The 57671-nt window shown below is 35.3% G+C and carries 48 protein-coding genes and 1 other RNA gene (1 of these 49 running past the window's edge); 23 read left to right on the forward strand and 26 right to left on the reverse strand.

The features are described 5' to 3' along the window. On the forward strand, window positions 1-1743 hold a 1743-nt coding region (locus H6F62_RS09190), incomplete at its 5' end, for an Eco57I restriction-modification methylase domain-containing protein (protein ID WP_190371854.1). Window positions 1744-1815: 72 nt separating this feature from the next. On the opposite strand, the gene H6F62_RS09195 is transcribed toward H6F62_RS09190, so the two are convergent. Together H6F62_RS09195 and H6F62_RS09200 are read right to left on the reverse strand one after the other, a co-directional pair. Then, window positions 1816-2163 (reverse strand): type II toxin-antitoxin system RelE/ParE family toxin, encoded by a 348-nt coding sequence (locus H6F62_RS09195; RefSeq protein WP_190371855.1) that lies wholly within the window; start codon window positions 2161-2163, stop codon window positions 1816-1818. Then, window positions 2153-2395, reverse strand: a complete 243-nt coding sequence (locus H6F62_RS09200; RefSeq protein ID WP_190371856.1) for a hypothetical protein — start codon at window positions 2393-2395, stop codon at window positions 2153-2155. The genes H6F62_RS09195 and H6F62_RS09200 overlap by 11 nt, the downstream gene beginning before the upstream one ends. A 179-nt stretch (window positions 2396-2574) precedes the next feature. On the opposite strand from H6F62_RS09200, the gene H6F62_RS09205 reads away from it, so the two are divergent. The 5 genes from H6F62_RS09205 (at window position 2575) to H6F62_RS09225 (ending at window position 7751) form a co-directional block, all read left to right on the forward strand. After that, entirely contained in the window at window positions 2575-2841 is a 267-nt protein-coding gene (locus H6F62_RS09205) for a hypothetical protein (protein WP_190371857.1), read from the forward strand. Between the two features lie 14 nt (window positions 2842-2855). Next, a complete protein-coding gene (locus tag H6F62_RS09210) occupies window positions 2856-3386 on the forward strand; it encodes a PIN domain-containing protein (RefSeq protein WP_190371858.1) in 531 nt (176 codons plus the stop codon). A gap of 245 nt (window positions 3387-3631) precedes the next feature. Continuing rightward, the gene (locus tag H6F62_RS09215; protein ID WP_190371859.1) at window positions 3632-3859 is read left to right on the forward strand and encodes an AbrB/MazE/SpoVT family DNA-binding domain-containing protein; all 228 of its coding nucleotides are present in this window, start codon (window positions 3632-3634) and stop codon (window positions 3857-3859) included. Between the two features lie 145 nt (window positions 3860-4004). After that, window positions 4005-4295 carry a nucleotidyltransferase family protein gene (locus tag H6F62_RS09220; protein WP_190371860.1) on the forward strand — a complete coding sequence of 97 codons (291 nt, stop codon included), beginning with the start codon at window positions 4005-4007 and terminating at the stop codon, window positions 4293-4295. Window positions 4296-4346: 51 nt separating this feature from the next. Continuing rightward, complete coding sequence (locus H6F62_RS09225; protein WP_190371861.1) at window positions 4347-7751, forward strand: helicase-related protein; 3405 nt, start codon at window positions 4347-4349, stop codon at window positions 7749-7751. A 130-nt stretch (window positions 7752-7881) separates the two neighbouring features. Here H6F62_RS09225 and H6F62_RS09230 read toward each other — a convergent pair whose 3' ends face one another. Together H6F62_RS09230 and H6F62_RS09235 are read right to left on the reverse strand one after the other, a co-directional pair. After that, on the reverse strand, window positions 7882-9018 hold the full coding sequence (locus H6F62_RS09230) for a GTP-binding protein (protein ID WP_190371862.1): 1137 nt from the start codon (window positions 9016-9018) through the stop codon (window positions 7882-7884). An 84-nt stretch (window positions 9019-9102) separates the two neighbouring features. After that, the gene (locus tag H6F62_RS09235; protein WP_137907451.1) at window positions 9103-9720 is read right to left on the reverse strand and encodes a Uma2 family endonuclease; all 618 of its coding nucleotides are present in this window, start codon (window positions 9718-9720) and stop codon (window positions 9103-9105) included. A 206-nt stretch (window positions 9721-9926) separates the two neighbouring features. Here H6F62_RS09235 and cysS point away from each other — a divergent pair, with 206 nt between their 5' ends. Further along, window positions 9927-11393 (forward strand): cysteine--tRNA ligase, encoded by a 1467-nt coding sequence (gene cysS, locus H6F62_RS09240; RefSeq protein ID WP_190371863.1) that lies wholly within the window; start codon window positions 9927-9929, stop codon window positions 11391-11393. Window positions 11394-11487: 94 nt separating this feature from the next. On the opposite strand, the gene mrdA is transcribed toward cysS, so the two are convergent. Beyond that, entirely contained in the window at window positions 11488-13266 is a 1779-nt protein-coding gene (gene mrdA, locus H6F62_RS09245) for a penicillin-binding protein 2 (protein ID WP_190371864.1), read from the reverse strand. Between the two features lie 89 nt (window positions 13267-13355). Between mrdA and H6F62_RS09250 the strand changes: the two genes are divergently transcribed. From H6F62_RS09250 to H6F62_RS09265, 4 genes are all read left to right on the forward strand, one after another. Then, window positions 13356-14495 carry an ABC transporter ATP-binding protein gene (locus H6F62_RS09250; protein ID WP_190371865.1) on the forward strand — a complete coding sequence of 380 codons (1140 nt, stop codon included), beginning with the start codon at window positions 13356-13358 and terminating at the stop codon, window positions 14493-14495. Window positions 14496-14598: 103 nt separating this feature from the next. Next, complete coding sequence (locus tag H6F62_RS09255; RefSeq protein ID WP_190371866.1) at window positions 14599-15681, forward strand: spermidine/putrescine ABC transporter substrate-binding protein; 1083 nt, start codon at window positions 14599-14601, stop codon at window positions 15679-15681. A gap of 205 nt (window positions 15682-15886) precedes the next feature. After that, complete coding sequence (locus tag H6F62_RS09260; RefSeq protein ID WP_190371867.1) at window positions 15887-16777, forward strand: ABC transporter permease; 891 nt, start codon at window positions 15887-15889, stop codon at window positions 16775-16777. A 499-nt stretch (window positions 16778-17276) separates the two neighbouring features. Beyond that, window positions 17277-19514, forward strand: a complete 2238-nt coding sequence (locus H6F62_RS09265; RefSeq protein WP_190371868.1) for a DNA methyltransferase — start codon at window positions 17277-17279, stop codon at window positions 19512-19514. 123 nt (window positions 19515-19637) lie between these two features. Here the strand turns inward: H6F62_RS09265 and murQ are convergent, their stop codons facing one another. Both murQ and H6F62_RS09275 read right to left on the reverse strand, forming a co-directional pair. Further along, window positions 19638-20576: an N-acetylmuramic acid 6-phosphate etherase gene (murQ, locus tag H6F62_RS09270; RefSeq protein WP_137907457.1), complete on the reverse strand. Its 939-nt coding sequence runs from the start codon at window positions 20574-20576 to the stop codon at window positions 19638-19640. Window positions 20577-20661: 85 nt separating this feature from the next. After that, on the reverse strand, window positions 20662-21081 hold the full coding sequence (locus tag H6F62_RS09275; RefSeq protein WP_190371869.1) for a DUF3110 domain-containing protein: 420 nt from the start codon (window positions 21079-21081) through the stop codon (window positions 20662-20664). A gap of 542 nt (window positions 21082-21623) precedes the next feature. Between H6F62_RS09275 and H6F62_RS09280 the strand changes: the two genes are divergently transcribed. Next, complete coding sequence (locus tag H6F62_RS09280) at window positions 21624-27071, forward strand: translocation/assembly module TamB domain-containing protein (protein WP_190371870.1); 5448 nt, start codon at window positions 21624-21626, stop codon at window positions 27069-27071. A gap of 28 nt (window positions 27072-27099) precedes the next feature. On the opposite strand, the gene H6F62_RS09285 is transcribed toward H6F62_RS09280, so the two are convergent. From H6F62_RS09285 to cysH, 3 genes are all read right to left on the reverse strand, one after another. Beyond that, entirely contained in the window at window positions 27100-28935 is a 1836-nt protein-coding gene (locus tag H6F62_RS09285; protein WP_137907460.1) for an APC family permease, read from the reverse strand. A gap of 122 nt (window positions 28936-29057) precedes the next feature. After that, the gene (locus tag H6F62_RS09290; RefSeq protein WP_137907461.1) at window positions 29058-30329 is read right to left on the reverse strand and encodes an exonuclease SbcCD subunit D; all 1272 of its coding nucleotides are present in this window, start codon (window positions 30327-30329) and stop codon (window positions 29058-29060) included. A gap of 74 nt (window positions 30330-30403) precedes the next feature. Next, entirely contained in the window at window positions 30404-31108 is a 705-nt protein-coding gene (cysH, locus tag H6F62_RS09295; protein ID WP_137907462.1) for a phosphoadenosine phosphosulfate reductase, read from the reverse strand. A gap of 174 nt (window positions 31109-31282) precedes the next feature. Here cysH and H6F62_RS09300 point away from each other — a divergent pair, with 174 nt between their 5' ends. Continuing rightward, on the forward strand, window positions 31283-32032 hold the full coding sequence (locus tag H6F62_RS09300; protein WP_190371871.1) for a TPM domain-containing protein: 750 nt from the start codon (window positions 31283-31285) through the stop codon (window positions 32030-32032). A 43-nt stretch (window positions 32033-32075) separates the two neighbouring features. On the opposite strand, the gene H6F62_RS09305 is transcribed toward H6F62_RS09300, so the two are convergent. The 3 genes from H6F62_RS09305 to H6F62_RS09315 form a co-directional block, all read right to left on the reverse strand. After that, window positions 32076-32462, reverse strand: a complete 387-nt coding sequence (locus tag H6F62_RS09305) for a DUF4346 domain-containing protein (RefSeq protein ID WP_190371872.1) — start codon at window positions 32460-32462, stop codon at window positions 32076-32078. A gap of 127 nt (window positions 32463-32589) precedes the next feature. Continuing rightward, window positions 32590-33765, reverse strand: coding sequence for a GNAT family N-acetyltransferase (locus H6F62_RS09310; protein WP_137907465.1), 1176 nt, complete (start codon window positions 33763-33765; stop codon window positions 32590-32592). A 37-nt stretch (window positions 33766-33802) separates the two neighbouring features. Next, entirely contained in the window at window positions 33803-34492 is a 690-nt protein-coding gene (locus H6F62_RS09315) for a RibD family protein (RefSeq protein ID WP_137907466.1), read from the reverse strand. 382 nt (window positions 34493-34874) lie between these two features. Between H6F62_RS09315 and H6F62_RS09320 the strand changes: the two genes are divergently transcribed. Together H6F62_RS09320 and H6F62_RS09325 are read left to right on the forward strand one after the other, a co-directional pair. Continuing rightward, on the forward strand, window positions 34875-36785 hold the full coding sequence (locus H6F62_RS09320) for an ATP-binding protein (RefSeq protein ID WP_137907467.1): 1911 nt from the start codon (window positions 34875-34877) through the stop codon (window positions 36783-36785). 24 nt (window positions 36786-36809) lie between these two features. After that, complete coding sequence (locus tag H6F62_RS09325; protein WP_190371873.1) at window positions 36810-37706, forward strand: hypothetical protein; 897 nt, start codon at window positions 36810-36812, stop codon at window positions 37704-37706. A gap of 170 nt (window positions 37707-37876) precedes the next feature. Here H6F62_RS09325 and rnc read toward each other — a convergent pair whose 3' ends face one another. The 6 genes from rnc to H6F62_RS09355 form a co-directional block, all read right to left on the reverse strand. Continuing rightward, window positions 37877-38599 (reverse strand): ribonuclease III, encoded by a 723-nt coding sequence (rnc, locus tag H6F62_RS09330; RefSeq protein WP_137907469.1) that lies wholly within the window; start codon window positions 38597-38599, stop codon window positions 37877-37879. Between the two features lie 201 nt (window positions 38600-38800). After that, complete coding sequence (locus H6F62_RS09335; protein WP_190371874.1) at window positions 38801-41548, reverse strand: DNA methyltransferase; 2748 nt, start codon at window positions 41546-41548, stop codon at window positions 38801-38803. A gap of 300 nt (window positions 41549-41848) precedes the next feature. Continuing rightward, window positions 41849-42213: RNase P RNA component class A (gene rnpB, locus H6F62_RS09340), an RNA gene on the reverse strand. 86 nt (window positions 42214-42299) lie between these two features. Beyond that, window positions 42300-42998, reverse strand: coding sequence for a hypothetical protein (locus H6F62_RS09345; protein WP_028084564.1), 699 nt, complete (start codon window positions 42996-42998; stop codon window positions 42300-42302). A gap of 270 nt (window positions 42999-43268) precedes the next feature. Continuing rightward, window positions 43269-43415: a hypothetical protein gene (locus H6F62_RS09350; protein ID WP_190371875.1), complete on the reverse strand. Its 147-nt coding sequence runs from the start codon at window positions 43413-43415 to the stop codon at window positions 43269-43271. A 524-nt stretch (window positions 43416-43939) separates the two neighbouring features. Then, on the reverse strand, window positions 43940-44827 hold the full coding sequence (locus tag H6F62_RS09355) for a hypothetical protein (RefSeq protein WP_190371876.1): 888 nt from the start codon (window positions 44825-44827) through the stop codon (window positions 43940-43942). Between the two features lie 443 nt (window positions 44828-45270). Between H6F62_RS09355 and H6F62_RS09360 the strand changes: the two genes are divergently transcribed. Further along, entirely contained in the window at window positions 45271-45756 is a 486-nt protein-coding gene (locus H6F62_RS09360) for a DUF4149 domain-containing protein (RefSeq protein WP_190371877.1), read from the forward strand. Here the strand turns inward: H6F62_RS09360 and H6F62_RS09365 are convergent. Together H6F62_RS09365 and H6F62_RS09370 are read right to left on the reverse strand one after the other, a co-directional pair. Continuing rightward, the gene (locus H6F62_RS09365) at window positions 45753-46034 is read right to left on the reverse strand and encodes a TMEM165/GDT1 family protein (RefSeq protein ID WP_028090900.1); all 282 of its coding nucleotides are present in this window, start codon (window positions 46032-46034) and stop codon (window positions 45753-45755) included. The genes H6F62_RS09360 and H6F62_RS09365 overlap by 4 nt on opposite strands. 54 nt (window positions 46035-46088) lie before the next feature. Further along, a complete protein-coding gene (locus H6F62_RS09370; protein WP_190371878.1) occupies window positions 46089-46466 on the reverse strand; it encodes a TMEM165/GDT1 family protein in 378 nt (125 codons plus the stop codon). Between the two features lie 310 nt (window positions 46467-46776). Here H6F62_RS09370 and H6F62_RS09375 point away from each other — a divergent pair, with 310 nt between their 5' ends. Next, on the forward strand, window positions 46777-48003 hold the full coding sequence (locus H6F62_RS09375) for an ATP-binding protein (RefSeq protein WP_228036607.1): 1227 nt from the start codon (window positions 46777-46779) through the stop codon (window positions 48001-48003). Then, window positions 48000-48731 (forward strand): hypothetical protein, encoded by a 732-nt coding sequence (locus H6F62_RS09380; RefSeq protein WP_190371879.1) that lies wholly within the window; start codon window positions 48000-48002, stop codon window positions 48729-48731. The genes H6F62_RS09375 and H6F62_RS09380 overlap by 4 nt, the downstream gene beginning before the upstream one ends. A gap of 89 nt (window positions 48732-48820) precedes the next feature. On the opposite strand, the gene H6F62_RS09385 is transcribed toward H6F62_RS09380, so the two are convergent. Further along, complete coding sequence (locus H6F62_RS09385; RefSeq protein WP_137907474.1) at window positions 48821-49171, reverse strand: YkgJ family cysteine cluster protein; 351 nt, start codon at window positions 49169-49171, stop codon at window positions 48821-48823. 165 nt (window positions 49172-49336) lie between these two features. Between H6F62_RS09385 and H6F62_RS09390 the strand changes: the two genes are divergently transcribed. Beyond that, complete coding sequence (locus H6F62_RS09390) at window positions 49337-49456, forward strand: photosystem II reaction center protein Ycf12 (protein WP_137907475.1); 120 nt, start codon at window positions 49337-49339, stop codon at window positions 49454-49456. A gap of 95 nt (window positions 49457-49551) precedes the next feature. On the opposite strand, the gene recJ is transcribed toward H6F62_RS09390, so the two are convergent. Further along, on the reverse strand, window positions 49552-51597 hold the full coding sequence (gene recJ / locus H6F62_RS09395) for a single-stranded-DNA-specific exonuclease RecJ (RefSeq protein ID WP_190371880.1): 2046 nt from the start codon (window positions 51595-51597) through the stop codon (window positions 49552-49554). Between the two features lie 259 nt (window positions 51598-51856). Between recJ and H6F62_RS09400 the strand changes: the two genes are divergently transcribed. The 4 genes from H6F62_RS09400 to H6F62_RS09415 all read left to right on the forward strand — a co-directional run bounded on the left by H6F62_RS09400 (window position 51857) and on the right by H6F62_RS09415 (window position 54349). Next, window positions 51857-52225, forward strand: a complete 369-nt coding sequence (locus tag H6F62_RS09400) for a 2TM domain-containing protein (protein ID WP_137907477.1) — start codon at window positions 51857-51859, stop codon at window positions 52223-52225. Window positions 52226-52442: 217 nt separating this feature from the next. Then, window positions 52443-53120 (forward strand): DUF488 domain-containing protein, encoded by a 678-nt coding sequence (locus H6F62_RS09405; RefSeq protein ID WP_137907479.1) that lies wholly within the window; start codon window positions 52443-52445, stop codon window positions 53118-53120. Next, a complete protein-coding gene (locus H6F62_RS09410) occupies window positions 53110-53562 on the forward strand; it encodes a DUF488 domain-containing protein (RefSeq protein WP_228036608.1) in 453 nt (150 codons plus the stop codon). The genes H6F62_RS09405 and H6F62_RS09410 overlap by 11 nt, the downstream gene beginning before the upstream one ends. Window positions 53563-53599: 37 nt before the next feature. Then, window positions 53600-54349: a hypothetical protein gene (locus H6F62_RS09415; RefSeq protein ID WP_137907480.1), complete on the forward strand. Its 750-nt coding sequence runs from the start codon at window positions 53600-53602 to the stop codon at window positions 54347-54349. Window positions 54350-54546: 197 nt separating this feature from the next. Here the strand turns inward: H6F62_RS09415 and H6F62_RS09420 are convergent, their stop codons facing one another. From H6F62_RS09420 to thrB, 3 genes are all read right to left on the reverse strand, one after another. Then, complete coding sequence (locus H6F62_RS09420; RefSeq protein ID WP_190371881.1) at window positions 54547-56151, reverse strand: NAD(P)H-quinone oxidoreductase subunit 4; 1605 nt, start codon at window positions 56149-56151, stop codon at window positions 54547-54549. A gap of 260 nt (window positions 56152-56411) precedes the next feature. Continuing rightward, the gene (locus H6F62_RS09425; protein ID WP_137907482.1) at window positions 56412-56924 is read right to left on the reverse strand and encodes a hypothetical protein; all 513 of its coding nucleotides are present in this window, start codon (window positions 56922-56924) and stop codon (window positions 56412-56414) included. Between the two features lie 87 nt (window positions 56925-57011). Then, window positions 57012-57671 carry the 3' portion of a homoserine kinase gene (gene thrB / locus H6F62_RS09430; protein ID WP_137907483.1) on the reverse strand. The gene runs 255 nt beyond the window's last position, so only the last 660 of its 915 coding nucleotides appear in the window; the start codon falls outside the window, past its right edge — the gene reads right to left on this strand; its stop codon occupies window positions 57012-57014.

Here is a 57671-nt window from a genome sequence, read left to right on the forward strand (position 1 = left end):
GCTTTTATTATAGGAGAAGTTGAAGGAACTGATCAAGAAGATCGTTTAGGAAGATTAAAACGTAATATTAATGATGTTAACCGGGAATCTTTGGTTAAGTTAAATCAATTGTTATTAGATGAATTTGGGAATTTAAAGATTAAATATGAGGAAGTGCAGTTAAAGGGTAAACCTGTTAAACGGGTTTTAAATATTGCGGATATGGAGGCTTTAAAACCTTTTCATTGGGGTTATCATTTTGATCAAATTATTGCTAGGGGTGGTTTTGATATTATTTTGGGTAATCCTCCCTGGGAGATTTTTAAACCACAAGCTAAGGAGTTTTTTGCGGAATATAGTGATTTAGTAACTAAGAATAAGATGGATATTAAGACTTTTGAGAAGGAACAAAAGCAGTTATTAGCAAATCCTGAAATTGCTACTGCTTGGTTAAGGTATCAAAGTCAATATCCTCATGTGAGTTTATATTTTAGAAGTGCGGAACAATATCTTAATCAGATTTCTGTGGTTAATGGGAAGAAACAGGGAACTGATATTAATTTATATAAGTTGTTTGTGGAACAATGTGTTAATTTACTTTCTGAAAATGGTGAGTGTGGTTTGGTTATTCCTAGCGGTATTTATACTGATTTGGGTACTAAGCAATTACGGGAAATGTTGTTTTCCCAAACTAAGATCACTGGGTTATTCTGTTTTGAAAATAAAAAGGCTATTTTTGAAGGGGTACATAAAAGTTTTAAGTTTGTGGTTTTGACTTTTGAAAATGGTAATAAAACTTTATCATTTCCGGCTAGGTTTATGCATCATGATGTGGGAGAATTAAATAGTTTTCCTGATGATGATTGTATTCATATTTCTGTGGATTTAATTAAACGGTTATCTCCTGATTCTATTTCGGTTATGGAGTTTAAATCTGATTTAGATATTTTCATTGCGGAAAAAATGAGTTGCTTTCCGTTGTTGGGGGAGGAAATTCAGGATAAGTGGAATTTAAAGTTAACTCGTGAATTTGATAGAGGTAATGATAAGGACTTGTTTAAAATCGAATACAAGCAAGGTAGTATCCCTTTATTAGCAGGTAAGATGTTTAATCAATTTGAACTAACTAATGAAAAATCACCTTATTGGATAGATGAGAAAGAAGCAAGAAAATCACTTTTAAGTGATAATTTTGATGATAAAAAAACATTAGATTATCAAAAATACCGTTGGGTACATCGTAGAATTGCTAGTAATACGAATGAAAGAACATTAATAACTACTATTGTTTATCCTAATATTTTTTGCGACAATAATAGCACAACAATTAATTTAAAAAAATCAGAAATATCTACTCAAGAAATGCTATTTTTATGTGGAATATGTAATAGCTTTGTTTTAGATTGGATGTTGCGTCAAAAAGTGACAACTACCCTTAATATGTTCTACATTTATCAATTACCCGTACCCAGATTAACAGAAAAAGACCCATTTTTTCAAGAAATAGTAGAACGTGCAGCCAAACTAATCTGTACCACAGCAGAGTATGATGAATTAGCGAAAGAAGTAGGATTAACAAGTCATGAAAACGGAATTACAGACGAGAGAGAAAGGGGGAAAATCCGCGCGGAATTAGATGGAATAATTGCCCATTTATATGGATTAACAGAAACAGAATTTAGTCATATATTGAGTACCTTTCCCATAGTAGCAGAAGAAGTGAAAACAGCGGCTTTAAATGCTTATCGGGAAATGGTTAAATAACGTTAACGTAGGGGTAATTCATGAATTACCCCGACAATTTATAATAAAAACGGATTAAGATTAAAACTAAGATCATGCTTGAAACAGTTCCATAACTGACTTAATTTCATCCATTGTTACATCTGTTTGTTCCAGTTTAGAATAAATTAACAGTAAAAGGACATTTGTAGGTGATTCAATTTGATAAATAATTCGATAACCACTACTTTTCCCTTTTTGAATGTCACTGTTGCGAACTCTTACCTTCAAAACTGTATACCCTGTTCCTGCAATTTGATCACCTAAAAAATTACCACTTTGTAATTCTTCAATTATTGGTTGAATATCAGTACGAATATGGCGATATTTTTTTGACAAACTGCGTATTTTTTGTTGAAAATTATCGGTAAAATTAACGATAACTGGTGTTTCACTCAACATCAATACCTTCCCAAAGTTCTGAAATTGGATGAACTTTACCTGCTTTAGCTTCTTGTAATGAGGTTTTCAAACTTTCTAAAACAGCTTCTTTTGATTCATCATCTTCATCTAATTCATCTTCAATAAACAAAACAATTAATTTAACCCGACTTGGTTTATTAACTATCAGAGGATGATCTAAAGAAATGTTACCATTTTGATCAATCGTTGCCATTATTTCTTGCGCTATCATATTTACTCACCTGTAATTACTACAACTATTTTACTATATTATAGTAAACATTGATCAAGATCCCCAACTTCTGTTTTAATATTGTCAATCAATGATAAATTAATCATAGAAGACAGGGATATAAATATATAAATAATGTGTTATAATATCCCAATTAGCAAGCAACAGGAGTAAAAACCATGACTGTTAAAGAATTGATTTATGCAGAAATTGATAAATTACCAGAAGATCAACTTAATGAAGTTTATCAATTACTTCAAGAATTTATCAATAGAAATGACACTAATAAAAAAGAAGTTGTATCTATTAATCGCAGTTTTTTAGATCAGCAATATCAAATTATATCACAAAAAGTTACTCAACAATTTGATAGTGAATGGTTAAAAACACTAAAAACAGAAGATGATTTATTACAAGCAGCTATTGAATTAACTAAACATGAATAATACATGAATAATACATGAATAATATTTTACGTCTCTGTCTGGATCTAAATATTTGGTGTGCTGCATTGTTAGCTGACGCTAAAGGTAGAAAAGGTACAGCTTGTCAAAGTTTAGTGGAAATTGTGCGTGATCGTAATTGTAATTTGGGTAAGGTTGAATTAGTAATCTCTTGGGGAATGTTAAATCGTTTACAGCAGGTATTACAAACTCAACCCAAATTACAAGTTTTACCAGAGGATGCTATTTTATATATTAATATTATTCTTAATTATGCTCAACTTAATCCTCAATTAACATTAGGAGGAACAGGAATTATTCCTATATCAGATGGAGAAGATCAGCACGTTTTAGAAACAGCTTTAGCAGGTAGAACAACAATATTAGTTACAGCAAACTTTCAAGATTTTTTAGCCAAAGATGTTGAGATTATTTTACCAGAAAGACATGGTATTTATAGATCACCATCTCATAATTTTCAAATAGTTCATCCTTACTTAATGATGAATTGGCTTAATGAAGGTAATATTCCTATATTAGATCCCTAACTTATATTTTAATTGTGTCAATCAATGATAAATTGTATAGTAAATGCTTATCAGGAAATGGTTAAATAACCTCAACCTAGGGGTAATTCATGAATTACCCCGACAATTCATAAATAAAAACAAATATCTGTTACTGGTTTTTTTAATTGTGTCAATCAATGATAAATTCTATAGTGCCTCAGACTGCGTAAATCCTGTTAAAATAAAATAGTAACTACACTCGTAACTACATCCTAGAAATAATCATGATAGAAACTTTAAAATTACGCAAAATTGGTAATTCAGTCGGGGTAACATTTTCTAAAGAATTTTTAGAAAAACTCAATCTTTCCGAAGGAGATACCGTATTTGTAACAGAAACCGAACATGAACTTCAACTCAGTGCTTATAACCCAGAATTTGAGAAAGCAATGACAATTTACCGCGAAGGTAGCCAAAAATTTTGTCATGCACTCAAGGAATTGGCTAAGTGAATGAACCAAATTGGCTCACAGAAGAGTGTGTATCAAGTAAGATGATTGTAAACATTCCCAATCTTCTAAAGCTACAGGTTCGGTAGGATCATCATAATGGATCACTAAATTTTGACAAATAAAAAATGTTTAAGGAGTTAAAAAAATGAAACGAGAAAAAATAATCACTTTTTTAAAAGATCATGCGACGGAGATTAGAGGTTATGGTGTAAAATCTTTGGGGTTATTTGGTTCGGTAGCGAGAGATGAAGCGACAGCTAAAAGTGATGTTGATTTATTAGTTGAATTTGAAGGAAAAGTGACATTTGACTGCTATATGGATTTAAAATTTTTTCTGGAGGATAGTTTAGGCTGTTCAGTAGATGTAGTTAGCAAGAAGATGTTAAAGCCTCAAATTAGAAATGTGGTGGAAACAGAGGTTATCTATGTCTCGTAGTCTTAGATTGTATTTTGAGGACATTTTAAATATTGGTAATTAATAAAAACTATGCCACACATTTTTGATAATATCAACGAAAAACTACTACCCCAACTCAAAGAAAGCCTCAAAGATGCCCATAGGGCAGATTTTTGTGTAGGTTATTTCAACTTACGAGGATGGAAATTAATCCAGGAAGAAATAGAACAATTTACCGGAGGAGAAAATAACTGTTGTCGCTTATTAATTGGAATGCAGAAATTACCCAAAGACGAACTTAACCAAATGTTAGGTTTAGGAATATCTCCTAAACCCATATCCCAGGGTGACGCAATTAACCTGAGAAAACGCATAGTCCAGGAATTTAGTCAACAATTAATGATCGGAAAACCAAATAATGATGATGAATTGGGTTTAAAAAGACTGAAATCACAATTAAACTCTAAAAAAGTAATAGTTAAATTATATTTACGTCATCCTCTTCATGCTAAACTTTATTTAATGCCTCAAAGCCATCATAATTTAAAAGCGATCGCTTTTTTAGGAAGTAGTAATTTAACTTTTTCTGGTTTATCAACCCAAGGAGAATTAAATGTTGATATCCTAGATAATGATGCAACTAATAAATTACAAACCTGGTTTAATGAACGTTGGGAAGACAGATTTTGTATAGATATTTCTGATGAATTGGCAGAAATTATAGATGAAAGTTGGGCAACGGAAAAGTTAATTTCTCCCTATTATGTTTATCTGAAAATGGCCTATCATCTCTCTCAAGAAGCGCGAGATGGTTTAAGTCAATATACTATACCTTATGATTTTCAATTATTCCCCTTTCAAGCAGCAGCAGTACAAATTGCTGCCCATTATGTTAACCGTCGTGGTGGTGTTTTGATTGGTGATGTGGTAGGATTAGGAAAAACCTTAGTCGGAACTGCGATAGCGAAAATTATTGAAGAGGAACTTGGAATTAGTACCTTGATTATTTGTCCAAAAAATCTCGTTTCCATGTGGGAAAATTATAGGAGACAATATAGATTAACAGGTACAGTAGTTTCTATTAGTCAAGTCACTAAAATACTAAATAATGATTTTCATAATTATCGTTTAATATTAATAGATGAAAGTCATAATTTAAGAAATAGAGAAGGACAACGTTACGCAGCTATTAAAGAATATATAGAAAAAAACGGAAGTCGTTGTATTTTACTTTCCGCAACTCCCTATAATAAAAGCTATTTTGACTTATCTGCACAGTTACGGTTATTCGTTCCCGAAGATAAAGATTTAGGTATTAAACCAGAAAATTTAATCAATGAATTAGGTGAAAAAAGAGACTTTCAACGTAAATTTCCCCAAACTAATATTAGCACTTTAGCAGCATTTGAAAAAAGCGAATATTTTGAAGATTGGCAATTATTAATGAATCGTTATATGATTAGAAGAACCCGCAGTTTCATTAAAAATAATTATGCTGATACAGACCCTATAAATGAACGTAAATATTTACAATTTCCTAATGGTACTCGTTCTTATTTTCCTACCCGTATCCCGAAAACTGCTAAATTTACGATTAATAATGATGATAACTATGGAAAATTATACTCTGGTGAGGTAGTAGAAATTATTAATTCTTTATCATTACCCCGTTATGGTTTAGGAAATTACACTTTAGATAAATATAAACAACCACCCACAGCAGCACAACAACAGATATTAAATAGTTTATCCCGTGGTGGTAGAAGGTTAATGGGTTTTTGTCGCACGAATTTGTTTAAAAGATTAGAAAGTAGTGGTAATGCTTTTTTAGAATCTTTAGAACGTCATATTTTACGGAATTATGTATATCTTCATGCTTTAGAAAATAAATTAGATATTCCTATTGGTACACAAGATGCAGAGTTTTTAGATACTACCAATAATGATGAAGATGCTGATAATATTAATTCTACCAATTTAGATTTTGAAATAGCTGATGATGATCATGCAGAAAATGATGATCATAATGATGAGGTGAATTTTGCCAGTTTAACAAGTAAAGAAGCAGAATATAAACGTCAAGCAAAGGCTATTTATGAACTGTATCAAAATAAGTACCAAAAACGGTTTAAATGGTTAGATTCTCGATTGTTCAAATCTGAATTAAAAAAACATCTCCGGGAAGATGCTTTATCATTATTGAAGTTATTACATAATTGTGGAGAATGGAATTATCAAGAAGATCAAAAATTACAAACTTTGCAAAAATTAATCACGGAAACTCATGAAAATGAGAAGATATTGATATTTACCCAATTTGCAGATACAGCGCGTTATTTACAGGAGTGTTTAGAAAAAACCAATATCACTCAAACCGCATTAGTGACAGGAAAAATAAATGATCCCACAGCATTAGCTTATCGTTTTAGTCCAGAAAGTAATAAACAAAATATTCCCCAGGAACAACAAATTAGAATTTTAATTGCTACCGATGTTTTAAGTGAAGGTCAAAATTTACAGGATTGTCGGATAATTATTAATTATGACCTACCTTGGGCAATTATTCGCTTAATTCAAAGAATTGGTAGAGTAGATAGAATTGGCCAAAAAGCCTCAGAAATTCTCTGTTATTCGTTTTTACCTGCGGAGGGAGTAGAGGAATTAATTAATTTACGAGGGAGATTAAGTGAAAGATTACAACAAAATGCGAATGTGGTGGGAACAGATGAAGCATTTTTTGAAGATAGTCTTTCTGATCAGGAAATACTTGATCTTTATCATGAGAAATCGGGTATCTTTGATAAAGAGGATGATGGAGAAGTTGATTTAACATCGGAAGCTTTTCAAATTTGGAAAAATGCTATAGATGCTGATCCTAGTTTAGAACAAATTATCAAAAGTCTTCCTAATGTTATTTATTCTACCCGCGAATATGAAGGTACAAATTTAGATCCTCAAGGGGTATTAATGTATTTGCGAACTGCTGAAGGTACGGATGCTTTAGCGTGGATAAATAAGGAAGGTAAAAGCGTTACTCAATCGCAAATGAGAATATTAAGAGTTGCTAGATGTAACTGGGATACACCCCCCTTAAAAAGACATCCCCAACACCATGAAATTGTCTCTCAAGGGGCTGATTTAATCTTAGAACAGCAAAACTCAACGGGAGGACAATTGGGAAGTCCTAAAAGTGCAAGATATCGCACCTATTATAAATTAGATGCTTATATTAAAAGAACGGAAACACCCTTATTTCCATTAGGAGAAGATTGGCAAAATTTGAAAAAAGCTGTTGAGGAAATCTATCTTTATCCTTTAAAAGAAACCACAGTGATTAAAATTAATCGTCAGTTGAAAAGTGGAATTACAGATGAACAATTAGCGGCAATGATTGTCTCTTTACGTGATAATAATTCTTTGTGTATTATTCATCCTGAAGATGTACAGCAGGAAGCGCGGATTATTTGTTCATTAGGTTTATTTTCAGGATGTTAAATGATAATTTCTGGGATAATTTCTGGTTTTTTAATTGGGATTAAATTGGGATTAAATTGGGATTAAATTGGGATTAAATTTGTTGGGTTACGCTGTTGCTTAACCCAACCTACAAAATATTTCCTAATGATTACTTTCCAAATCCTTTACCTTTGCTGGTAGAAGGAAAACAAATACAATTTTCTAGTTGCTGGAGTAAGGTTTCACTATCTAGATTTTGACCAATTAGCACTAACTGATTTTGCTTTTTATTTTCATTCTTCCATTGATCATCATCAATAGTAAAGCGTTTACCACAAAGATGGAAAATATGACGTTGAGGACTTTCTTCAAACCACATAATACCTTTAGCACGGAAGACATTTGTAGGTAATTGATTATCTAGGAAATATTGAAATTTTCTAATAGCAAAGGGTTTATCACTTTGGAAGGAAATAGAGGTAAAACCGTCATTTTCTAAATGGTTAGAATGATCATGATGTTCATGATCATGATGTTCATGTCCACAGGTAGAATGATCATGATCATCGTGATGTTCGTGACCACAATTAGAATGATCATGATGATCATGATGATCATGATGATCATGATGTTCTTCTGTGTGGGAATCAAAGTATTTATCAGATTCAAACAAACCAACACTGAGAATTAAAGGAAGTGGAACTTGAGATTTTGTAGTCCGAATAATCCGCGCTCCTTCCTTAATATTATTGATTTTTTTCTCCAATTCCTGTAGAGTGGTTTCATCAACTAAATCTGTCTTATTGAGAATAATGACATCACCATAAGTAATTTGACTTAAAGCAGCTTCAGAATTGAATAAATCTAAGCTATAATTAGCGGCATCAACTACAGTAATGATAGAATCTAATCGGGTTAGATCTCGTAATTCTGCACCCAGAAATGTCATAGCTACTGGTAAAGGATCAGCTAAACCAGTGGTTTCGACAACTAGATAATCTAGCTTTTCTTCCCGTTCTAAAACCTTGTAAACAGCATCAACTAAGTCATTATTAATGGTACAACAAATGCAGCCATTACTCAATTCCACCATGTTTTCATCAGTGGAAATAATTAATTCATTATCAATACCAATTTCCCCAAATTCATTGACTAAAACAGCAGTTTTCACACCTTGCTGATTTGTGAGAATATGGTTAAGTAAAGTAGTCTTACCGCTACCGAGAAATCCGGTAATAATGGTTACTGGTAAACCTTTTTTAGTAAGTTCCATTGCGTGAGAGTCGGAATTAACTATTGTTTGCATGGTCAGAAAGTAGGATTTTGGTGTGTTTTTAATGTGTTTTTAATTTTATCTTGATTTTGGCGATTCTGCATGACGATAACATATTTACATACCAGCTTGAAAAATTTGGTTAGCAGTTAAGGTTAATTCGGGGAAAGTACGTGAAACTATAGTTTGATTTTCTCTAAATTGACTCACTTGATATTCCCCATTAATTAAATCATAGATAGAAATAGTTGGTTGTTTAGGATTTCCGATATAGGGAGTTCCTCCTAATGCTAAATAATCAACAATCCAATATTCAGGAATACCAATTTCTTCATAATCTTTGACTTTTGTTAAATAATCAACACGCCAATTTGTACTCACAACTTCAATCACTAAGGGAATTGATGCACCTTGGATAAGGGTAGATTCTTTTTCCCATAATGGTTCATTGATTAAATTATTGGGATTTACAAGTAAAACATCTGGTGAGTAAGCAGACTGATTTTCAGGTGGTTTAACTACAACAGTTTTTGCTATACCATAGGGTAAGTCTAAACGTGTAGATTCTGAGTTTATTTTTCTATTCAAAAAAATGATAATCCCTTCATGCTTGCCTGATGGTTGATTCATTTCAATAATTACTCCATGATGTAATTCATAATACTTTCCTTCTGGTTTCCATTCCACAAATTCCTCAAAAGTGACTGATTTAGTTTTGGGTAATGCTTGAATCATACTTTACCTCCAGTTGTTGACAAGATTAGCAAGTATTACTAATAATAGTTAATAGTTAATAGTTAGTTATTAGCTACTAAGACCTTCAACTATAACAAAATTTATCCATAAACTTACTCCATGCAGCTTGATCTTAATCTGGGATGACACCATTGTCATCAACTTGCGTTATCATTATTAATCGTCAGATGCCTTATTCCTCTATTATGACCCTATCTATTTACAATACTCTCACCCGTCGTCAAGAGCAATTTACCACCGTCGAACCTGGAAAAGTGAAAATGTATTGCTGCGGTGTGACAGTTTATGATTACTGCCATTTGGGTCATGCTAGAACGTCTATTATCTGGGATATAGTACGTTCATACCTGAAGTTTATCGGCTATGATGTGTATTACATCCAAAATTTTACGGATATTGATGATAAAATTCTCAAACGGGCTAGAGAAGAAAATTCCTCCATGGAAATCGTCGCAGAACGCTACATTCAGGCATATTTTGAGGATATGTCGCGGTTAGGAATTAAAGAAGCTGACGAATATCCCCGCGCTACACATACAATGAATGGGATTGTGCGATTAATTCACGATTTAGAACATAAAGGTTTTGCTTATCCCGCTGACGGTGATGTCTATTATGCGGTACAGAATTTTAGCGAATATGGCAAACTTTCAGGACGCAAATTAGAGGATATGCAAGCGGGTGCTAGTGAACGGGTAAATATCGAAGACGCGGAATATCAAAAGAAGAAATACCCCTTTGATTTTGCCCTGTGGAAGGCTGCAAAAACCGGTGAACCTGCGTGGGAGTCTCCCTGGGGAAAAGGCCGCCCAGGATGGCATATAGAATGTTCTGCCATGGTGCGCGATCGCTTGGGTGATACAATAGATATTCATGCTGGTGGTGCTGATTTAATTTTCCCCCATCATGAAAACGAAATTGCTCAATCAGAAGCTGTGACTGGCAAACCTTTAGCCAATTATTGGTTACACAATGGTATGGTCAAGGTGGACGGTGAAAAAATGTCCAAATCCTTGGGTAATTTTATCACAATTCGGCAATTATTAGATCGTGGCATAGATCCAATGGCGGTAAGATTATTTGTCTTAATGGCACAATACCGCAAACCCATAGATTTTACCGATGATGGCATATTAGCAGCAACCAATGGCTGGCATACGCTCAAAGAAGGTTTACTTTTCGGTTATCAACATGGTAAAAAATTAGAGTGGGATGAATCTAACCTGATCCAAAATCTGAAATCTCAAATCCAAAATGCGGAGGTTGAGAGATTTAAAGCAGCAGTGAATGATGATTTTAATTTCCCTGGTGGTTTAGCAATAGTTTTTGAATTAGCCAAAGAACTAAATCGGGAAGGAAATATTATTATACATCAAGGAAAAACAGAAACACCTGCCAATGAATTACTGCAAAAATGGCAAACTCTAATTAGATTAGCAGATGTTTTAGGTTTAACCGCCCAAGCAGAAGTAGAAAATCCCGTTAATCATGGTATAAATGATGTTGATATTGAGGAGTTAATTCAAAAAAGACAGGTAGCAAGAAAAGCCAAAAACTTTGCAGAATCTGATCAAATTCGTGAGCAACTATTAAGAAAAGGCGTTACCTTAATAGATAGCAAAGAAGGAACACGCTGGCATAGAGGGGTTTAAACTGGTAAATTTAAACTGGTAAATTTAAACTGGTAAATTTTAATTTCCTTTGTAATTCCCAAAAACTATGGTTTTCAAAGTAAAGGTGGTTTACCTACTTGCGAGCAAAATGTTTTTCCATTACTGCTAAAATCATAGGTGCTGCTACACTACCACCACCACCACCGGAATGTTCAGCAAAAGCCACCACTAAAATTTCTGGTTTATCAGCGGGTGCATAAGCCCCAAACCAAGCGTGATTTTCTTTAACTCCTCGTCTCCAAGCTTCCGCAGTTCCACTTTTACCCGCTACTGGGGGAAGAGTCGGAGTATTTAATACCTTACCTGTGCCTTCGCTAACTACTTTCCGTAATCCCGCACGCAAAACCTTGACGGTTGTGGGTTTGAGATTTAATGATTCTCTCCAACTTTTAGCTTCTTCATGATCTTTGAGTAAATGGGGTTGGACACGATAACCACCATTAGCAGGTACAGCAAACATGACAGCGACTTGTAAAGGTGTAGTTTGTAAAGCCCCTTGGCCAATGGACATATTTATAGTATCACCCACAGTCCAATCTCTTTTCCATACCTTCTGTTTCCAATTCTCATCGGGAACTAAACCTTTAGCTTCCTCTGTAGTAAATTCAAAACCAGTTTTTTGACCAAATCCATATTTACGAGTCCATGAAATCAATGTCGGTCCGCCAACCCGCTTCCCAATTTGATAAAAGAAGGTATCACTACTCCACTGTAGCGCTCCCACAAAACCCAATGGTCCAAAACCAGCATGATTCCATTCACCAAATCTAGTCCCACCAATAGTTAAAGAACCATAGGTTTGTAATACTGTATCTGGAGAAAATTGTCCCGATTCTAGCGCCGCTGTGGTGGTGACAATTTTAAAGGTACTAGCGGGAGGAAAGGCGCTAATAGCACGATTAACTAAAGGATGTTCCGAACCTTGGAGACTTTCCCAATCTTTTTGGGAAAGTTTTTGTTTAGAAAAAATATTCGGGTCAAAACCGGGATGAGACACCATTGCTAATATAGCACCATTTTTAGGGTCAATTGCTACTATTGCCCCATTTCGATTACCTAAAGCCTTTTCTGCGGCTATTTGCGTCTCTAAATCTATGGTCAAATGTAGATCATTACCAGATTTTGCTTGTTTAGTTCCCAATACTCGGAGGGGTCTACCGCTACCATCTACTTCTATTTGCTGACCTCCCCACTCACCTCTTAACAATTTTTCATAAGCCTTTTCTATACCCATTTGACCCATGACATCACCCAATCGGTAGCCTTGGGCTTTCTTCTTTTCCAACTGTTCCGCCGTAATTTCCCTGGTGTATCCAAGTACATGAGCTAACTCCTTACCATAGGGATAATAACGAACAGCTTCTGTATTTATTTCCACACCTGGGAGTTCATTTTCATACTCTCTTAATGCTGTAACTTGGGCTTCATTTAAGTTGCGAGCAATACGAATCAGTGAAGAGGGATTAACAGCAGATTCTTGAAGAGTTTTCTCAATCTCTGCTTGGGGAATTTCCAGAATTTGCGCTAGACGTGGACCGACGACAGACCAGGAGGATTTTTTATGTGCCATAGGCCATAAATATACAGACCGAGGATAACGAGTGCTGGCTAATAATTTGCCATTTCTGTCAAAAATATTACCCCTTTCTGGTTGTTTAGGAATAATCCGCACCCGGTTAGATTCTGCGCGTTGACGATGTTTCCCTCCTTGTACAATTTGTAAATAGACCAATCGAGCGCCAATACCAGATAACATTAATAATGTGAATAAAATTATAAATGTAGATTGGACACCACGTCCAACTGTGCGCGTATTTTTTTGACTACTAAGCAATGGTGGTAAAATAGCCATAGGACCAAAAGAAATTTTGGGTTAAACAGGGAAAAATTAACAATTGACAATCATATTAAATATGAGATTAGGACATTGGACTGGATATTATGGCTGAAACTGCGATCAAAAATCAAAGGGATTTAAAATCCTCACAGACACTTGATGTTGAATTATGCAACGTATTTAAGTTTTTTAACCAAGAACCCGCAGTACAGGGTGTAGATTTGAATGTTAAAAAAGGAGAGTTTTTTAGTATTTTAGGTCCATCTGGTTGTGGAAAGACAACTACACTGCGCTTAATTGCTGGATTTGAAAGAATTGATGCTGGTAAACTATTGATTCAGGGTCAATTAATGACCGATATTCCTCCTTATCAACGACCTGTGAATACAGTATTTCAAAGTTATGCTTTATTTAATCATTTAAATGTGTGGGAAAATATTGCTTTTGGACTGCGATTAAAAAAAGTATCCAAATCAGAAATTAATAGTCGCGTCACGGAAGCTTTAAAACTTGTAAAAATGGAAAGCTTGCGATCGCGTGTTCCTCATCAACTCTCCGGTGGTCAACAACAACGGGTAGCATTAGCAAGGGCTTTAGTTAATCGTCCCGCAGTGGTCCTATTAGATGAACCCTTGGGAGCATTAGACTTAAAACTTCGTAAACAGATGCAGGTTGAACTATCCAATCTTCACCAAGAGTTAGGATTAACCTTTATCATGGTGACACATGATCAAGAAGAGGCGCTATCTCTATCTAACCGTATTGCCGTGATGAATCAAGGCAGAATAGAACAAATTGGTACTCCCAGTCAAATTTACGAAAGTCCCCAAACAGTTTTTGTAGCTGATTTCATCGGTGATACTAATTTATTTAGTGGTAAAATTGCCGAAATAGACGCAGAATGTGTGAAAATTACCACTAAAACCGGATTAACGATGATTGTGAATCGCTGCGAACAAACACCCCTGGAAAAATCCCAAAATGTAGTAGTTAGCGTCCGTCCCGAAAAAATCCAACTTTCCCTATATCCACCCAATATACCCATAAACTGCTTTGCGGGAAGGTTAATTAATGTCATGTATTCAGGTACTCATGTTAATTATACCATAGAATTAATCAACGGTATGAACATTAATGTTTTACAACGGAATACATTCACTAACTTACTAGAAAGGAATACAACCATTTATACTTGGTGGGAAAAAGCTGACTGTTTAGCTATTAGTGAAAATAACAAACTTTAATTTGAGCCGCAGAAATAGGAATCATCCATATTTATCTGTGGTCAATTATTCCTAGCATAGCATAATATCTTATGAATCAATTATCAACACTCAATTTCCCCCAATGATTAACAGACGTAAACTTCTCAAAAAAATCGCAGTTTTTTCCACCTTATCTTTAGGTAGTTGTGGTTGGAGACTAGCCAATGTAGGCTCAAAAGATATTAACCCTAATCAAAGTGATAAACTATATATTTACACATGGACACAATATACAGATAAAGAATTACTAACAACCTTTACCAGACAAACAGGGATGAAAGTAATAGCAGATGTATATGAATCGAATGATGTCATGTTAGCGAAATTGCAAGCTGGGGGAAGTGGTACTTATAGTATTATCTATCCATCAGATTTTATGGTACAGAAAATGGCAGAAAAAGGATTATTAGCAGAAATAGATCATCAGCGATTAATCGGACTAGATAACTTATTTCCACAATTTAATAATCCCATTTATGACCCCAAAAACCGTTATAGTATTCCCTTTAATTGGGGAACAACAGGGTTATTATACAACTCGGAAAAACTCTCAAATCCTCCCGAAGATTGGGAATATCTGTGGCAAAATCGAGATAAATTAAATAAACGGATTACCTTACTCAACGATGTCCGGGAAGTGATAGGTGCAAGCTTGAGAATGTTAGGATACTCCTATAATTCACAAAATGAAAATGAAATAAAACAAGCATATCAAAAATTAAAATTACTCAAACCTGCCATTGCTGCTTTTGATACAGATGCTTGGCAAAATAAAATCCTAGCGGGAGACTTATTAATTGCGATGTGTTATTCTGCGGACGCGGTGAGAATTTCTAAAGAAAACCCCAAACTAAAATTTGTCATTCCGCGTAGTGGTTCTTCATTATGGACAGATACCATTGTCATTCCTAAATCCAACCCTAATCTAGCTGGTGCTTATGCTTGGATCAACTTAATTTTACAACCAGACATAGCCGCCAAAATTGCCCAAAGATTATATATTTCTACCCCTAATAGAGCAGCATTTGAGCAATTACCACAGAAAATTCAACAGAACAGCAATTTATTTCCTCCCGAATCAATTTTAGCAAAATGTGAACGGATTACCCCCTTGGAAAAATTTGAAGAAATCTATGATAGATATTGGACACAATTACTAACATAACTAACATAAAAAAATTAATGATAAAGTCAAACATCATCTCCTTACCTCTTACCTCTGTGTTCTCTGTGCCTCTGTGGTTAGATTTATCGGTCAGTTACAGCACAAAACCAAAATACAGAGAAATGGCAATTTTAAATATTAAATATTAAATATATAACCCTTGTGGGGTAATCCTCATCCAAAATCACCAAATCCTCATACTCAAATGGAATCTACTAACAACCTGAAAAAAACAGACAAATTGCAAACAGCCTGGAAAAATTGGCTACCTCCCTTGACATTACTAGCACCATCTGGTATTTGGTTATTAATATTATTACTTTTGCCAACATTAATCATTTTTGAGTTAAGCTTAGTCCCAGATATTCGTCCGGGTGATTTAGTAAATCCCAGTGGTATTAGTAATTATATTCACATTTTTGCACCGATTTATTTAAAGGTGATATTCAACTCACTTTTTTTTGCCTTTGGTACTACTATTATCACCTTAATGCTAGGTTTTCCCGTTGCTTATTGGATTGCTGTAATAGTACCACATCGCTGGCAGAATTTGTTAGTATTAGCTTTTGTATTACCTTTATGGACTTCTTCTTTATTACGTTCTTACGCATGGATTACTATTTTGCGTCCCAGCGGATTATTAAATAGTTTGTTAACCAGTATTGGTTTACCAATTTTAGATATTCTCAATAGTAATTTAGCCGTACTAATTGGTATGAGTTACAGCCTATTACCCTACATGGTATTAATTTTGTATGCTTCCTTAGAAAAATTAGATAAAAGACTATTAGAAGCTGCTGCTGATTTAGGTGCAAATTCCATCCAAACTTTTTTAAAAGTGACCGTACCTCAAGTTTTACCGGGTATTGCGGCTGGTTCATTGCTAGTTTTTATTACTGCATTAGGGGATTTTATTGACCCCGAATTATTAGGAGGTGCTTCCAGCATGACAGCGGCCAGATTAGTTTATAATCAGTTTCTTGGTGCTACTCAAAATTGGGGTTTTGGTTCAGCTTTAAGTATGACATTGATTTTGATAGTGAGTATATCAATTTCCCTTGTCATTAAATTTGGTGAAGCAACACCTAAAAAATAACAGCAATTACAATTAAACTATTAAGTAGGTTGGCGTTAAAAATTGTCGTTATGACAAGGGAACTCTTAACTGGGGACAGGGAACAGGGAACAGGGAACAGGTTTTGGGCAACTTTACTTTTCGTTACTTATGTCGGTTTTTTTGCGTTACCCTACTTACTGATGTTTATGAAGATGTCTCTCTTATCAAAACTCTTAACCTATATATAAAACTCCTATTTGATTTTTATTTGATTTTTATTTGATTTTTATTTGATTTTTATTTGATTTTTATTTGATTTTTATTTAATTTTTAAAAGTCGGGGATTTTGTTGTTCAAAAATTAGTGTCGGACTTTGAATTTATTTGAATTTAATTGTTGAATAATTAAGTTTTATGTATGATTTGGTTTTATTTTATTAAGGTGTTATAATAGGGGAATCTACCATAATAAACTTCAAAGATAGCCTGAAAAATCATCTAATCTCACATCTAATCTAAAAATTTGATCAGGGGTAAAAATGAAAAATCTTTTTGGAAATTTAAACTTGCAGACACTAAAACAAAATCCAGATTTCAAAGAAGATAGCGTTAGAGAAGTAATTATTCTGCCTATTTTAAAAGCACTTGGGTATACAGAAATCAATATAATTCGTAGTAAAACATTACAACATCCTTTTTTAAAGATTGGTAGTAAAAAACGCCCTATAAATCTTGTTCCTGATTATGTTTTGAAGGTAGAAAATAATTTTGCTTGGGTACTTGACGCAAAAGCACCAAATGAGAATATTAAAGAGGGTGATCATATAGAACAGGTTTATAGTTATGCTACCCACCCGGAAATTAGGAGTAATTATTTTGCTCTTTGTAATGGTGTAGAGTTTTCTATATTTAAAACCACCGCAACTAATATACCTATTTTATTTTTTAACCTGGATGAAATTGAATATCATTGGGAAAAATTAACTCAATATTTATCACCTAATAGTTTTCAATCTGGTAAAAACTTTAATTATGAAACTACCATAGCTACAGCTAAACCTCAAGTTAGTTTCGATTATAATACTCGTCCTTTATTGGAAGAAATTTTAGTTAAAAAACAATCTGCTAAAAGACATTTTGGAGTTCATGGATATTTTACTAAACAAGCGTGGAATGTAGTCGCTGAATATATTAAAAACTTTAGTCAACCTGGAGATTTAATTCTTGATCCTTTTGGTGGTAGTGGAGTGACAGCTATTGAAGCTTTAATGAATAATAGAAAAGCCATTAGTACAGATATTAATCCTATGGCTGTATTTCTTGTTAATTCTTTAATTGCTCCTGTAGATTTTGATGAACTTTCAGTAGCTTTTGCAAGAGTAAAAACGGAATATGAAAACAAAGAACCTCAAACGGAACCTGATATTCAAAAAGCATTAATAAAATATCCCTATCCTCAAGGTTTACAATTACCTAAAGGTTCAGACGTGGAAACTGTAGAACAGTTATTTAGTGATAAACAATTAGCACAGTTAGGTTTATTAAAGTCAATTATTAAAAAAGAGAGAAACAAAAATATTAGAAATTCATTAATGCTAATGTTTTCTGGACTTTTGACAAAAGTAAATTTAACTTATCATTCTTCATCTGTTCGCACTGATGGAGGAGGAGATTCTTCTGCTTTTAGATATTATCGTTATCGAATTGCTCCTTCACCAGTAGATATAGATATCTTAACTTATTTTGAAATGCGATTTAAAAAAGTAGTTGCAGCAAAAAAAGAGATGGAATATTTTATTAACGAAAAAACTATTTCTTATGGACAAATTATTAAAGGTTCAGCCACAAATTTAAGTTTTATTCCCAAAGAAAGTGTAGACTATATATATACAGATCCTCCCTATGGTAAGAAAATTCCCTATTTAGATTTATCTGTAATGTGGAATGCTTGGTTAGATTTAGAAGTAACAGAAGCAGACTATCAACAAGAAGCAATTGAGGGAGGAGAACATCAAAAAACTAAAGATGAATATAACCAATTAATAGCTGAAAGCATCAAAGAAATGTATCGAGTGTTAAAATTTGACCGGTGGTTATCATTTGTATTTGCTCATAAAGATCCTGAATTTTGGCATTTAATTATTGATACTGCGGAAAGTTGCGGTTTTGAATATATTGGTGCAGTACCACAAAAAAATGGCCAAACAAGCTTTAAAAAGAGACAAAACCCTTTTACAGTTTTATCAGGACAATTAATCATTAATTTTCGTAAAGTTCGCAGTCCTAAAGCTATTATGAAAGCTAACTTAGGAATGGATATTGCAGAAATTGTCATTCAAACTATTGAAGGAATTATAGCTAAAAATGATGGTGCAACTCTAGAACAAATTAACGATGAACTAATTATTAAAGGTTTAGAATTAGGTTTTTTAGACTTATTAAAAAAAGAATATTCTGATTTAACACCAATTTTATTAGGTAATTTTGACTATGATGAAAAAACAGAACTATTTACTCTCAAAAAAGATGCAAAATTCAAATCACATATAGATGTAAAATTGAGAATTAAATACTACTTAATGAGTTACTTACGCAGAATGGAAAGAGAAAAGAAAAATCCCAACTTTGATCAAATAGTTTTGCATTTATTACCACTTTTAAAAAATGGAACTACCCCAGAAGATCAAACCATTTTGAGTGTGTTAGAAGACATAGGAGAACGCATGGGAGAAAACAGTTGGAAACTAAAAAAAGAAGGTCAACTTTCACTATTTTGACGCAAATCTAACATATAAACACTCTTCCTCTGTGCGTCCTCTGTGCCTGGAGTGCTGCGTTACGAAGACAGCTAAAACACCCTAGATATAGGTAAAGATATAGGTGAAGTGAAATTCACACTTTCATTTACCAACACCCGAATTATGATCTTGATTATAACTAGTTACAGCCTGACGGAGATTACCCAAATGTGCAGCTAGTAGTTCCTTACCCGCTTCCTGATCTAAACCCGTCCAGTGCATTAATAAGGACAACTTCACCCATTTACCGCTGCGTTCCAGTAAGAAACCCGCCGCTTCTCGACTTAATCCCGTCAAGTCTTGTAGAATCCGTAAAGCGCGATCGCGTAACTTTTGATTAGTCACAGCGACATCAACCATGCGATTACCATAGACCTTACCGAGTTTGACCATTACCCCAGTGGAGAGAGTATTTAAAGCCAATTTTGTTACAGTTCCCGCTTTCAAACGAGTAGAACCAGCCAAAATTTCTGGACCTGTTAACAAACGGATATCAATATCAACTTCAATAGTGACTTGTTCAGCGGGGACACAAGCTATAAAAATAGTTTTAGCTCCGCGTTGACGAGCAGCATTAATAGCACCGTGAACAAAAGGTGTTGTTCCTCCGGCAGTAATGCCGACGACCACATCTAGTTGGGTAATTTGTCGTTGAGAAATGGCACTTTCCCCATCTTCAGATCGATCTTCTAAATCCTCAGAACTGCGAACCAATGCACCAGCACCACCGGCAATAATTCCCTGTACCAACTCGGCCGGAGTGCAGAAAGTAGGTGGACATTCAGCAGCATCTAATACTCCTAATCTGCCACTTGTCCCTGCACCCACGTAAAATAAACGTCCCCCTTGACGTAACCTGTCCGCTGTCAAATCAATAGCTGCTGCTAATTCAACTTTAGCCTCTGCTACTGCTGCTACTGCTTTTTGGTCTTCATGATTAAATAACTCCACCAATTCCAGGGAATTGAGTTGGTCTAGATTGAGACTATGAGGATTAACTTGTTCTGTGAGTAGATGGCCGCGTTCCTGGAAATTTGTCATTTTGTGTAGTCTATATTCTTGGTCAGTGGTAACAAATCAATAGTCAGTTGTCATTTACTGATCATGACTAATGACCCATGACAAATTATAATAGCCCTTCTAATTGACGACGAATGCTGTCTAAATTAGGATTAGCAATTTCCGGGACAGATGGACCAGCGGAAAGAAAATCCTTCCCAGTATCCTCTATTTCGGCTTCAGCTTGCCAGTCAGTTTCTTCCACGTTCATTTCTGGTGGAATTACTAATTCACTATTTTCGGGAATGATTTCCCAATCATAGCCGGCACTTTCGCAAAATTCCTGAACATCAGCAGCATCCATCATTTCCACTGTCGGTACAGCGAAGTCTTGAGCTTCCAACATTAAAGCATAGCGAGTAGCATCATCTTCTGATTCAAACATGAGGATTTGATTACCTTCTAACCCTTGGCCATTGGTAATCCGAACGCTGTGAATGCCCTCATTATCCGTACCAGCGTTAAAAATTAGTACAAAAACACGCATTATCTATCCTTTAATTTCTTGTCTAACTTATATTAAAGTTCTAGGTTGTGCATTTGCAAAAGTCTGAGATCATTTTTGTCGGATTTTCAGGACTCACAGCTAAACTAAAAGATTTTCCAATCATATAGTTAATTAACTATAAGTTTTTTAAATGGGAATTTGACAAAAAAAGGTCAAGTTGAATAATTGCCCCTCTATTCTCAATAATCTTGAGAATATTCTCAATAACTCGACGAAAAAAGTTCATTTTCGGGCTTGACTTTCTCAACTATTTTTTTTAAAATAATTATTGATAAAATCTGCTTAGGCTTCTTTGCTGTAGATTTTTGAAATTATCAGAAGATAGTTCTTCCTCGTCTACTCTATGATAACAGATTAAAAACTCTTTGTCAATACCTTTTCTACTCTTTTTCCCGAAAATTTTGGTGAAAAACTCCGTTCTAGAAAGACAGCTTTTGGTATAATGGGGAAAGTGAGTGTCAAATATCCAGCAGCGTAAATTTAGCGGGCTTCCTCATCCCATAAGTTGTGGTGAAAACATCATGTCTAACTCTCCTGGTCAAAATTCTCACTCCAGAAACTCTGGGTTGGAGCGTCTATGGTTAACAATATTAAGTCGAGGTGGACTAGTTTTAGGTGCTGTATTGGTGCTGGGAATTATTGCCGGTGTTTGGCGGTTGCGGAATTTCGTTTATGATGATTTAGTACCATTAGTTACCCAAAATCTAACTAACACCCTGAACCGTCCGGTCAAATTGGGAGCAGTTAAGTCATTTTCCCTGACAGGGGTAAGTTTTGCCGCTTCAGAGATACCAACTACAGATACGGATTCAGATAAGGTAAATACAAAAGCTGTTGAAGTGGGATTTGATCCTTGGCAATTAGTTATTAACCGCAATCTGCGATTAGATGTAACTTTAATTAACCCAGATATTTATATTGAACAAGATTCCCAAGGACGCTGGTTAACTACTACTATAACTCCGCCTCCGGGTAAAGCATTGATTAAAACTGATTTGGATAAATTGCGGTTTCGTGATGCCAATCTAGTATTAGTGCCGAAAGTATCGGTTTTAGAAAAAAATTCTTTACCAGAGAAAGTAGCATTTTCAGGAATTAATGGCACAGCTAAACTCTTAAATCAAAATCGTCTGATTAAATTAGAATTAGCTGGTAAGGCAGTCAGTGGGGGTAATATTTCCATTACCGGGGATTTAATTCCTCAGAAAGTTTTAGTTGGGGATTTTCGACTACAAGCGGAAAACATTCTTGCCGCAGATATTACGCGAATTGTCACTTTACCACTAACCTTAAAAACTGGTAGAGTCAATGGTGATTTGCAAATTAAAGTAGTTCCCAGGGGGAAAACCTTATTATACGGTAAGGCGTCCATAGCGGGAGTAACGGTACAAATCCCTAAAATACCTCAATTATTAAATAATAGTCAAGGGAATCTCAGTTTTGATGGACTGGCTATTAAATTAGAGCAGATAATTACCAACTACGGGCAAATCCCCGTTACAGCATCAGGTACAATTGACCAGGAAGCTGGATTTAATTTAAAAGGGCGTGTCAATGCGGTAAGTTTAGCTAATGCCCAAACTACTCTGAAAGTCAAGTTACCAGTTCCTGTAACTGGGATAGCTCAAGCAGATGTACAGATATTGGGAGGAATTTCCCAGCCAGTATTATCCGGTAGTGTCAGCAGTTTGAAAACTGTCCGAATTGATAAAGTAGATTTTCAGAAAGTTAGTAGTAAATTTGAACTGATAAGCAGTAAGTCTCTGCTGAAAATTACAGATATCCAAGGAAAAACTACATATCAAGGTCAGGTAAAAGGTGGGGGAACAATTAAACTGAGTGCAGTACCCCAACTAGATTTTAACTTGAGTGGGGAAAATATAGCCGGAGATGCGATCGCTCAAGTATATAATATTCAAACAGGATTCCCCATTGGACTATTATCAGCTACAGCCCAACTCAAAGGAGCGGATAATAAAACCCAGACTATAGTAAAATTGCAAGCACCTCAAGCTAAATATCCCGCAAGGTTAACAACAATTATTAATTCTGACCAGACGGTTTCCTTCCGTGATCTAGTTGCTAATGTAGGTAGTGGCATAGTTAGGGGTAGTGGTACTTATAGTAATGGTAGTTGGCAAGCTTTAGCGCAAGCTAATAAGATTAAATTAGCCTCCTTTATAGACCAAAAACAACAGGAGAATATTTCGTTAACTGGGGCGGAATTTAATGGCAATATCCGTTTATCAGGAAATTCCTCACCATTTAAAATCGAGACAATTATCCCTGAAAATGCGAATGTTAACATTGCGGGTGGTACAGTCAATATAGCCCAAATCAATTTACAAGAGCAAAATTTCACAGCCTTGTTACTAGGGAGAAATTTACGCTTAGGCACAATATTAAAACAAAAACAAACCAACCCGATTTTAAATTATCCCCTCACAGGTAAATTCATGATTGGGGGTAATCGGGAAAATTTCCAACTCAAAACCCTCACAGCATTGGGTGAGGCCTTTTTATCTGTGGGAGGGGGGAAAATTAAAGCTGGGAATATTCAAGTTGCGGAAGGTCGCTATGAGGCGAAAATTCAAGCTGAGAATGTATCCTTACTTAGTTTAGCACCTGTACCATCCCCATGGCAAGGAAATATCACAGGAGAATTACAGGTAGGGGGTTCTGTGGAGTCATTCCAACCTGAAACTATTCAGGGAGAGGGAAAAGGGAGATTGAAACTTCCTAGCGGAACGGTTATGGTCTCTGATATTCGAGTTAACGATGGAAATTATCAGGCTTCTTTGGCTACTTCTGGGTTAGAATTGCGCTCTTTTGGTCAGCAGTTACAAGGACAGTTGACAGGGAAATTACAACTAGCGGGAACTTTAGCCACTCCCAAATTAGCAGATATTGCTGCTGTTGGTCAACTGCGATTTAATAGAGGTTTGCCAGGTATTGATCCACCTATTTGGTTATATATTGGTTGGAATGGAAAAAAGCTAACTATGGATAGTTATAATAATGGTAATTTCCAAGTTAAAGGTTATTTATTAGCTAATGCCGAAAAAGTAGGGATTCCCGAAATTACGGATATGAATTTAAACTTAGATGTAAATAATTATAATCTACAAAAATTGCCCATTAAATTACCTAAAAACGTAGATATTGCTGGAAATCTGGATTTTAGTGGCCAGTTGAGAGGAAAACCCACTGCACCAAATATTACAGGTAAATTGGGATTTACAGATTTAAGACTTCAAAAATTGGCATTTGAACCATCTCTAACTGGTAGTGTTCAAGCTGTATCAGGACAGGGAGTAACCTTAGATGTTGCAGGTGGAAAAGAGCGTATAGCATTTAAATTAGATAGTAATAATCGTCCTAAATCTTTTTTAGTCAAGTGGCAACAAGCATTGTTATCAGGTATAGAAACAGATGGTAACTTAGCCGTGGGTATGACTAATCTACCATTAGGAGCATTAAATATAATTTTACCAGATGATACACTATTAAGTCCGGGAGGTGTGGGGGGATTATTAAGTGGAAATTTACAAATTAATTCCCAGACATTAGCGACAGAGGGGAATATAGCCATTGAGAAACCAGAAATTGGCCGCATTAAAGGCGATGGCTTTCAAACCCAACTACGCTATGATAATCAAACATTTATTCTCGGTAATAGCGAATTTCGCAAAGGTGAAAGCAGATATAACTTTGATGCAAACATCAGACCATGGACTAAAAAACCCCAACTGCGAGCAAACATCAAAATTGACAAAGGTAATATTCAAGACATTCTTAATGTTGCCCAAATATTTGAACTTCAAGACTTGCAACGTGGTTTAAAAGCACCAAAATACGGCAAAGCTGAGGAGTTAACCGCTCAATCCCAAAAATTACCAAATCAGTCCTTATTCAGCCAAATTCAAAGGTTATCGGAAATTAATGCCCTGGTAACTGCCCAAGAACAAAAACGGATAAATGCTACACCCATACCAGAATTAAGAGACTTAAAAGGGATTTTAAACGGTGGTATCAGTATTAATACTGCTACCACCGACCAACCAAGAGTGAAATTTAACCTGCAAGGACAAAACTTTACTTGGGGTAAACCAACAGAACCAAGCCGATTTTATGCGGTGGAAAAAGTAGTAGTTAAGGGTAGTTTAGAAGAGGGAATTTTCCGTTTACAACCTTTACAAATTCAATCTCAGCAAAAGTTAATTACCTTTACAGGTAACATTGGTAATAGTAAACAATCAGGTAAATTGACAGTAGAAAATTTTCCTCTTGGGCGAGTAAATGATTTAGTGAAACTACCAGTGGGAATTGGAGGTAAACTGAATTTAACGACAGCAATAGCAGGTAGTATTAATAATCCTCAAGCTATAGGAGAATTAAACATTACAGAAGGAACAATTAATCAAAAACAAATAGCATCAACCAACGCTACTTTCAATTATGCTAATGGAAGATTAAACTTTAGTAGCAATGTCTCAGGAACGGGGAAAGAATCTGGAACTGAAATTTCGGGGAGTATTCCTTATGAAATACCTTTTGCGACTAGAAAATCCGAGGGTAATCAAATTACCTTAGATGTGAAAGTCAAAAACGAAGGTTTAACACTTCTAAATCTTTTTACTAATGAAGTAGCTTTTGAAAATGGACAAGGAGAATTAGATTTAAAAGTTTCGGGAACTTTAAAAAACCCCTTGGTTGAAGGTAAAGCTTCCTTGAGTAATGCTACCTTTAGCGCTCAAGCATTACCAGGAAAGTTAACCAATATAAATGGTAGTGCAGAGTTTGATTTAAACCGAGTATTTGTAGACAGTCTTGAAGGTAGATTTAGTAATGGTAAAGTTGAAGTGGTGGGAGAGCTACCAATTTTTACTAGTCAAAATATTAAAACAGAAAATGCACTGACTGTTAATTTAGAACAATTGGCTTTAAATCTCAAGGGATTATATCAAGGGGGTGCTAGTGGTAATGTAAAAATTACAGGTTCTCTTCTGCAACCTGTAATTGGTGGTAAGATAGAATTATTTGATGGTCAAGTATTGTTAGCAGAATCTAAAAATGTTAATTCCTCAAATGGTAAAATCAGCATTTCTCAAAGATCTCCAGAGGTAGAAAATAAAATTACCAAGTTAAATAAGTTAGAATTGAACTTAGGTAAAAATGTACAAATTACTAGTCCACCGCTTTTTAAGTTCCAAGCTGCTGGGGATTTAATTGTTAATGGTTCTTTAACTGAACCCGTACCGGAAGGAACTATTAAACTAACTAAAGGTGCGGTGAATTTATTCACGACCCAATTAGGTTTAGCACGAGGTTATGAACATACCGCTACTTTTGTTTCTAGTCAACCCCGTGACCCTTATTTGGATATTCGTCTATTTGCTAAAATTCTAGATGTAGTTCAAAATAACGATATTGGCCGACAGAATTCTGTAGGTTCTTTAGGTTTATCGGGTTTAGAAACAGTTCGAGTCGAAGCAAGTATTAATGGTTTAGCTACTCAAATCAATGAGAATTTGCAACTCAAAAGCAATCCTTCACGTTCAGAAGCACAAATTGTCACTTTATTAGGGGGTGGGTTCATTGATACTAAAGAACGTGGTGACATTAAACTGGGTTTAATTAATATTGCTGGTTCGGCCGTTTTTAGTAATTTCCAAGGTGCATTTAATCAAATTGGTGATGCTTTTGGTTTAAGCGAATTAAGAGTATTTCCCACTATTCTTTCCCAAAGGCCAGAAGCAGGGAGAAATAACTCATCTTTAGAATTGGCTTTAGAAGCAGGAGTTGATATTTCTCCGAAGTTTTCCCTTTCTACTATTAAGATATTGACTGCTAGTGATCCTTTACAATGGGGGATTAATTACCGAATAAATAATGAACTTCGTCTCCGTTCTTCTACTAATTTAACGGATGATAGTCGCGCTGTAATTGAGTTTGAACGGAAGTTTTAAAAAATTAACACCTAACAATTGACAATTATCATAAGTAATATCTAACAGTCGTAACAATGCGACTTTTATTAACTCGTAAAGCATTTTTCAAAAACAAAGTTGTTTGATTATGTAAAATACTATCCCACCAATTACGAGGAACAAAAGCAGGAATAATGATAGTTGTGAAAACACCTGGGTGATTTTTCTGGAACTGACCAATAAAATCTACAATGGGGTCAATTACAGAACGATAGGGAGATTCAATAATTTCCAAAGGAATATCCGCTTCTAGATTTTGCCATTTTTTTTGTAATTCTTCCCGGTCTGTAGAACCAATATCTACGTGAACAGCAACAATTTTATCTGCAATTGTCCGCGCATAGTCCAAAGCTTCTACCGTTCCTCGGTTGAGTTGTCCCACTACAACTACCGCAGGGTGAGTGACAACTGCGGGTTTGGGAACGGAGATATAAGTCCGGGGTGCTAAATCGTGGATACTGAGACGTTGAGCTACATATTGATAATGACTATGAATAGCTGCAAATAGAGTAACTACTAAAGGAATTGCGATTACAACCAGCCAAGCACCTAATAGGAACTTAGTACAAATAATTACTAATAACACTATTAGGGTAGAAAATGCTCCTAAGCTATTCATGATTGCGCTTGCACGCCAACCTCTGGTTTGTTCTTGAAACCAGTGACGTACCATACCTGCTTGGGAGAGAGTAAAGGAAGTAAATACACCAACCGCGTAGAGAGGAATAATGGCGTTAACTTGACCTTTAAAGATAATTACTAAGACTCCTGCACAGATACTCAAGAGCATAATACCATTAGAGTAGACCAAGCGATCGCCCAAGAGAGATAATTGACGAGGTAAAAATCCATCTCGTGCTAAGAAATAACACAGTCTGGGAAAATCTGCATAACTGGTATTAGCAGCTAACATCAAAACCAGCAGAGTGACAATTTGCAGGAAATAGTAAACAGGTCCATTTCCCAAAATAACCCTACCCAAAAGAGAAACTACGGTTTGTCCTTCTTCGGGAACAATATGATAAATGTTTGCTAAGTAGCTGATACCCACAAACATAAATCCCAAAATCACTCCCAAATATAACAAAGTCAGGCGAGCATTTTTCCATTCTGGAGTTTTAAAAGCTAAAACCCCGTCAGATATTGCTTCTACCCCCGTTAGTGCGGTACAACCGGCGGAAAAAGCCCGTAAAATGAAGAATACACTTATGCCTTCACTAACAGGAAGAGAAGGATATTCAGTTATCACCTGCCCAGTGGTATATTTAAACAAACCAATGCCAATTAACAGAAAAATGCTGGTAATAAAGGCATAAGTAGGAACCATGAATATCTGTCCTGACTCCTTGACACCCCGGAGATTTGCCAGCATAATCAAAAAGATGAAAAACAAACACAGCAGGACAGTGTGAGATTTCAGTACCGGAATGGCTGAAGTCAAAGCGGCTGTACCAGCAGATATACTGACAGTTACAGTCAAAATATAATCAATCATCAGCGAACCACCAGCCACCAATCCGGGATAAAGACCGAGATTTTCCCTAGCGACAATGTAAGAACCACCACCTTGAGGATAGGCGCGAATGGTTTGACGATAGGAAAGGACTACTATAGCCAAGAGGACGATAATTGCTACAGCAATAGGTAAGGACAAACCCAGAGCGCCACTTCCTGCTGCGACTAAAACTAGTAAAATTTCTTCTGTAGCATACGCTACCGAGGAAAGAGCATCAGAAGAAAGAACCGCTAAAGCCGCACCGTTACTTAATCGCTCTTCGCTATGGGCGCTGGTTGGTAAGGACTTACCAAGGAAAAATTGCTTAATCTGAGGATACAAGGACATAGAAAGTCCACCAGATAAATGTGTTTATTTTTATTTAGTTGAGGACAAACTCAAGTCTGAGTTTATAGAATATAGCAATTTTGGCAGATTTGTAACATAATTAACTGTTAAGTTTTTTAGAGTTAGATCCCCGAATTTTTCAATAAGTCGGGGAGATTATATTTTATAATTTCCTGATCATCTGTTAACAAATTTTGTGCTGCTTCTAACATAGACGGGGCGATATCTTTTAAATCCTCCCGATTATTTAAGTATGTTTTCAAAGCAGACATTGGGTCAATACTGGTACTCGTACTCAATTCAGGAATCCGGGGTTTTGCTAACTGACTGACTAGTTCTGCTTGAATGGTGTAAGTATGGGCGGATTTTAAAGCACTGTGGAGGGAAGAGTTATCAATTAAATCCAATTGATCTGAGCGCAGTTTGTAAATCAGTCGTACCACATTATCTTGAATATCATATTTAGCAATTCCTTTTAATAAAGCTGCTTGTGGATCATCGTGTTTAGATAAATCTACTTCAATTGTCCGAAATATTCGCACCGGTAAAGGACAAAATTCCCAATTTACCTTCCCCTTTTCCAAGTCTATCATGACATAACCTTTATCTTCCTTCTCTTCACTAAAATCTACCCGTTCAATACTTCCCGGATAAATCACTGGTGGGTCATTAGATTTATTGAGATTTTGGTGTTTATGAACATGACCTAAAGCCACATAATCAAAACATGAGCGAGTTAACAAAGACAAAGGTAAAGTAAAACCCTTACCCACTGCTAATAAGCGTTCCGCGCCCAAAGTTGCATTATCAGCCATTAAATGAGCTAAAAGTACCGTAGGAATACTAGGGTCAAGACGACGAATTTCGCCTTCTATTACCACTTGTAAACGTTCTGTGAGTAATTGATTAACTTCGGCCAAAGAAGAACCCTGAGTTTCTTGACGAGTCATCAAAGTAGAACGAGTTAACCAAGGGAGAGTAATTATTTGTATATCTCCATTGCGGGTAGAAATGCGGTGAGTGGTCAAAGTATCACCAACCACAAAACCTGGTACAGCTAAAGTTCGGTAAATATTTAAACTAGCGCCTCCCAAACCTTGGGAATGTTGGTCATGATTTCCTACTAATAACACCGTGGGAATATCTGCATCTACTAAGCGACGAAATTGATGAGCAAAAGCTTCTTGAACATAGGGCGCAGGTGTCGCATTAGGAAAAGCATCACCACCAAATAAAACTAAATCTACATGATCATTTAACGCCCGGTCAATACACAAAGATAATGTCTTGACAAAATCCTCCAGTCGTGTATTTAAACCTGTGAGGGAATTAACACGCCCGTGACAAAAACCGCTACCAATATGGATATCTGAAAGATGAAGAATTTTCATAATTTATTTAATTGTAGGATGATCCCCGACTGCTTCAAGAAGTCGGGGGTTTAGTCGTCTAGACTGCTAACAACTGACTAAATATGAATTCCGCACTCAGTTTTTTCACTTCCACGCCAACGTCCAGCGCGTTCGTCTTCACCTTCACCTACCTTAGTGGTAATAGGTTCGTCACCAATACTGGGATAACCTTGGTCATGGAGAGGGTTGTAAATTACCTTATGTTCAGCTACATACTCCCAACTTTGTTTACGGGTCCAAGTAGCTAGGGGGTTAATTTTCAATCTTCCCTTACCATCTAATTCTAATACAGGCATGGTAGCACGGGTAATAGCTTGATCACGACGGCGGCCTGTAATCCAGGCTACGGTATTCAGTTCATCTAAACCCCGTTGCAATGGTTCAATTTTGGTAATATCGTGGAATTTAGCAATATTTGTATCCCAAAGGGCTTCACCAAATTTAGCAGCAAAGGCTTCACGACTATCTACATCTGGTGTTTTATAGGTTTTTAAATCAAGGTTATAGATTTCTTTGACTTTAGCAACTAATTCTAGGGTTTGGGGAAAGTGATAAAGGGTATCAAGAAAAATTACAGGAACTGGATGCTCAAGTTCTGTATACAGTATATGTGTCAAGATGATGTCATCAACGTTAAAGGCACTAGTTTGTACCAGTCCCGTGGGGATATTGTTAATAGACCAAGCTAAAATTTCCTTGGGGGTTGCGGTTTCCAATTGCTGATTTAGTGCTACTAAGTCAAAGGTGGTAGAGGCTGTCATGATATTTCCTTAAACAAAGATTTTTTACTTTTATTAAATTTAATATTACCTTAATGAAGTTACATATCCCCGCCGATGCTGGAGTACAGGGAAAAGAACTTCTTACCAATTACCAATTACCAAGTCCCTCATTATGTAGTATTTTGATTGCAAGTCTGTTTAAGGATTCATACTATGCAACAGTTACTCAAAAAGTTATTTGGTAACAAAAAATACTTTATTCGTCTTCTTTTACCTTTACTGGTAATGGTGATGGGGACTTGGCTGTTTATTTTACCTGCTTCTGCTACTGGTGTATACGAAATGCCAGGTTTAACAGCAGATACTTGGATTTTAGATCAAGGTGATGTGATTAGCCGATTTAATGAAGGTAATTTGACTAAGACTTTCAAGGATTTGGCTCAGGAAACTGGTCAGGAGGTGAGACTTGTAACAATTCACAGGCTTGACTACGGTGAAACACCGGAAAGTTTTGGCAAAGGATTATTTACTAAATGGTTTCCAACCGCAGCAGAGCAAGCTAATCAAGTGTTATTACTAGTTGACACCGTTACTAATGGAACTGCTTTAATTAGTGGTGATAATATTAAGTCTCTATTGACTGATACGATCGCGCAGAGTATTACTGAAGAAACATTAGGTACATTTTTGCGTAATGGCAATAAATATAATCAGGGTTTTTTGGATGTGAGCGATCGCCTGGTTGCGGTTCTATCTGGTAAACCAGATCCAGGTCCCCCACAGAAAATAGAAACTGTCAAAGTAGAAGGAACGTTCACTAAAGCGGAAGACACTGATAAAGGCAATGCTACTGTTTGGGTTGTAGGGCTTTTAATTGCGGCTACTGTGATTCCCATGGCCACATATTATATTTACCAAGTGTTTCAACCAGCAACTAAAGAATCTAAAGAATCTGGGGAATAAGTAATAAGTGATGAGGTAAGTATTTACTCATCACTACTACTAATCAATCTTGAATATAATCTTTACCGCATACTAAAGCTAATTCAGCGCGGACAAATTCTCTACCTAAATAAGCTGCATGATTTAAGAAGGTAATAGGACAATCTGGAGTTTCTTCAAAGATCTTAATACAGAGTTCTTTGGCTGTGCGGCCACTAAATACGGTTGTGTGTGTTCTTTCCACCTTACCGCGTACGGGAATGACCTTACCTGTTTCTGGATCTACCGCTAAACCACGCTCATTAATAATATTAGTGAAGTGCTTGGCATAAATCAATCCTTCATTTTTATCTATGTAGATGATAAAATAGCCATTGGGGTCAAGATCAATATGACGCTGGGAAAGTTTATGATCAATTGCTGTCAAATCTTCAAGTAGTAAATCCTTCATGCTTTATCAAAAGTAAATTTATTGAGACAGTCTTTTTTAGATTACATCTTCAGTGTAATTATAGATCATTTAGGTAGATACCGGAATTCTGTGAGAAGTCCGGTATCTAAAAGCGATCTAGATTTTGCTATTTAAAAGGTAATTCTGCATTAATAGCGTCTATTTCTTGTTGTTCGATGTGATTGACTTCTCGAATCCAAGGGAGGATAATTTTTTCTAAACGGTGGTTATAAAAGCGGTGGAGACTGTGATTAGGAGTAGCAGGAAAACCACGGCGTTTTTTATGTTTACCACCAGCACCGGGATCAAAAGTTTGGATATTGTGAGCGATCGCCCATGCAATTGGTGTATAATAACAAGCGTCAAAATGTAAGCAATCTATGTCTTGAAAACTCCCCCAATAACGTCCATAGAGTTGATTATCTTTAAATAAACAAAAAGACATTCCCAGGGGTTGACGCTGATCTTGATCTTGTTGGTGATAAGCAGCAAAAAATACAACGCGATGACGATAATTATGGTATAACTGTTCAAAAAATTGCTTTGTCAGATATTTGCTACCCCACCAACCAAACTTATCGCAAGTATCAGCATAGAAATCATACATTAAGGGAAACATAGATGGGGGAATTTCGTCACCGGTCATAGCTTGAAGTTTTAAACCTGCTTGTTCTACAGCTTTGCGTTCCCGTTTAATATTGCGTCTTTGATTAGCATTAAAGCCAGTTAAATAATCATCAAAAGTTGTAAAATCAGCATTTTTCCAAATATAACTATGATGTAACCAAGTTGTCAAACCCTGTTTTTCTAAAATTGGTCGCCATTGGGGATCAACATAGAGAAAATGACAGCTAGAAATGCGATGTTTAACACAAAAACTATCAATTTCATGGAGCATTAAAGCTGTAATTTCTTCCTCATCTTCTCCCGGTGAAATTAAAAACCGATAGCCTTCTGCGGGGGTAAATGGTGTCATTCCCAGGAGTTTGGGATAATATTCTATTCCTAAGCGAGATGCTAATTCAGCCCATTGATGATCAAAGACAAATTCCCCTTGGCTATGTCCTTTTAAATATAATGGAGCAGCAGCAATTAAAGTTCCATCTCGCCATAAAACCAAGTGATTTGGTAACCAACCAGCATGGGCTGTAGCGCTATGGGATACTTCCAAATTGTGCAACCAATCCCATTCTAAAAAAGGGGTTTTTAAGGGTATTGCTAAAGCATCCCAAGCAGATTTAGGAACATCCGCGATTGTGTGAGTCCAAGTGACAGAATAGTTAGGTTTGTGTGCTTTTATCATTGTGTAATTATTCAACAATTTAGGATTTTAGATTTACTTATGACTGATGAATTATCCGATAGTGTAAAAATACTTCTTGCTCAACTGTGGATACTTCTAGTAATTGTAACTGAGGAGCAAGAGCAGATAAAAATCCTTTTTTTCCTACCGGTGAAGGAGCAGTATTACCACCTAAAATCAGTGGACAAATAGTCAGCCAAATTTCATCAATTAAATCCAATTCAAGAAAAGATGCTACTAATTGTCCTCCTCCTAAAATAGCTAGACGGCTAATTTGTACACTTGCTAAGTATTTTACAACAGCCAGAATGTCAATTCCTCCCGTAGGAGTTTCAAATATTAAAATTTCCTCAAATGCTGAACTTTTTTCCCAAACAGAAGCCCCTATAGAAGTTGTGAGTAACCAACGTCTCACCGGTTGTTGAAAAAATTTAATGTCCGGATTTAGATTAGCTAAACGGGAAATCACTATATGAACAGGTTGGGGGTGGTTATTTACTTTTATTCTTTGTTGCAAGAGTATTGACTCTGATATTATCATTGTCGTACCGTAAGCACGAAGGGTATCAGCACCGAATAAAACAGCATCAGCAGCAGCAATTTGTTTCTCCAGATGGAGTTTATCATTTAATGAACCAAACCGAGCAGGGGAGCGGTTTAAATCTGCTATTTTGCCATCAGCACTCATGGCTAAAACTACTGTGGTATGAGGGCGATTTTCCATCATTAAGTTACTTTGATAATTTTTAGCTGCTGTGTAGATTTTCTCATAGTTTATAGCTATAAGACAATGTTGAGAAATTTTACTCCCTATATTGATATGCAACAATATTCACTATATCTACTTTTTATGATTTACATGATGTTTATTTTTAGGGAAAACAGATAAATTAATAGGCAGGTAATTGGTAATTGGTCATTGGTCATTGGTAACTGGTCATCGGTAATAACTTTTTAAGTTTTAATTTTCAATTTTTACCTATTTTCTATCTATTAAAAATTCTGATAACGCTGATTAAATCGGCTTTATCTTCTATAAAATGTCTCCTTTAGTGAGTGTAATTACATATCTTTTTATGGCGGTTTAAGAATGCGAAAAGAGACAACAGATGGTTAAATCTAGTCAATCGTCATTTAGACGAATTTTAGTAACAAGAATACTGCTGGTATTTGTCCCGGTTTTATTAGTAGGTGAATTAGTCGCCCTGAATAAAGCCCGTTCTAGCCTTTTTAATACAGCCAGACAAAATTTAACAGAAAGTGCAGTTAACAAAGGAGAAAAAATTAGTGACGATATTGCTGCTTTACGTTCCAATTTAATTACCGCTAGTCAAACGAAAGTAATTCATTCTGGATCATCTGTAGAAATTCAACAATTTCTTAAACAACTCAAAAACCAACTACCAAACCAAATTGATTGTTTACAACTCACCCATATTAAAAAAGGTGATATAATTGCTAGTAGTTGTGGTGATCAAGAAATTACCCCATCAGGTTTATCTCCTACCAATAATGATGTTGATATTCAATTTATATTACCACCTCCAGCAGGAAAAACTGGCAAACGAGATAAACAAAATCAACTCCAGTTGTTTTTATCAGTTCCTGTTGCTAATCAACGTGGTAATTTAGCTTACCGATTAAGCATTAAAACCACATTATATCAACAAACTCCCAATCATCCAGGCTCTCTGACTGGTTCTTTAGTTGTAATTTCTGAAGATGGTAGGGTTTTAGCTCATCTATTACCGGAAAGAATCGGTACTAATATTAAAAATTATCCCGATGTAGAAAGAATACAAGCTATAGTTAAAGATGCTTTAGCTGGAAGTAATAATTCTAGTAATTTATCTTTTAAAGAAGGAGAAGAATTGGTCGCTGGTTTTACAGCTACTACTAAACCTATAACCACAAAACCATCACAAAGATGGATTATACTAGCAGTTACAACTGTAGAAAATGCCCTATTTGGTTTAGAAGAAATTAAACTAATTCTGATTGTGCTAACAGTTGGTTTAATTGGTGCAAGTTTATTAGCATCATTTTATTTAGTTCCTTATTTAGCAGGTCCAGTAGAAGAACTGCGCGACTATGCTGTTAATCTTCATAGTCACCACGCAGCCCAACCTATTCCCCGTAATTTCAAAATTCGGGAATTTAACCAACTAGCACAAGCATTAGATCAAATGGTAGAAAGACTCAAAGATTGGGCTGAAGAATTAGAAATTGCTTGGAAAGAAGCTAAATCAGCTAACCAAATTAAAAGTCAGTTTTTAGCAACAACTTCCCATGAATTAAGAAACCCACTTAATATTATTATTAATTGTGTTCGTCTGGTTCGTGATGGTTTGTGTGATAACAAAGAAGAAGAATTAGAATTTCTCAAAAAAGCCGATGATACAGCAATTCATTTATTAGGTTTAATCAATGATTTATTGGATATTTCTAAAATAGAAGCTGGTAAACTTTCTGTAATTATAGTACCTCTAGATTTACGTCAATTATTATTAGAGGTAATTAACTTACAATCAGTTAATATCCAATCCAAAAGACTACAATTAATTTGTGATATAGGTGATCAACCCATCCCAATTAAGGCAGATATAGTTAAACTTAAACAAGTGCTAATTAATATTATTGGTAACGCTACTAAATTCACAGATGAAGGTAGTATTCAAATTAGTACAAGTATTTACACAAATAGTCATCAGCCTTATGCTATAGTCTCCATTAAAGACACAGGAATTGGTATTGATCCAGAAGAACAAGGTAAACTATTTCGTCCCTTTGTCATGGTTGATGGTACAACTACGCGCAAATTTGAAGGAACTGGATTAGGTTTAGCAATTTCCCGGAATTTAATTGAACTGATGGGTGGTAGAATTAGTTTGCAGAGTTTGGGTTTAAATCAAGGAACGACGGTAATCATCAAATTACCCTTAACTGATCTAGCTTTATTACCAAATACAGAGAAAAAAGATGCTATTGGTAATGGAGTTAGGAGTCAAACTAGCCGATAAATTAAAAAGTAAAACATTTCTGAAATGAAACGATTTTTATCAAGTATTCTTTTCGTGACAACTTTATTAGTAGCTTCCGCTTGTTCATCAACTACTAAATCTACTAATAAATCTACTAAAGTAGAAGTTTCTCCTAGTATGATGATGAATCATGATCAAGATTCTATGGGTGGACATGAGGGACATTCTATGGAAAATATGAATCATGAAAATAATTCACAAACAACTACTAAAGCGACATTAAATACTCCCAAAACTTTAACTCCCAATCAATCAGTTAATTTAGTCATAGATATTCAAGATGCTACGGGAAAACCTGTAAATAAATTTGATATTTTCCAGGAAAAAATCATGCACTTAATTGTAGTTAGGGATGATTTAAACTCTTTTGCTCATATTCACCCCGAATACAAAGACAATGGACGATTTCAAGTAACTGCAAAGTTTCCAGAATCAGGAAATTATACACTTTTCAGTGATTATAAACCCGCTGGTGCAAGGGAAAATGTCTCTTTAATGAAGATCACAATTCCTGGTACAGTTTCACCCCCAAGAGATTTAGAAAAATTCACAAAAACTAAAACCTTAACAGATACTAAAGTCAATCTGAATATGTCTGAAAAAAATCTGCAAGCTGGTAAAGAAGTAAGTTTAATTTTTGATTTAAAAGACAATAAAAATCAACCCATTCAAGACCTACAACCCTACTTAGGAGAAAAAGGTCATTTAGTGATTATTAAAAGTTCGTCTCCCCTGACAAAATCCGATTATATTCATGCTCATGCACTCAAAAATAGCCCAGATGGAAAAATAGAATTTGAGACAAAATTTCCCAAATCAGGAATATATAAAATGTGGATGCAATTTAACCGTAATGGAAATATTAAAACCGCAGATTTTTGGGTAAAAGTAGAAGAATAGAAGCATAGATTAGGCGGTTATAAACCGCATCTACACAGACATAACCCACAAAGGTGGGTTTAAAATCCTTTTAGCCTCGTCCTCCCTTGGGGGGAGGTAATTGGTTTTATTTTCTATGTTATACCACCTGTAAGTATATATATTCACATATAAATATCAGATGATTTTAATTACTCCTCTGTCAGATGGGTGCTAATTAGCAAATAAGCCTCCTTTGCAGCAGCTTGTTCAGCGGCTTTAATAGAACGTCCTTTACCTTGTCCTAACATTTTTTCATGTAGCCAAACTTCAGCAAAGAAGCGTTCATGATTGCGGTGGGGTTGACTAATTTCTAAAACTCGATATTCTGGAAGAACCTTAAATTGTGCTTGAGTCCATTCTTGCAAAGCCGCTTTATAATTGAGTCTAGCAGGGTCAAGACGGATTTCTGTGGTTAGCTGTTGGAAATGGGGATCTAACCAAGGACGAATCAGGTTAAGATTTTGAGTGCTAAGGTAAAGCGCACCTAGAACTGCTTCAAAAGAATCTGCTAATCGTGATTCTTGCCCGATATGATCAGCAGTAGCACTACCAGCCACCAATAAATATAATTCTAAACCATATTCTCTTGCTAATTGGGCGAGAATGCGATCGCTCACCAAAACCGAACGAATAGCGGCAAAATCACCAACGGAGCAATTAGGGTAATGTTCCCATAATACCACAGCCGCCACGAGACGTACCACCGCATCGCCCACAAATTCTAGTTGTTCATAATTGGCGGTATCGGAGACGGTAGGATGAGTTAGTGCCAAGTCCAATAATTGCCACTTTACTGGTGCATTTAGTGACAAACCAAACTTTTGAACTAAACTTTCAAGCTGCCGTTGTCTTCGGGGATAAACGCTGGACATTAGGTAAGTGTGGAAAAAAGGGCTAATAACTCTTAACTTAGCATTAAATTATGGAGTATAAGTACAAGTTGTTTTTTGTGGAAAAATTTTCTGTCTGCATATTCTCAGAATTGCAACTAGCTGCGGAATGTGGAATTGAGGTAAGATAGCATACCATAAATTTATGGTATAAGTTTACTTTATATTAATTTTATTTAACAATTAACTGCTTTTTTTCGTTCTTTTCTTTTTCTCTGGTTTGAGTAAGGGAGCATTTAAGGCTTCATATTGACTAAATAAAAATTCAATTCGATTTAATTCACTGACAAAGGGCTGGGGACGATAACATAAGTCTACGGCTTTATCTAATATTTGATGTGCCTTTACTAAGTCTGGTGGCATTGTCAAGGGATCATATAAATCGGCTAAACTACTATCAGGATATTTTGCTCTGGTGTCTAATACTGCTTGCGCGGCTGTTTCTACTTTCTGTTTTTGTTTCTCATTGACGTTTTCAGGAAAGGGATAGTTATTATAAACGATGGTATTGGAATAGCGAAAACGACTTTCTAATCTTCCACATACATATTTTACCCATGTAATATGCATTTCTGAAGTAAGAATACCAAATAAATAGAGAGTAGCATTAGGGATACAACTACAACTATTCGCAACAATATTATCTTTGTTAAATAGACCGATGGGAATATATTTTCTATTTTCAGATGAGTGTAGAGGAATAATTATATAATTACTATCAGGTTGTCTATTTTCAATAAACAATGTAGGAAAATCTGCCCATTTTACCGTTGATTGTTTTGTACTTGATAATCTCATTTTTCTAACTTTAATGACTCTATCAGACAATAATGGCAATTTTTTTAATTCATTAGGTTGAATATCTTTAAGCCAAAAACACCAACGTTTTTTACCATTAAGAAATTCATCAGCAGAAATAAATGGTTTAATAAATTTTTCTCCAGATGGTTCTTGAATGACATATTCTACCTTTTCTTCCTCAGTCATTAAAAGGTTTCCTCCATCTGTAGGCTTACTACCATAGATCATTTCAGGTACACTAAAAATAGGCTTAGTTCTCTTCAAGATAACTAAATCATTTCCTGGTGCTAAATACGGATTAATATTTTTAACTTTCCTCTCTGTTGGTTCACCCTTAATATTTACATAATCAAAAACTCTCTTATTTTCAATATCCTCTAAACCAAACCCAATAATTACACAATGTACAGCAGCATTACCTTTAGCTTCATTACTCCAGCTAAAAGTACGATGAGCAAAATGTATTTTTATTTTGTAATTATTGTAAAGTTCTTGCCAAATAATCCCAACTTGTTCACCTTGTGATATAGAATTTGTACTCACAAAAGCACAACGAATATTTGTATCTTGTATTAACTGAGCAGCTTTGATATACCAAGCACTTACATAATCTAAAACACCTGAATTTTTTATACTATTACAAACATATTGCATATCCGCTTTTTGTTCTGCATTTTGTAGCTGTTTACCAACAAATGGGGGATTTCCTAAGATAAAACTTAACTTTTCCTTGTCGACAACGGTTTCCCAATCAATTCTTAATGAATTACCATGAACAATTTTCGCAGATTTAGTTAAAGGAACTCTGAAAAAATATTGACCAAATTCATGACTAACCTGAATATTCATTTGATGATCAATTAACCACATTGCCACCTCCGCAACACGCACCGCAAATTCATCATATTCAATACCCGCAAATTGATCTACATTAACCTTAATAATATCTTGAATATTAATAAATTGCTGTCCATTTTTATTCAATGCTTGCAAAATTTTCATCTCTAGATCTCGCAATTCCCGATAAGTGATAATTAGGAAATTACCGCAACCACAAGCAGGATCAAGAAAATAAAGATTAGCGATTTTTTGATGTAATTTTTGGAGTTTACCCCGATTACTTTTGACCTTTTCTAACTCTAAATATAAATCATCTAAAAATAGAGGTTTAATCAACTTTTGAATATTTTTTTCCGAGGTATAATGAGCGCCTAAATTTCGTCTTTCTGTGGGATTCATGACCGCTTGAAACATCGAACCAAAAATAGCCGGTGAGATTTTACCCCAGTCAAAACCACAAGCTTCTAAAAACATTTCCCGCATTTTGCTATCAAAAGCAGCGGGTTGTAAAACCTCTGCAAATAACTTACCATTCACATAGGGAAACTGAGCCAAATTACTATCTAAATTTGTTAATCTTTTTTCCGGTGGTGTATTTAATGTATGAAAAATAGAAGCAATGTGCATTGCTAAATCACTACCATCTGATTTAGTATGTAAATCAATATATTCCCAAAAAATACCTTTATCAAAAATGCCTGTATCATCAGCAAATAAACAGAAGAGTAACCGCACTAAATAGACTTCTAAATCATGACCTCGATAACCAACTGCTTCTAGTTTATCATGTAGTTTACCCATTAATTCAGCGGCTTGGATATTGACCGGATCTTCATCTTTATAGGTGCGTTTTTCATAACCAGCAATAAAACCGAATAAATGAACCTGATTAATAAAATCTTTGAGGACAAATTCTGTGGTAATATTAGTATCTAAATCGTAGAGTTTAAACTTTTGGAAATCAGAAACTAAAATATATTTTGGTAATTCATGTTCTTTTAAACCAGGGAAATAATCTTTGGCTTGCTGCATAGCTTTATCTAGACTTTTCCCCCTAGATTTATGTTCTACTAAAATTACACCCTTCCAGAGTAAATCAATAAAACCTTGTTTATTATCGGCTTTTTTGACAGATTGTTCAAATGTTGCCACCCTGCGACGAGAAATACCAAAAACATGAAAAAACCCATCCCAAAATGATTTAGCTTCTGCATCTTCTGAGGTTTCATGTTCCCATTCTTGAGAAAATGCGATCGCTCGGCTTTTAATTTCGTTCCAGCTTAATGGCATAGTAATAGTATATTTCTACTTGGTTGATGTTTTTTTATAAGTCTGTTTCAATTCGTTTAAGAAATTAAAATGCTTTTCAATAAAATTTTTCTCATGGGGATTTTCTACATTTTCTAGTGCCAAATTCAAATCTCTTTGGGCTGCTTCTAATAATTGTCCGCATAGTATCCGTCCAGTTTATATCTATAGTTAATTATCATAGAGCTATGATAGAGCGATCGCCTTTACCCAAAAAAAACTTAAATCTATCATTGTGAAAAAACGAACTATGGAAAATAAAAAATCCATAATTCGCTTAAAAAGAGAGAGTCGGTAGTAAGCCGGGTTCTGTTCTCTTGCGAGGGCAGTTATCTATCTGGGATGCTTGTTACCAAACACCTCTAGCGGCTCTTTTTCAGCGGAACCGGTAAAAGACCAACCGTAGTTCCTCCGGCCTTGCTCCCAACCGGGGTTTACCGAGCCAGCGCCTCTCGACGCTGCTGGTGCGCTCTTACCGCACCTTTGCACCCTTACCAACCAATAAATTGACTGGCGGTATCTTTCTGTGGCACTATCCTCACGATCACTCGCACTGGACGTTATCCAGCAAGTTTGGTCTTTCGGGAGCCCGGACTTTCCTCAAACCAGTCTGAATGACTAATCTGCAACTGCCTACGCCTACTCTCCCCCTTTCTCTAGTTTACTTTTAATTACATGAAAATCGCAAGACTCAGATCCCTGATTTTTTCAAGCAGTCGGGGGTATTCCTAGATTACTTTTTATTCCAAGGTAAGGCGTAGGTCCAAGGGAGTTTTTTAATAGTAAAAGGACAATTAATAATTGACACTGGGGGAACATTTATTCCCGGTGCTATACCGACTCTCATTTCTGAAATTCGCAATACAAGTTGTAAGGAAAATTCTAAATTTTTTTTACCATCTAAAAAGTCTTTGTATAACTTTTTATTCCCTTTAACTCCCGCTACATTGATTAAAGGTGAAGCTGGTTTATAGACTCCTGATTCTTTATCTCTTTGAAAAACATCTTCAGCGGTGACATTTTCAGAAATTGTCTTTTTAGGGGCGATAATTGTCGGCACTTGGGGTATAGCTAAATCCCGGGTTAAGTCAGGAGATTTGCGAATTACCCGCCGCGACTGCTTGCTATGTTCAACCACAAAAGAACTATTATCCCAGTCAACATATATAGCAATACTGTCTGATTTATTTTCAATACTCATGGATAATTCTTTTAAATCATCTTGCACTTTATCTAAACCATAAGTACCTGTTTTAAAAGAAATACCCACTGTCTCCTGAAGATTTTGTTCTTTTAATTGATTATCAACAGCACCTTTTTGGAAATCAACTTTAACTATATCGTCTATAGATTCAATCATGCGATTAAATGTCCAATAGACGGTAAGTATATAAATCATCAAAATAATCAGATTTTGGTCGCCATTTTGCATTTTTATAACCCTGATCTTCTACCGATTGACAAATGGTAACATAATCTGAACTATGATTTGTCTGATTTCTTTAATTTCTGTGATCAACTTGTGTGATGTGATTGGATATGATCTTCTTATGTGTGACTGTAAATCATGAAAAATCTACTTTTCTTCACCCAGGCTTACCCTACCTTATGCCATTACTATCTTAAATCATGATCATCACCAAAAAAATCTGCCCAAATTCTAGTTTAGACAGTTTAAAGGCTAATCAAACCACCTGATCAATTAACTTGCGTGTTCCCAGTCACTGAGTAATTCAGACTGCTGATTTTTACTTTTGATTTTACGGACTGGTACTTGAGGAGTTCCAATATCAACTGGAGAAAAGGACTGCTTCTTTTGAGCAGACTTGCGTTCTTTTGTATTATTCATGACTATTTTCACTTTCTGAAAACTTTCAACTCTATTTAAGTTTTCAATGTTGATTTAGCCCATACCGGATAAAAGATTGAGTTGATTATGAGATTAAGCATTTATCAATCTATCAATCTGTCAGATTTTTAAAGATTTTTATATTTAGTAGTTTCTACTACAAATTCTTGCTTCTCACCTCCAATTATCAGGGCTTAATTAGCAAAATACAGTATTAGTTGATTTCCTAGATAAATGTTAATCATTTAGCCATCATTCCCCAGACTGATTTAATATCTTACTAATTTTAAATTCTAATTTTTGTAGTTTTTTTCGATGAAGATACAACAGGAATAAATACCCATTATGAGCAGATATAATTCTCAAATTATCAACATTAAAATTCAATTATGGATAAATGAGTTTTATCTGTATAGCTACAGCCAGGGTAATATAGCAGTTGTGGTGCGGGCATCTTGCCCGCCCAAATTGTACCTCACCCTGATGATAATCCGCTGTAAGTTATTTGCTATTTAACAAAAACTTTACTGTAGAATCTGATGCTGACAATATTTTTGGGTTGGTGTGACAGAAACAACTTCCACCTCTACAGGTTTTTCTGGAGTCGGGTTAATGATAAATTCACTTGGTCCTTGATGGGGTTGTTGAGGATTTCCCCAGTCATAGGTATAACCTAAACCAGACCAGGGATAATATTCTTTTTTAGCATTGCTATAGGAATTGGTGTATATTGTCTTGACCACAGGACTATTATCAGGAACAGGTAAAGGTAAAAGATCGCAACTAGAATCGTTAATTTCTCCATCAATACATGGTCTCATTAGATCTTCTCCTTTTACCCACATTTCCACAAAATGGGTTTTGGTAGAATACTTATTCAAAATTAACCCCAAATACTGTTGTAATCTCAATGAAAGTTCAATATGATCAGGAATATTGCTATCAGTTGCTTGATATTTTTGACAAAATTCTTTAACCTGTGGTACTGCTGTAAACCAAGTTTGATAAGGTAGCAGTTTTTTTGCACCTATTGGCCAGTCTGTAGTGGGATTACTTGTATATTTCCAAGTTGACATCAAATATTCTATTTTGCCATTATTTTCTCTTGATTTGATTTGTGGATTATTTGCAGACAAAGCCCAAAGATTATTCACTACTTCATCTGCTAATGGTTCTTTGGCATCTTCAATACTATCTGCTAATGTTTTTGTGAGCAAATTATAAGTTTCTGGTTGATATTGCAACAGATAGTCATAGACATTTTGAGTTACTTCTAATTGGGCTAATTGAGTTTTTGATGCGGGTGTATTATAGCTATTCATTCCTTCAGCTAATACCCTATTTTGCCATCCAAAAACTAAAAATGCACAACAAAGTAAGCCTACAAATAATTTGTGCTGCCAATTTTTCATGATTAATCATTCCCTACTTGAAATTTTTTATAGGCATCTTAAATGATTTCTGCACAATATTCGGTGGTGTTGATAGAGTATTGCCCAGCCTACGTATATTTGCAAAATCAAATCTGAATCCTATGTCAAACCTGATTCTACATGAAAATACTATTTTACTTCTGGTAAGAATTATTAATAAATAATTAAAAAATACCGATGGCTTTACCCCTTGTCTGAATCCTTACGACTAACCGATAAATAACCAATAAATAACCAATAAATAACCAATAAATAAATATTGCTATTCTCAATTATTTCTTAATAAAACTTTAAATTTGTTAACAAATCTGTCTGCAACTCCTTTAATAACTAGAATTTTTTGTTTGTAACAGTTAATTTATATTTGTTGTCAAATTCTTCTCTTGGTTAGATACTAGGAATACAACAAAGCAATTATTTTTATGAACGCTATTTCTAATCTGGAATTTAAACGCTCAACTTGGCAAATAGCCATTCTCTTGACCTTGGGCTTTTGGCTGAGTGCTAGTCTGGTTTTAGATTGGGTAATTATGCCTAGTCTTTACTTTGCCGGCATGATGAACGAAGCTAGTTTTTCTGTAGCAGGTTATGTAGTTTTTTGGAATTTCAATCGCCTAGAATTATTAGCCGCTACTGTGGTTTTAACTTCTGTATTGGCTATTAGCAAAACTCAATCTCATTGGCGCTTGGGTAGTATTGCATTATCTGGAATATTGTTAACAGTAGCATTACTAGATACTTATTTCTTAACTCCCCAAATGTGCGCTCTAGGAGCTAATTTCAGCTTACTCCCTAGTGATCCAGTCCCAGCAATTATGAACTTATTACACAGCGGTTACTTCCTGCTAGAGGCCTTTAAGGTCATAGCAGGAGGTATACTTTTAAATTGGTGTTGGCGGGAAATTTAAGCCTCATCAGTGTTAGGTAAGAGTAGACGGATAGCGAGAAGCGCAAATCCAATGGCAGCGATCGCTTTTAAAATGCGTGTAGGTAAAAATTCAGACACCGCACCACCAGCCAATGCTCCCAAGAGGCTAGTTAAGACTAAAGCACCCGCTGTACCAAAAAATATAGCCTTTCGAGATTGTCCTTGTCCAGAAAGAGCGATCGCTGCTAACTGACTCTTATCACCTAATTCTGATAAAAACACTGTCACAAAGCTCAGTCCTAAAAGATTCCAGTCCATATTTTCCTCGGTTGACAATATTTGACAATACAATATTTGACAATATTACAAAAATTAACCCCGAATGACATCCCAGACCAACATCAGGGAAATTAGTAGCAACATGACACCGGCTAGTTTTTCAACAGTTTTAGGGCTGAGTTTCGTAGAAATCCAACCACCTAATAATACTCCTAATAAACTAGTAGTAATTAATGCTACGCCAGAACCAAGAAAAACTACCCAAGGGGCATGAGATTCTGCACTCATTAACAGGGTGGAAAGTTGAGTTTTATCACCAATTTCCGCGAGAAAAATCGTGATAAAGGTTGTCCCAAAGACCATAAATACAGATGTTTTGCTTTTGGGATCATCCTTAACTATAGTCTGATGTGACTGGTTTTCGGTTGCAGATAATTTAGGAATGCTGAATGGTGCAGTATCAATTTTCACGGTCGTTAGTTTTGTCTTTCAGTTATTTTCATATTCCTTTCATTTTCTCATATTGTTGTCATAAATTGCAACCTGATTAAATCAAAAACCCACAGCTTGATCAAAACGGATTTGTTCTAAACTGCGATCGCTTATTGCTGTACTTTTATTTATCAAGATGCAATAGTAAGCAAATAGTAGCATTAATTTTTTGCATGAAGAATACTAATGAGAATATGCGTTAATGATATTAAAAAGTAATCTAAAATAAAATCTCTTATCACAACTTTGGGCGCTAAAATACCGGATATAGAGCGAATTGAAGATATTCATGTCAGAAATTCTTTTAGATTCTCTATATAATTATTTGTTAAAAAAAGTAAGAAATATGAAAATACAGAGTTTTAAATTCAGTAATAATAAAGAAAATTGGCACATTCAGGAGGTTAAATTTGAGAGTCTAAATTTACTTGTCGGTGGTTCTGGAGTTGGAAAGACAAGAATTTTAAAAGCACTTAATTTAATTTGTGATACTGCAAAAGGTGTAAATCGTAATTTAGATGATTTGGAATGGAGTATCAATTTCTCTCATTTAGGACAAAATTATAGGTGGGAGTTAAAAAGTTCCTCAAGCAAGAAAGAAGAAATATTTCTAAATGTCAATGAGTCGGAACAGACTGAAATTATTTATGAAAAATTAGTTCGATATGATGATGATTCTGAACTGGAGATACTTATCCGTACTATTTCAGATTCAAAATTCAATAACGAAAAATTACCTAAATTAAAAAGAACTGAAAGTGCAATTACTCTTCTTTCAGAAGAAAATTTAATTATTCCAGTCCTTCAAGCATTTAGACGATTAATATTCAACTTTGAAACTGCTGAGACTCAGAGATTTATGCTTAAGGCTGATTATGATGATCTGACTCAAATTATTAATAAACTAGAAGAATTTTCTGATAAAATAAATATTTCCAGGTTTAAAGAAATTTTTACTGGTAGTTTGAGTTTGCCAGTCATAAAGTCTTTTTGTTTGCAGAAATTTTTGCCAGATGATTTCAATGAAATTAAAGAGTATTATATTGATGTTTTTTCAGAAGTTAACGATGTGAGAGTTAGTAGCGAGAGAACCTCAGATGGTGATTTTAGGCTATTCTTGGAAATTCAGGAGAACGGTGTAGAAGACTGGATTCCTCAACAGCGAATTTCATCCGGTATGTTTCGTACTTTAATTTTTTTAATTGAAGTAATTACTGCTCCTGAAGAGTCAGTAATTTTAATTGATGAATTTGAGAACAGTTTAGGAATTAACTGTATGGCTGAATTAACAGATTTTATCCTTGATAAATCCTCAGACATACAGTTTATACTTACTAGCCATCATCCATATATTATCAATAATATTCCTTGGGATAATTGGCAAATAGTTAATAAATCTGGAAACAAAGTCAGAGTCAGAAAAGCTCCAGATATTCCAGAACTGAACACAGCATCTAGCTTAGATAAGTTTACTCAATTAATTAATTTACTTGACTGGGAGGAATTTTCCGAGTGAATCTTTTATTTTTAGTAGAGGGGGGAAAGACTGAACCAAAAGTATATAAAGCATGGTTACAACATTTATTTCCTAGCTTAACTTTTGTTGTCCGACCTGAAGATATGACAATAAATACTTGTCGAATTATTGCAGGGGACGGCTATCCAAATATGGTGAGTAAGCCTAAGCAATATCCAGGAGTTTCTCGACTGGAAGCCTGTTTAATTGATATAGTAAAATTCGGCAATGTCAATCATTTTTTTATATGTATTGACTCTGAAGAAAATTCTTATACAGATCGTTTTCATGAAGTGAAATCTAAACTTGATGATCTCAAGTCAGGCTGCAATATAGATAGCTCAAAAACAGAGATTCATATAATAATTCAGCATTGCTGTTTTGAAACATGGGCATTAGGTAATGCAGAAATTCCTAACGAATATAGTTCAATTGTAAGTTCTCAAGTTTTATCTGATTTTCAGGCATATTACGATATTTTGGTCAATGATCCTGAAGAAATGTCTTCATGTCCACCTGGATATATTTTTGGGACAAAAGCGAAATTTCATGAACGTTATCTCCAAGAATATCTCAGACGATTTGGTTTGTCTTATAGTAAGAAAAATCCAAAGGTTGTAGCGGATAAAAAGTATCTAGATGCGTTAAAAAAGCGATGTGAATCAATGAATCATTTATCTAGCTTGAAATTATTGTTAGATATATGGGACAGCATAGAAACTTTGTAATCAGTAACAAAATTTAGATATATGAAAGTGAATCTCCCATTGATTACTACGCTCAAAAACACAATGAGAGAATACCTATATGAATTAAATCAAAAACCCACAGCTTGATCAAAACGGATTTGTTCTAAACTGCGATCGCCATAAACTCCTTCAATCTGCTGACGACAGCAGTCAATCGCAAAATCGTTTACATCCTCTGCTTCAATACCATACATTTCTGCAAAGGTTTCTGCTTCTACACGACAAAACCGAGGACGGTGAGGATAAATTTTACATTCCCTTGTACCATGATCATAATTTACACACCATCCCCCTTCACCTATCATACTGAGGTAAAGTTCTAAATCCGGTGGTGAAAGATACTCTTCTAAGTCTGGACGATCCGCTGGTGTTAAGTTACAGCAAGCCCCACACTGAGATATACATTGCCAAGTAGCCATATTTTTAACCTTCTGCTATTGCTGCTATTTTACTTTTTTATGACTTTTTCTATAATTTTGTGAACTAAATTAAATTTTAGATCCCCTAAAAAGATATGATAAATTACGGGTTTGGCTATGAAATTATTAAATCTTTTTAAACCATTAAATCATTGGGAGGAAAAAATGGACATTTTAGCTAACATCAATTGGGAAGTTGTCTTACAGTTGACTTGCGTGGGATTAATTGTGATTTCAGGTCCCATAGTCATCTTTATCCTAGCATTTCGCAACGGCAACCTGTAAATTAGTTAATGGGTAATAAGTAAGAGTTTATCTAATCACCATTACCCATTGATAACAATCGGGGTTAAATCCCCGCTTCAAACAGTTTTTAATCTTTAACTCATAGCACAGGTTGATAAAGCCTGGATTGCCTTTTCAATAATTCCCTCATATATAGGTTGAGATAAGTTTACCTGTGCAGCATTTTCGCGGTTGAAACCTAACAGACCAAATTTATCATCTGGCCGCATCACTAAAACCTGACCTTCGGAATTTTTGACCCTTAATTCTTTACCCATACCATTTTCATAAATTCCACAAGTGTATTGACGCTGTTGATATTCAAAACTCACCGCTGATAAATTTGATGAATTAGTGAAAAGTTTGAGAATATGATTTGGAAGTTTTGCACCAATTAACTCAAGTTCAAGATTAATTTGACCATTAAAGTTATTTTCCCGTAATTTGTAAGCAATATCTAATCTTGACGGTAAAGGAAAATAATCACCCCAGCGCCATGCTATCCCTTTAATTTCCACCAAGTTATTATCAATATTTTGAACTACAGTTAATTTAATATGACCCTTACCAACAATTTTTTGTGCAATCACTTGGACATTAGGAGTCCAAAATATAGGGTCTGAATTATCAATACCACAGGGATGGAGAATATTTAATTGTTGCAAAAGATCCTCATTAATTTCGTGAAGATTCACTTGAGTATCAATTTTCAAAAGAGGTTTGAGATGTTGAATTTCTAAACATCTATTTGCAAATTCCGACAACCGCAATCGAAATTCTGGTAAATTTTCCGCTGGTAAAGAAAATCCTCCCGCAGCCTTGTGTCCTCCAAATTTACCTAATAAATCCCGACAACTATCTAAAGCCGCAAATACATGAAATTCAGCAATTCCCCGCGCTGAACCGCGAATTATGCTGTGATTTTCATAAGTACCAATAAACACCGGCACACCATAACGTTCTAGTAAACGAGAAGCCACAATACCAATGACACCATGATGCCAATTATCTTTGATAATAACTAATACGCGGTCTTTTTGTAAAGAGTTTATATATAAATCCTCAACCATAGAAATAGCTTCTTGTTCAATTTCTTCACATATTTGCTGACGTTGAGTATTAGTTTGTTCACACTGAATAGCTTTAGCTAATGCGATACTAAAATCATCAGTTGTCAGTAAATCAATGACAACTTGTGGATCACCAATTCTACCTATAGCATTAATTCGCGGTCCTAATCGAAAACCAATATCTTCCGGTTTTAAAGATTTGGAATTTTGGTTTTTTTCTCCTTCACTAGCTTGCACTCCTGCAACTTGAATTAATGCTTGTATCCCTGGTAAATTAGATTTTGGTAATAATTTTAAACCCCGTTTTACCCAGCGACGATTTACACCCGTTAAAGGGGCTAAATCAGCAATAGTTCCCAAAGTAAATAAAGCTAAAAGTGGTTGAACTAAACCTTTAATTTCCCCTAACTGTTGTGCTAGACAAACTGCTAAAATATAAGCCACACCCACACCGGCCACACCTCGATAGGGAGAAGATTCAGCTATTAGTTTTGGGTTGAGAATTGCATTAGCTGGAGGTAATTTTTCTGGAATATCATGATGATCTGTGATAATAACTTTTAAACCTAATTCTCTGGCTTTGGTAATAGGTTCAACAGCAGAAATGCCATTATCTACAGTTAGAATTAGTTTTACACCTTCATCGTAAAATTCTTGGACAATGCGGTTATTAATCCCATAACCATCGTGCATTCGACTAGGAATAGCATAATCAATATCAGCACCCAAAGCCCTAAGACTTCTTAATAGTAATGCAGTGCTGGTCATACCATCTGCATCATAGTCACCACAAATAGCTATTTTATCATTATTGGCGATCGCTATTTCTAATAATTCCACACTAGCAGCTAAATCGGGAAATTCTGCCAGAGGAGAAGGTAAAATCAGAGATTCAGGTTCTAAAAATATCTTTGCATCTTCGGGAGTTTCCATGCCCCGATTAATTAATAATTGGCCGATAATGGGGGAAGTATTCGTTAAATTTGCCAATTTTTCGGCTAATTCTGGATTTAATGCGGCAATTTGCCAGCGTTGATTAGGTAAGCGTTTGGTAGATTGATGATTAGTCATTCGTCATTTTGGTTGTGTAAACTAGACCTATATTCTTTTCGATTCTATCAAATTATGTCACTTTCATCACTGATTATTTACTTGATATTTTGACCTGCATCTACATTTGTGTTTTTAAATACTATATAAATCATTTTTTCAGATATAAAATATGTTTTTCAACAGTCCATAACAACAGACAAATATTTTTAATCATTGTGTAGCTACCGTTGCAAAAGCAACTCTCACAAGTATTTTTTGACCATTTTAGGTAGAGATAATGACTTACAATTCAGAAGAAATGCAGCAAATTCTCGAAGTAGCTTTTAAACGTAAGCAACAAGGAGAATATACAAGAGAGCAAATAATAGAAATAGCCTCAGAATTAGGTGTTTCTTCAAAATCTTTGCAAGCAGCGGAACAAGAATGGTTAAAAAATAACGTAGAAGTGAAAAAAGAACAAATGTCTCATAGTCAACAACGAAAAGAATTTAAATCACACCTATTTGCTTTTATGGCAATCAATGGTTTTTTAGTGCTATTAAATTTAGTAGTTAGTCCCGGATATTTTTGGGCAATTTACCCCATGTTAGGATGGGGTTTAGGTCTATTACTCCATGGAATTAAGGTTTATACAAGTAATTCCTAAAACATAACCCCGACTTTTGCAAAAAGTTGGGGTTATTCAAGCTGATGCCGTAATTTTTAGAATAGAGCTTTCAAACAACATAATTTATGTTACAATCAGATGGCAGTCGAAAATTAATCGGCAAATAACTCAAGACCACAAACGCTATCGAGTTCCAGAAAATTTATCAAAACTTGTAAAAATTATTATAAGTATTATTTCTGGATAAAAAATAATTATGAAAATATTCACTATTGGACATTCCAATCATACAATTGAAACATTTATCGAACTGTTACATCAACATCAAGTAACAGCCTTAGCAGACGTGCGTTCTAGTCCTTATAGTCGCCGATTTCCTCAGTTTAATCAATCAGCTTTAAAAACAGCCCTAAAAACCGTAAATATCGCTTATGTTCCCCTGGGAGATAACTTAGGCGCTCGTCCCCGTGATAGAAACTGTTATATAAATGGTATGGCTCGTTATGATTTAATTGCTGCCACAGAAGCTTTTAAAATCGGCTTAAATCGTCTAATTCAAGGCTCAGAAAAATATCAAATTAGTTTAATGTGTGCAGAACAAGACCCCATTGTTTGTCATCGAGCTATTTTAATTTGTCCACATTTAAAAAATGCTGGTTTAGAAATTCACCATATTCATAAAAATGGAGATTTAGAATCAAATGAAGATTTAGAAAATAGGGTATTAAAACAGAATAATTTATATAAATTGTCCGCTAAATTGTCCGCTGATTTGCCAAGTCCTGTTAAACAGCTTTCTCTATTTGATTTGCAACTTGATTTCCCACCCATACAAACCCTAGAAAAACCTCTTTCCCGTGCCGAATTAGTAGAAAAAGCATATCAATTACAAAGTGAAAAAGTAGCTTATACAGAAACAACAGATGATGATTAAACAAGTTAATTTATTTACTATTGGCTTCACACAAAAAAAAGCCGAGCAGTTTTTCGAGACCTTAACAAAAGCAGGTGTGAAGCGAGTTATTGATACTCGTTTAAATAATGTTTCCCAACTTGCGGGATTTGCGAAAAAGCCTGATTTACAATATTTTCTCCAGAAAATTGGTGGAATTGAATATATCCATATTCTTGATTTAGCGCCCACTAAAGATATTTTGGATGCTTATAAGAAGAAAGAAATAACTTGGGATAGCTATGAGCAGAAATTTAATCAACTGATGACACAGCGACAAATTGAAAGGAAGTTATCTATAGATATCATAGATAAAAGTTGTTTATTGTGTAGCGAGTTAAAACCCCATAATTGTCATCGTCGCTTAGTGGCTGAATATTTGCAAATTAACCTAGAAAAAAATATCAAAATTCATCATCTTTAAGTATAATATTAGTTAAGGTGCTAATTAAAGTTTAACAATGCTGTGGTTTGATATTATTTGTCTTGCTAAATCTACTAAGCATGGCGGAATTTGTCTTGCAGGTATTAAAACCGATGGTACAGGGTGGTTACGGCCAGTTTCTAATAAAAAAGATGGAACTCTATATCCAGAACACTACACAGTGAGAGATGGTAGAGAAGTACAATTATTTGATGTTGTGAAAATTCCTTTTCTTAGATATGAACCAAAATGTCATCAACCTGAAAATTATCTCATTCATTATAGTTATAAATGGCAGATTTTAGGACAGGCTACTTTAGAACAAGTCCGAGAATTAATTAAACCAGAAATTCAAAAAAATTCTTCTCAACCTAGGTTATTAGGTAATTTCGATAAACGTATCCGTTATCAAGATTTAGAGATATCCCCGATTAGATCTTCATTAACAATGATAAATCCAGAAGAATTAAAATGGCAAGTTAAATATAATTCTTCACATAAGAAGACTTACAGATGTCTTTTTTATTTATGTGGTAATTTTTATGATTTACCAATCACAGATCCAGTGTGGATAGACAAACTTGGTTTTTTAGAAGAGGGAATATATTCCTGTGAAGAGGTAATCGAAAAACTCAACTTGAAAAATTTTGAACCTGATCAATTTAGATTAACAATTAGTTTAAGTGAACCTTTTCAACCTCAATTTCACAGTGAGGAAATATTTTGTTATAAATTGGTGGCATCTGTTATTAATGTTACCGATATTATTAAACGTTTAGGATGGTAAATATTCCCAAATGATTTAATAATTCGGGAATTTAAATCTATCAAAAGAACTAACTTATTACTAAGCACACAGTGTTAAAAATATGTTAAAAATAAAGATCCTTGACTTTTGCAAGAAATCAAGGATATTTCTTATTTGCACCCTTCCCCTCATATTTAAGTTTAAGATTTACTACAGTGCCATTTTGGACTTGATAATTATTCAACTATATTCCCTATTTTGGAACTAGCTAATGTTGGTGAGGTGAAAATTTGTGAGTACAAATTTGCAGGTTGTTGACGAGCGACAATTGGTAAAACTTGACGAGCATGAGCCGCAACTTCTACTGTTTTCACATCATAAGCTTGTGTGATCAGCTTAGGATAAAAACCAATGCCGATGATAGGAATTAACAAACAAGCAGTAATAAACAACTCTCGTGGCTTAATATCAAGAACCACAGCATCTAAATGCAATTCTTCATTCTTGTCACCATAGAACACTTGACGCAGCATAGAAAGTAAATAAATGGGTGTTAAAATCACGCCAACTGCTGAGAGAAAGATGATGACAATTTTGAAGCCGGAACTGTAAACATCACTAGTAGCAAAACCCAAGAATACCATCAATTCACCGACGAAGCCACTCATACCAGGTAACGCTAGAGAAGCCATTGCACCCATGGTAAAAAGAGCAAAAGTTATTGGCATTACTTTAGCCATACCGCCCATTTTATCCATCATTAAGGTGTGAGTACGTTCATAAGTGACACCGGATAAAAAGAATAAACTAGCAGCAATTAAACCGTGAGAAACCATCTGTAATACAGCACCATTGATACCGATTTCTGTATAAGATGCAATCCCAATTAACACAAACCCCATGTGGGCAATTGAAGAGTAAGCCAAACGGCGTTTGAGGTTGGTTTGTGCAAAAGCACAACAAGCACCATAAACAATATTAACTACACCTAAAACTACTAAAACAGGAGCAAAGGTGATATGAGCATCAGCCAACATTTCCACATTAAAACGAATTATGGCATAACCACCCATCTTTAACAATACACCTGCTAAGATCATTGAACCAGGAGCGGACGCTTCACCATGAGCATCAGGCAACCATGTATGGAAGGGGAAAATAGGTAATTTGACACCGTACGCAATCAAGAAACCGGTATATAGTGCCAGTTCTAAAGCTTTGGGATATTCTTTCATTCCCAATTCTGTCATGTTGAAGGTCAAATTATCACCATAGAAAGCCATGGCAAAACCAGATACTAGTATAAGTATGGATGCAGCAGCGGTATAGATAATAAATTTGGTAGCTGCGTAACGGCGGTTTGCTCCTCCCCAAATGGAAATTAACAAATAAACGGGTACTAACTCAATTTCCCACATCAAAAAGAACATTAACAAATCTTGGGCAAGGAATACACCCAATTGGGCGCTGTACATTACCAACATTAACGCATAAAATAAACGCGGCTTATTGGTTACTTTCCAAGCCGCGAATACTGCGAGTGTGTTAATTAAGCCTGTTAATAGTATCAGGGGCATTGATAAACCATCAACCCCCAAAGACCAATTAAAGCCAATTTGAGGTATCCAGGAATAGCTTTCTGTCAGTTGTAGGGCTGAACTTTGGAAGTCATAACCCTGCCAAAGAGCGCAGATAATTAATGAAAAATCTAATATTGCCACCCACAAACCGTACCAGCGCACAGTTTTACCTTCTTTATCGGGAATAATCGGAATTGCCAAGGCTGCCACTAATGGCAGGAAAATTATGGCTGATAACCAAGGGAGTTCTATTGTATTCATAACTGTTGACAATATATTTTTGGTTTTGCTTTTGTTTACATTATATTAAGAAATTTTTACTTTTGTAAATGATTTCTTGTGAACATCTCCAGTTTTGTGGATTTTATTAGTAATAAATACCTACTGAAGTCTGGTGCAAGTCTATTCTAAATGTAAATTTTTGTGATGTCAACAAAAAAACAGCGCTATTAGTCGCTGTCTTTAGTTATAATGCCCCGGCTAAGGATAAATTTAAACTTTCACAAGGTTGTTTAGGATGCTTAAACAATACGGTTGACAATTGTCCACACTTGACAATCTGATCTAACATAGGGGACAGAAATGGTCTTAAAGCCTGTGATGAAAGGTTTGTAGTAAACTTGCCAATACATAGGACTAAGTTCGTCAGCGCAGGTTTTGAGAAGTTTAATTTCTTTGGCCAGTTCCCCTGCTAGTTCGTTAACTCGTTCTGCATGAATTTGAGCGATTTTTTTGGCTTCTTCTAGCTGTGCTTCTTGTTGCGATATGCGGATAGAAATAGGTAAATGCCTATTTAGATAGACTTTCCTTTGTTGTATTTGCTTTTCTAGGAAAGATATTGCATCATCTATGCCTTTAAGTTCAGCAGATAATTGGGCATTTTCCCTAGCTTGACGACGATAAGCTTCAACAATGGCTAAATGTGAATCATTTTCGCCCAATTCTACATGATTATTAGTTAGTATAGCCCTTTCTTGCTGGAGTGCTTGGATTTGGGATTTTAGTTCTACTATTTCTGACTGAATTTTTTCCATATTATGTTATGACTGTTAATTGGTAATTGGTAATTGGTAATTGGTTTTTCATCACCCATTACCAATGGAAAATTCAAAATCTAAACTTTAAAATGTGGTCGTCCCTTGCATATCTAGGTCAAGTATTCGCACAGTTGAAGTGATTCCCTTTTGTAACCAAGCATTTTTCATGGCTATTTCTACTGCTTTTCCCTTGCTTGTATCTACTAAAGCCAAAAGTGTGGGACCGGCACCACTGATTACCATACCATAAGCACCAGCATCTATAGCAGCGTTATTAACAGCGTCATAGCCAGGAATTAAAGCTTGACGGTAAGGTTGATGTAATTTATCTTGTAATGCGGTTTTTAACCATTCTTCCCGATTAGTTGCTAAACCGCGTAACAATAAACCAAAATGAGAAATATTGAAAATCGCATCATGACGACTGATTTCTGTAGGTAGAACTTTCCTTGCTTCTGAGGTTGATAACTCAAAATCAGGAATTGCTACTACTGGTAGTATATCCCGATGCCAGGGAATATCGCTAATTTCCCAACCTGTGTTACTGGTAGCTGCCAGACGACAACCACCCAATAGCGCTGGTACTACATTATCAGGATGTCCTTCTATAGCGATCGCTAATTTCATCACCTCCAATTCAGACAAAGGCCTACCAGCCAATTCATTGGCTGCAACTAACCCGCCGACAATAGCCGTGGCGGAACTGCCTAAACCCCTAGATAAAGGTACACCCAACTTAATCTC

This window comes from Anabaena sp. FACHB-1391 (assembly GCF_014696755.1).
Classification (GTDB): Bacteria; Cyanobacteriota; Cyanobacteriia; order Cyanobacteriales; family Nostocaceae; genus Dolichospermum; species Dolichospermum planctonicum.

Excerpts from the sequence above, each read along its gene's own strand:
- H6F62_RS09195 (WP_190371855.1), bottom strand. The coding sequence starts at position 2,163 with ATGTTGAGTGAAACACCAGTTATCGTTAATTTTACCGATAATTTTCAA.
- H6F62_RS09200 (WP_190371856.1), bottom strand. The coding sequence starts at position 2,395 with ATGATAGCGCAAGAAATAATGGCAACGATTGATCAAAATGGTAACATT.
- H6F62_RS09205 (WP_190371857.1), top strand. The coding sequence starts at position 2,575 with ATGACTGTTAAAGAATTGATTTATGCAGAAATTGATAAATTACCAGAA.
- H6F62_RS09210 (WP_190371858.1), top strand. The coding sequence starts at position 2,856 with ATGAATAATATTTTACGTCTCTGTCTGGATCTAAATATTTGGTGTGCT.
- H6F62_RS09215 (WP_190371859.1), top strand. The coding sequence starts at position 3,632 with ATGATAGAAACTTTAAAATTACGCAAAATTGGTAATTCAGTCGGGGTA.
- H6F62_RS09220 (WP_190371860.1), top strand. The coding sequence starts at position 4,005 with ATGAAACGAGAAAAAATAATCACTTTTTTAAAAGATCATGCGACGGAG.
- H6F62_RS09225 (WP_190371861.1), top strand. The coding sequence starts at position 4,347 with ATGCCACACATTTTTGATAATATCAACGAAAAACTACTACCCCAACTC.
- H6F62_RS09230 (WP_190371862.1), bottom strand. The coding sequence starts at position 9,018 with ATGCAAACAATAGTTAATTCCGACTCTCACGCAATGGAACTTACTAAA.
- H6F62_RS09235 (WP_137907451.1), bottom strand. The coding sequence starts at position 9,720 with ATGATTCAAGCATTACCCAAAACTAAATCAGTCACTTTTGAGGAATTT.
- cysS (WP_190371863.1), top strand. The coding sequence starts at position 9,927 with ATGACCCTATCTATTTACAATACTCTCACCCGTCGTCAAGAGCAATTT.
- mrdA (WP_190371864.1), bottom strand. The coding sequence starts at position 13,266 with ATGGCTATTTTACCACCATTGCTTAGTAGTCAAAAAAATACGCGCACA.
- H6F62_RS09250 (WP_190371865.1), top strand. The coding sequence starts at position 13,356 with ATGGCTGAAACTGCGATCAAAAATCAAAGGGATTTAAAATCCTCACAG.
- H6F62_RS09255 (WP_190371866.1), top strand. The coding sequence starts at position 14,599 with ATGATTAACAGACGTAAACTTCTCAAAAAAATCGCAGTTTTTTCCACC.
- H6F62_RS09260 (WP_190371867.1), top strand. The coding sequence starts at position 15,887 with ATGGAATCTACTAACAACCTGAAAAAAACAGACAAATTGCAAACAGCC.
- H6F62_RS09265 (WP_190371868.1), top strand. The coding sequence starts at position 17,277 with ATGAAAAATCTTTTTGGAAATTTAAACTTGCAGACACTAAAACAAAAT.
- murQ (WP_137907457.1), bottom strand. The coding sequence starts at position 20,576 with ATGACAAATTTCCAGGAACGCGGCCATCTACTCACAGAACAAGTTAAT.
- H6F62_RS09275 (WP_190371869.1), bottom strand. The coding sequence starts at position 21,081 with ATGCGTGTTTTTGTACTAATTTTTAACGCTGGTACGGATAATGAGGGC.
- H6F62_RS09280 (WP_190371870.1), top strand. The coding sequence starts at position 21,624 with ATGTCTAACTCTCCTGGTCAAAATTCTCACTCCAGAAACTCTGGGTTG.
- H6F62_RS09285 (WP_137907460.1), bottom strand. The coding sequence starts at position 28,935 with ATGTCCTTGTATCCTCAGATTAAGCAATTTTTCCTTGGTAAGTCCTTA.
- cysH (WP_137907462.1), bottom strand. The coding sequence starts at position 31,108 with ATGACAGCCTCTACCACCTTTGACTTAGTAGCACTAAATCAGCAATTG.
- H6F62_RS09300 (WP_190371871.1), top strand. The coding sequence starts at position 31,283 with ATGCAACAGTTACTCAAAAAGTTATTTGGTAACAAAAAATACTTTATT.
- H6F62_RS09305 (WP_190371872.1), bottom strand. The coding sequence starts at position 32,462 with ATGAAGGATTTACTACTTGAAGATTTGACAGCAATTGATCATAAACTT.
- H6F62_RS09310 (WP_137907465.1), bottom strand. The coding sequence starts at position 33,765 with ATGATAAAAGCACACAAACCTAACTATTCTGTCACTTGGACTCACACA.
- H6F62_RS09315 (WP_137907466.1), bottom strand. The coding sequence starts at position 34,492 with ATGATGGAAAATCGCCCTCATACCACAGTAGTTTTAGCCATGAGTGCT.
- H6F62_RS09320 (WP_137907467.1), top strand. The coding sequence starts at position 34,875 with ATGGTTAAATCTAGTCAATCGTCATTTAGACGAATTTTAGTAACAAGA.
- H6F62_RS09325 (WP_190371873.1), top strand. The coding sequence starts at position 36,810 with ATGAAACGATTTTTATCAAGTATTCTTTTCGTGACAACTTTATTAGTA.
- rnc (WP_137907469.1), bottom strand. The coding sequence starts at position 38,599 with ATGTCCAGCGTTTATCCCCGAAGACAACGGCAGCTTGAAAGTTTAGTT.
- H6F62_RS09335 (WP_190371874.1), bottom strand. The coding sequence starts at position 41,548 with ATGCCATTAAGCTGGAACGAAATTAAAAGCCGAGCGATCGCATTTTCT.
- H6F62_RS09345 (WP_028084564.1), bottom strand. The coding sequence starts at position 42,998 with ATGCAAAATGGCGACCAAAATCTGATTATTTTGATGATTTATATACTT.
- H6F62_RS09350 (WP_190371875.1), bottom strand. The coding sequence starts at position 43,415 with ATGAATAATACAAAAGAACGCAAGTCTGCTCAAAAGAAGCAGTCCTTT.
- H6F62_RS09355 (WP_190371876.1), bottom strand. The coding sequence starts at position 44,827 with ATGAAAAATTGGCAGCACAAATTATTTGTAGGCTTACTTTGTTGTGCA.
- H6F62_RS09360 (WP_190371877.1), top strand. The coding sequence starts at position 45,271 with ATGAACGCTATTTCTAATCTGGAATTTAAACGCTCAACTTGGCAAATA.
- H6F62_RS09365 (WP_028090900.1), bottom strand. The coding sequence starts at position 46,034 with ATGGACTGGAATCTTTTAGGACTGAGCTTTGTGACAGTGTTTTTATCA.
- H6F62_RS09375 (WP_228036607.1), top strand. The coding sequence starts at position 46,777 with ATGTCAGAAATTCTTTTAGATTCTCTATATAATTATTTGTTAAAAAAA.
- H6F62_RS09385 (WP_137907474.1), bottom strand. The coding sequence starts at position 49,171 with ATGGCTACTTGGCAATGTATATCTCAGTGTGGGGCTTGCTGTAACTTA.
- H6F62_RS09390 (WP_137907475.1), top strand. The coding sequence starts at position 49,337 with ATGGACATTTTAGCTAACATCAATTGGGAAGTTGTCTTACAGTTGACT.
- recJ (WP_190371880.1), bottom strand. The coding sequence starts at position 51,597 with ATGACTAATCATCAATCTACCAAACGCTTACCTAATCAACGCTGGCAA.
- H6F62_RS09400 (WP_137907477.1), top strand. The coding sequence starts at position 51,857 with ATGACTTACAATTCAGAAGAAATGCAGCAAATTCTCGAAGTAGCTTTT.
- H6F62_RS09405 (WP_137907479.1), top strand. The coding sequence starts at position 52,443 with ATGAAAATATTCACTATTGGACATTCCAATCATACAATTGAAACATTT.
- H6F62_RS09410 (WP_228036608.1), top strand. The coding sequence starts at position 53,110 with ATGATGATTAAACAAGTTAATTTATTTACTATTGGCTTCACACAAAAA.
- H6F62_RS09415 (WP_137907480.1), top strand. The coding sequence starts at position 53,600 with ATGCTGTGGTTTGATATTATTTGTCTTGCTAAATCTACTAAGCATGGC.
- H6F62_RS09420 (WP_190371881.1), bottom strand. The coding sequence starts at position 56,151 with ATGAATACAATAGAACTCCCTTGGTTATCAGCCATAATTTTCCTGCCA.
- H6F62_RS09425 (WP_137907482.1), bottom strand. The coding sequence starts at position 56,924 with ATGGAAAAAATTCAGTCAGAAATAGTAGAACTAAAATCCCAAATCCAA.